Source organism: Mycobacterium sp. P4_H6 (assembly GCF_056400845.1).
This window is the reverse complement of the sequence record NZ_JBFUKN010000047.1, coordinates 1-44,551: the sequence shown is the minus strand read 5'-3', so window position 1 is coordinate 44,551 and position 44,551 is coordinate 1. Positions and strand designations below refer to the sequence as shown.

Genomic DNA, 44,551 nt, shown 5'->3' with positions numbered 1-44,551 from the left:
GCCGCCAAACGAAGCCGCATTCCCGCATTCATTGAACTCGGCAAACGTCTACAAGAACACTTCGAAGCGATCATCTCCGCCGTGGAACTCGGCATATCCAACGCCCTCAACGAAGGCATCAACGCCCGAACCCGCCTCATCAACGCACGCGGCTACGGCCATCACTCCGCCCGAGCACTGAGCTCGATGATCTACCTCTGCATCGGCGGATTACACCCTCGACTACCCATGAAAACGTGAGGAGTCGCAAGTATGTTCGATATCGATCCCGGTGCCGGTGAGGCGGAGCTCCGGGCCGATATCGAGCGTTTCGAGCGACTCAAGTCGGCGGCCGCGGCGGCGCAGGCCCGGGCCACCGCGTTGTGGTCAGCCAAGCGGCGCGCCGCCGAGGCTATCGCCGGAGTGCCCGCGGCGAAACGCGGGCGCGGTCTGGCCGCCGAAGTCGCGTTGGCCCGCCATGAGGCGCCGGTACGCGGCGGCACCCATCTCGGGATGGCCCGCGCGTTGGTCCACGAGATGCCACATACCCTCGCCGCGCTGGAACGCGGACACCTCTCGGAATGGCGGGCAACCCTGATCGTGCGCGAATCCGCCTGCCTGAGTGTCGATCACCGCCGCCAGCTCGATGCCGAACTCTGTGCCGATCCTTCCCGGCTGGAGGGCTGGGGCGACAAGCGGGTGGCGGCCGAGGCCAAGGCCATCGTCACAAGGCTGGACGTCGAGGCGGTGGTCGCACGGTCCGCCAAAGCCGCCAAGGACCGCTGCGTGACGATCCGCCCCGCACCGGACACGATGGCCTATGTGACGGCGCTGCTGCCCGTCGCCCAGGGTGTCGCGGTGTATGCCGCGTTGAAGCGCGCCGCCGACACCACCTTCGACGACCGCTCGCGCGGGCAGATCATGGCCGACACCCTCGTCGAACGGACCACCGGCCGCCCTGCAGAACAACCCGTACCGATGACACTGAACTTGGTGATGGCCGATACGACCCTGGCCGGCGACGATGAGTCGCCCGCCTGGTTGGCCGATTACGGTCCTATTCCGGCCGGTTTCGCACGCACTCTCACCGGCGGCGCGGCCGACCCGGAACTGAAATCGACACTCCGGCGGTTGTACCGGCACCCGCAGTCCGGCCAGCTGGTGGCGATGGAGTCGCGGGCGCAGCTGTTCCCGAAGGGCCTGTCTACATTGTTGGAGCTTCGCGACCGAACATGCCGAACTCCGTACTGCGATGCACCGATTCGGCACCACGACCATGCGGTTCCCCGACGTAGGCACGGCCCGACGAGCGCACTGAACGGGCTCGGGCTGTGCGAGGCCGGCAACTACGCCAAGGAGGCGCCGGGCTGGTCGGTGCGCACCGAGGAGGTCGACGGTGCGCATACAGCCGAGTTCACCACTCCCACCGGGGCCGTCTACCGATCGACCGCCCCGCCGCTGCCGGGGCCGCCGATCAGGACGGTCAGCGTCATCGAGTGCGGGTTGAGCGTGGACCTGGTCAGGTTCAACGCTGCGTGAGTGGCGCACCCGTCGCGGCGCGGACGTCGTCGACAGTGACGCCCGGCGCGGTCTCGACGAGCACCAATTCGCCGTCGCCGGGGATATCGATGACCGCAAGATCGGTGACGATGCGGTGCACGACCCGCTCGCCGGTCAGCGGCAGGGTGCATTCCGAGAGGATCTTCGGATTACCCTGCCGGTCGGTGTGTTCCATCAGGACGATCACCCGCGCCGCGCCATGGACCAGGTCCATGGCCCCGCCCATGCCCTTGACCATCTTGCCGGGCACCATCCAGTTGGCCAGATCGCCGAACCGCGACACTTCCATCCCGCCGAGCACGGCGACATCGATGTGCCCGCCGCGGATCATCCCGAATGACAACGCCGAATCGAAGAATGCCGCACCGGGCAGGACAGTCACCGTTTCCTTGCCGGCGTTGATGAGATTCGAATCCACCTCAGCCTCAAGGGGATACGGGCCAGTGCCCAGAATGCCGTTCTCCGAGTGCAGGGTGACCCGGACGGACGGGTCCAGGAAACCCGGCACCAGGGTCGGCAGGCCGATCCCGAGGTTGACGTATTCCCCGTCGCGCAATTCACTGGCGACCCGTGCCGCCATCTGCGGCCGGGTCCATCCCTTGACGGTCTGTGGCTCGGTCATGCGTTCACTCCTGCCTCATCGCGGACGGTGCGTTTCTCGATCCGGACGTCCTGCGGTCCGGTCTCGACGATGTGCTGGACGAAGACCCCCGGCAGGTGAATGCCCTCGGGGTCGAGTTCGCCCGGTGCGACGAGCCGTTCCACCTGGGCGATCGTCACCCGGCCGGCCATCCCGGCCAGCGGATTGAAGTTCATCGCGGTCTTGTCGAAGACCAGGTTGCCCTGGGTATCCCCCACTGCGGCATGCACCAATGCGAAATCGGTCCGGATGCCGGTTTCCAGGACATACCGGCGGCCGTCGAATTCGCGCGTCTCCTTCGGCGGTGAGGCCACCGCGACGGAACCATCGGCGGCGTAGCGCCACGGCAGACCACCATCGGCCACCGGCGTGCCCACTCCGGCGGGCGTATAGAACGCGGGGATGCCGGCGCCGCCGGCGCGGAGGCGTTCGGCGAGGGTGCCTTGCGGGGTCAGTTCCACCTCGAGTTCGCCGGACAGGTACTGCCGGGCGAACTCCTTGTTCTCCCCGACATAGGACGCGGTGACCCGCCGGATCCGGCCGAGCCCGAGCAGCACCCCGAGACCCACGCCGTCGACACCGCAGTTGTTGGAGTAGACCTCGAGGTTGTCCACGCCCGACTCGGCCAGCGCCTCGATGAGGGCATCGGGTATCCCGCACAACCCGAAACCACCCACGGCGAGCGACGATCCGCTCGCGATCCCGGCGATCGCCTCATGGACGTCCTTGACCTGCTTACTGGACATCAGTACGCAACTTCCTGTTGTAGGCGTTCGCTCACCGAACGCGTCTTCGGCCGCCACCAGAACATCATCTTGCCGCCTCCTGCCACAAGGTTTGCCGTCATTCGTCTCCGAACTGCTCGCTCGACGGGACGGTCGGGGCTATCGACGTCCACTCAGTGAACGCTATTGTCGGACCATGACCGAGCTCGGTACGCCGGTGATCACCCGGGTCGCCGCGATCCTGCGCGCCGTCGGTCGTGAACGCGGCGGCGTCACGACGACGGCCGTCGCCCGCGCCACCGACATCCCGCGGGCCACCACGCACCGCATGCTCACCGCACTCGCCGAGCAAGGCCTGATCGACCGGGAAGCCGGCACCGGGCTGTGGTTTCTGGGTCCGGAGATCTACCTGCTCGGCTCGGTGTCGACCAGCCGCTACGACGCCGCACCGGTGGCCGACGATCTGCTGCGCGCCCTCGCCGACGACACCGGAGAGAGCGCCTTCCTGTCCGCCAGACGCGGTTGGGAGACGGTGTGTGTGTCCGCGATCGAGGGCAGCTTTCCGTTGCGGTCGCATGTGCTCTACCCGGGTAGCCGGTTTCCGCTCGGCATCGCCTCGGCGGGTCTGGTCGTGCTCGCCCATCTCCCGGACGGCGAGACTCAGGAATATCTGCACCGCGCCGCCCTCGAAAAGGAATGGGGCGCCGCGCATTCGCGCACGGCCATCGAGGAGCGGCTCCGGCAGACCCGGATCGATGGCTATTCGCTGAACCCGGGCCTGCTGGTCGAGGGCAGCTGGGGTATCGGGGCCGCCGTCTTCGACGCACTCGGCCAACCGCAGTGGGCGCTGAGCCTGACCGGAGTGCAGGCCCGGATGGCCGGCGAACGCACCGCGCAGCTCGGCGAGACCCTGCTGCGCACCGCGCACGAGTTGACCTTGCGCCTCAAGAGGGGCGCTTAGCGTGCGCTCCAACCGCCGTCCATGGTGTACGACGCGCCGGTCACCATGCGCGCCTGCGCGGAGGCCAGCCAGCCCACCAGCGAGGCGACCTCCTGGGGTTCCACCAGCTGCTTGATGGCGCTCTCCTTCAACAGGATCTGCTCGACCACCTGTTGCTCGTCGATACCGTGCGTGCTCGCCTGATCGGCGATCTGCTCGTCCACCAGTGCCGTTCGCACATAGCCGGGGTTGACGCAGTTGCTGGTCACCCCGCGCGGCCCGCCTTCGAGCGCGGTGACCTTGGACAGCCCCTCCAGCGCGTGCTTGGCCGTCACGTAGGCGACCTTGTATTCCGAGGCCCGCAATCCGTGCACCGAGGACATATTGATGATGCGGCCGAAACCCTCCGCGTACATGTGCGGGAGCGCGGCGCGGATGAGCAGGAACGGCGCCTCCACCATCAGGGCCAGCATCGAGCGGAACCGCGCCGGGTCGAACTCGGTGATCTCCGCGACCGTCTGCACGCCGGCGTTGTTGATCAGGATGTCCACATCCAGGCGCACATCCTGCAGCGCTGTCACGTCGAGAAGGTCGACCGCCCAGGCGGTTCCACCGATCTCGTCGGCCAGCGCGCCGGCGGCCTCCTCGTCGACGTCGGCCACCGTCACGGTCGCACCCCGGCCCGCGAGTTCGCGGGCACACGCCGCGCCGATACCGCTGGCCCCGCCGGTGACCAGTGCGGTCTTGCCGGAGAGCTCACTCATGCACGCGCCTCGGCGATCTCCCGCGCATCCGCGTCGTCCAGAGTCCGCAGGTCGATGCCGTTGGTCTCCCGGGTGAAGAGCACCGCGACCAGGGTGATGGCGCACGCGACGGCCAGGTAGATCGAGATCGGCACGGGCGAGCCGTAGATGTCGAGCAACTTCACCGCGATCAGCGGTGCGAGCGAGCCGGCCACGATAGAGGTCACCTGATAACCGAGGGACACACCGGAGTAGCGCATCCGGGTCGGGAACATCTCGGCCATGATGGCCGGTTGCGGTGCGTACATGAAGGCGTGGATCACCAGGCCGAGCGTGATCGCGGCGGTGATGACCACATAGTTGCCGCTGTTCATCATCGGGAAGGCGAAGAAGCCCCAGGTGCCGCCCAGCACCGCACCCACCATGTAGACCGGACGCCGGCCGAACCGGTCGGCCAGGTGGCCCACCACCGGCACAACGGCGAAGTGCACCGCGTGTGCGACCAGCAGGTACCACAGGATGGAACTGGTGTCCGCGCCCACCGAGACCTTCAGATAGGTGATGGAGAAGGTGACCACCAGGTAGTACATGATGTTCTCGCCGAATCGCAGGCCCATCGCGGTGAACACACCGCGCGGGTAACGCAGGAGCACTTCCTTGACACTGAACGAGGTGGCCTTGATCTGCTCGGCTTCCCGTTGTGCCGCAACGAAAATGGGTGCGTCGGTGACCTTGGTGCGGATGTAGTAGCCGATCAGCACGACGACCGCGGACAGCCAGAACGCCACCCGCCATCCCCAGGACAGGAAGGCCGATTCCGACAGGGTCGCGGTGAGCACCAGCAGCACGACGGTGGCCAGCATGTTGCCCACCGGGACACCGGCCTGCGGCCAGCTGGCCCAGAACCCGCGGCGGTTGTTCGGGCTGTGCTCGGCGACCAGCAGGATCGCGCCACCCCATTCACCGCCGACGGCGAAGCCCTGGATGAAGCGCAGCGCCACGAGCAGACCCGGCGCCCAGTAACCGATCTGTCCGAAGGTCGGCAGGCAGCCCATCAGGAAGGTGGCGGCGCCGACGAGCAGCAGGGAGAACTGCAGGAGCTTCTTGCGACCGTACTTGTCTCCGTAGTGACCGAACACGATGCCGCCGAGCGGGCGCGCCACGAACCCGACCGCATAGGTGGCGAAGGCCAGGAAGATCGCGTTGAGCTCACTGGTCGTCTCGGCGAAGAACACCTTGCTGAACACCAGCGTCGCCGCGGTGCCGTACAGGAAGAACTCGTACCACTCCACGACCGTGCCGGCCATGGATGCGGTGACGACGCGTTTCAGACCGGTGGTGGTCTGAGTGGAATTGTGATCGGCAGCACACATATGAGTGAGTATTCATGCACGTCAAGATCGACACAATGGTCAGATCTGCAGGACATCTCTGCAAAAATGCAGATATGGGCCTGCCGAGTGCCGATGATCTGCTGATCCTGCTGGCCGTCGGGCGCACCGGCCGCTACGTGCTGGCCGCTGAAACCCTCGGGCTCAACCACACCACCGTCTCGCGGCGCATCGCCGCACTGGAACAGACCATCGGCGCCCGGGTGCTGACCCGGGTCGGTGCGGTGTGGGAGCTGACCGATCGGGGTCGCGAGGTGCTGGCCGCCGCAGAGGCCGTCGAAGCCGCGGTGCAGTCGCTGGGCACGCCGTCCGGTGAGCAACGCGACCTCGAAGGCGTGGTACGGCTCTCGGCGACCGACGGTTTCAGTGCCTACATCGCCGCCCCGGCAGCCGCCGCGGTCCAGCGCCGCCATCCCGGGGTCTCGGTGGAGATCATCGCCGCCACCCGGCGTGCCAGCCAGCAGCGCTCCAGCGTCGATATCGAGGTCGTGGTCGGCGAGCCCACCGTGCACCGGGCACAGGCGATCCGGCTGGGCGACTACTGCCTGGCCCTGTACGGCTCCCGGAGGTACCTGGCCGAGCACGGCACCCCCGGCGAGGTCGGCGCCCTCGCCGACCATCCGCTGGTCTACTTCATCGAGTCCATGCTGCAGGTCGATGAACTGGACCTTGCCACGAGTTTCGCCCCGAGCATGCGGCAGTCGGTCTCCTCGACCAATGTCTTCGTCCATGTCGAGGCGACGCGCGCCGCCGCCGGCCTGGGACTGCTGCCGTGCTTTCTGGCCGACCCGCACGACGACCTGATCCGGGTGCTGCCCGACGCCGTCTCGGTGCAGCTGGCCTACTGGCTGGTGACCCGCGCCGAGACGCTGCGCCGACCCGAGGTGGCGGCGATCATCGACGCGATCCGGGATCGGATGATCGCTGAGCGTAATGCTCTGCTCGGCGGCCCGAGCTGAATATCGTGAGGCCATGCCCTTCCTGGAGACCGACACCGCCCGCGCGTACTACCGGCACTGGGCGGCCGCCGAACCCCGCGCCGCAGTCGTGTTCCTGCACGGCTTCGGCGAACACACCGGCGTGTACCACCGCTACGGGTTCGCGCTCAACGCCGCGGGTATCGACCTGTGGGCCGTCGACCAGCTGGGGCACGGGCTGAGCCCTGGCCCCCGTGGGGATTTCGGCACCCTGGCGGACAGCTCGGCGCTGGCCGAGGCGCTCACCGTCATCGTCGAGCAGGAGCGTCCGGGACTGCCGTTGATCGCGGCGGGCCATTCGTTCGGATCTGTCGTCACCGCGCTGCGGTTGGTGGAGCAGCCGGCGCGCTACCGCGCGGGCATCATCTCCGGAGCTCCGCTGGCGCCGGTGGCCGATCTGCTGGACGTCGACACCGCACTGGATCTCGATCCGGCCTGGCTGTCCGGTGACCCGTTCTACCTCGACGCGCTGGAGAACGACCCGCTGGCATTCGTCGAGGCGGACAGCGCGCCGCTGGCGCGCGCACTGGCCGCCGCCTGGGATCGGTTCGGTGCCGAGCTTCCGACGCTGACGGTCCCGACCCTGGCGGTACACGGCACCGGCGATCCCATCGCGCCCGTCGGGCCGGTGCGGGCCTACGCCGAACAGATCGAGGCCCTGCAGATCGCCGAGTTCCCCGGCGCCAAACACGACATCCTCAACGAAACAGTGCATCGAGATGTCGCCACGACCGTCATTGCCTTCATCGCAGCGACTCTGGGATGGCATTCTGTTCGCGATGGCACTCGGGCTGAATAAAGACACCAAACACACACTCGTCAAACTGCTGGCGGCGGTCGCGCTGATCGCGGTCATCCTCGGCGGTTTCGCGGCGTGCCTGTTCACCGTCCGCTCCACCGACGAGGCGACGGAGACGAACGCCGGGCCGGCGCTGCAAGGCAGCTTCAAGGTGGACATCGGCCCGACCGCCACCCCGGACGGTAAGCCGGTGGCCGGCACGGCCCGCACCGAGACCTGGGTGGCCCGCTCGACCTGCCGCGGCACCGAATGTGTTGCGACGGTGGCGGTGGTCGATCCGAAGAACCCGTCCGGACCGCCGTCGCTCTCCATGGTGTTCGACTACATCGACGGAGACTGGTTGACCGTGCGCGAGGCGCCCGACAAGTGCAAGGTCGGCGATGCCGAGGTCGATGTCACCGGATGGACTGTCATCTCGCTGCGGCCCCGCCTCGACGGATCGATGTCCGGTGAGTACACCTGGGCCACCGCACCGGCCCTGTGCGCCAGCAAGCGTGCCGTCAACCTGTCGCCCACCAGCGGAACCGGCACCGGTACCCAGGCGGCGGACCCGGCGGAGGAGCCGCCGCTGCGGGCCTCCCCCGGTGCGGCCCTGTGGGGCACGTACTCCTACACCCAGACCTATCCGGCCACCGGCGAGGTGTTCCCGCCGCACGACTACCGCGCCACCACCCACTGCCTGCGCACCGGGGACCGTTGCGTGACGTTGATGTCGACGATCGACACCAACAACCTGTTCGTGATGCAGTACGGCGACCGCCGGTTCACCGCGAGCTTCCCCGAGGGTGATGCGCAGTGCACGGATGGAATCGGCAAGGTACGCCAGTCATCCCGCGATGAACTGCCGCTGCCGCAGGGTCCGCAGAATCCGATCGCCACGTTGACGGGGAAGTCGTTCCAGGACTACACCGGAGACTGCCCGGCCCAGGTGGAACTGGACGTCCGGATCCAGCGCACCGGGGACTAGCAGCCTCAGAGCCAGGTGTCCGATGTGGTCGCGGTGAGGAAGGCATCCAGATCGTCGCGCCACTGGGCCGGGGTGTTCTTGTCCGGTTCGATACCGGTGTACTCGCCGCGGTAGAACAGCAACGGGCGCGGCTTGAGAGCGGGCGGCTCCGACATCGACTGCACCGCGCCGAACACCACGAAGTGATCACCGCCGTCGTGCACCGAGGCCACCGTGCAGTCGATGTGGGCCAGGCTGCCGTCGATCACCGGCGATCCGAGTTCCGAAGGGCTCCAGTCGATCCCGGCGAACTTGTCCGGCGCCTTGGATCCGAACTGTGCCGAGACATGCTGCTGGTTCTCGTGCAGCATGTTGACGCAGAACTTGCCGCTGGACTCGATGGCCTGCCAGGCCCGCGACTGCTTGGTGGGGCAGAACAGCACCAGGGGCGGATCCAGCGACAGCGCGGCGAAGGACTGGCAGGCGAAACCGATCGGCACCCCGTCATGGACCGTGGTGATCACGGTGACACCGGTGCAGAACTGGCCGAGCACATGCCGGAATGTGCGCGGATCGATGGTCGCAGAACTCATGACTACTTGAAGCCGACGCTGAAGTCGTGGCCCCACAGACTGACCGCGGTGCTCTCCCGGGCCACCCAGCTGGTGTCCTCGACTTCGAGTCCCTCACAACCGAACTCGATATCGAACCCGCCGGGGGTCTTGATGTAGAACGACAGCATCTTGTCGTTGGTGTGCCTGCCCAGGGTCGCCGACATCTTCACCTTGCGGCGCAGCGCGCGGTCCAGGCAGAGACCGACGTCATCGGACTCCTCGACCTCGACCATCAGATGCACGATGCCGGTCGGGTTGGGCATCGGCATGAAGGCCAGCGCATGGTGGCGTGGGTTGCACCCGTAGAAGCGCAGCCAGATCGGATCACCGTCGGCCGGGCGGCCCGCCAACTGCGGCGGCAGGCTCATCGAGTCGCGCAGCCGGAAGCCGAGCACATCCTGGTAGAACGCCTGTGCCGCAGCATCATCGTCACAGGTGAGCACCACGTGCCCGAGACCCTGCTCGGCGGTGACGAACTTGTGGCCGTACGGGCTGACGAACCGGCGCCCCAGGTACTGGGCACCGTGGAACGCCTCCAGCACGTTGCCCGCCGGATCGGTGAAACGAATCAGGCCCTCGACCCGCCGTTCGGAGCGCTCCTCGCGGGTGCCCTCGGCGAATTCGACGCCTGCCTTGGACAGCGTCTCGCGCAGCGCCTGCAGCGCCGGCGCATCGGCAACCTCCCAGCCCGAGATCAGCAGCCGGTCCTGGTCGCCGGGCACGATCACCAGCCGGGCGGCCATCTCGTCCATGCGCAGGTACAGCGCACCGGGGGTGCTGCCGTCGCCTTCGACCATGCCGAGCACCTTGAGCGCGAACTCGCGCCACGCCGCGACATCGGTGGCTTCGATGCGCATGTATCCAAGAGCCTTGATGCTCATCGCGGTGCCCTTCCTAACTCAGGAAATCGATGGTGAGCTTGTTGAACTCGTCGAACTTCTCGACCTGAGCCCAGTGTCCACACTGTCCGAAAACGTGCAACTGCACGCGCGGGATCTGCTTGACCGCGACCAGCGCGCCGTCGAGCGGATTGACCCGGTCCTCACGACCCCAGATCAGCAGCACCGGCTGGCGTAGCTTGAAGACCTCGCGCCACATCATGCCGAGCTCGAAGTCCGGTCCCGCGAACGACTTACCCATCGCCCGGGTGGCGGCCAGCGATTCCGGTGTGCTGGCGATGGCGAATCGCTCGTCGACGAGTTCCGGGGTGACCAGCTTCTGGTCGAACACCATGATGCGGATGAAGGCTTCGAGGTTCTCCCGCGTCGGCTCGTAGTTGAACTTCGCGAGCGCCTTGACGCCTTCGGTCGGATCCGGCGCGAACAGGTTGACGCTCAGTCCGCCGGGCCCCATCAGGATGAGCTTGCCTGCGCGGTCCGGGTAGTCCAGCGCGAACCGCACCGCGGTGCCCCCGCCGAGCGAATTGCCCAGCAGCGGAACGCGTCCCTGCACACCGAGGCTGTCGAGCAGACCGAGCACCGCCTTGGCGCTGTACCGGTTGTACTGCTCGTGCTCGGTGTGCTTGTCGGACAGCCCGTAGCCGGGCTGGTCGATCGCGATGACGTGGAACTTCTCGGCGAGCACGGCGATGTTGCGGCCGAAGTTCGACCAGCTCGACGCGCCGGGACCACCGCCGTGCAGCAGCACGATGGTCTGAGCGGTCGGGTCACCCGCCTCGTGGTAGTGCAGCCGCATGGCCAGTTCCCCGGCTTGCACATCCGCGTAGCGCGAGGTCGATTCGAACGTGATCTCTTGAACAGCAGTCATATCAGACCATCGTGTCCGCGGGCGGCAGTCCGAACTCGTTGTTACCGAAGATCAGGTAGGCGCGCTCGGGCTCGTTGGCGGCGTGCACCCGCCCGGCGTGCGCGTCACGCCAGAACCGCTGCAACGGGGCGCCGGTGACCAGTGCGGTGGCGCCGGCCGACTCGAACAGCAGGTCGATCGAGGCGATGGAGCGGGCCGTGGCACGCACCTGGTCGCGACGGGCGCGGGCGCGCAGCTCGAACGGAATATCCTTGCCCGCCTGCAGAAGTGCGTACTCGTCGCCGACATTGCCGATCAGCTGGCGCCAGGCGGCGTCGATATCGCTGGCCGCCTCGGCGATGCGGACCTTGGCGAAGGGGTCGTCCTTGGACTTCTCGCCGGCGAAGGCCGCACGTACCCGCTTGCCCTGGTGCTCGACATGGGCGGCGTAGGCGCCGTAGGCCATACCGACGATCGGCGCGGAGATGGTGGTGGGGTGCATGGTGCCCCACGGCATCTTGTAGACCGGCGCGGTGTTGTTCTCGTACCCGCCCGCGGAGCCGTCGTTCATCGCCTTATAGGACAGGAAGCGGTGCGAGGGCACGAAGACGTCCTTGACGACGACGGTGTTGCTGCCGGTCCCCTTCAGGCCGACGACATGCCACACGTCGTCGATGGTGTATTCGGTGCGCGGGATCAGGAAGCTGCCGAAGTCGACCGGGCGGCCGTCCTTGATCACCGGGCCGCCGAGGAACGCCCAGGTGGCGTGCTCGCTGCCGGAGGACCACTGCCAGGCGCCGCTGACCAGGTAACCACCGTCGACGACGGTGCCCGCCCCCATCGGTGCGTACGAGGAGGACACCCGGACCGTCGGATCCTCGCCCCACACCTCGTCCTGGGCCTTCTGGTCGAACAGCGCGAGATGCCAGTTGTGCACACCGATGATCGAGCTGATCCAGCCGGTGGAACCGCAGGCGCTGGCGAGTCGGCGGACCGCCTCGTAGAAGTTCGTCGGGTCGGCCTGCAGGCCACCCCACTGCTCGGGCTGGAGCAGTTTGAAGAAGCCGACCTCGTCGAGTTCGTTGATGGTTTCGTAGGACACCTGGCGCCGATCTTCGGCGGCCTGGGCCCGTTCCCGCAGCTTCGGCAACAGATCATCGATGCCGGCGAGCACCGCCTGCACGTCACGCTGTTCAATAGACGTCACTGAATTGCCTCCCGGATCGAGATCAAGCACTGGACAAAGATTAGAACACGTTACGATTTGTGTCGAGTAGCGTGCCGAATCATCGGCTGGACCTGCGCATGTTCTGTTTTGTAACATGTTCTAGTTATGAGGGAAATGAGGGCAGGGCTGTGACGGATGAGCCGCTCGGCAGCCATGTGCTGGAACTACAGGTGACCGAGGTCGTCGAGGAGACCGCCGACGCCCGCTCGCTGGTGTTCTCGATTCCGGACGGGAGTGACATTCCCGCGGACCGGCTTCGCTACTCACCCGGTCAGTTCCTGACCCTGCGGGTGCCGAGCGAGAAGACCGGGTCGGTGGCCCGCTGCTACTCGTTGTCGAGCGCGCCGGCGGTCGACGAGCATCTCACGGTCACCGTCAAACGGACCGCCGACGGCTACGCGTCGAACTGGTTGTGCGACAACGCCCACGCCGGGATGCGGATGCACGTGCTGGCTCCGTCGGGCACGTTCGTGCCGAAGAACCTGGACACTGATCTGTTGCTGCTGGCCGCCGGCAGCGGCATCACGCCGATGATGGCGATCTGCAAATCCGCACTCGCCGAGGGCAGCGGGAAGATCGTGCTGGTCTACGCCAACCGCGACGAGAACTCGGTGATCTTCTCCGCCGCATTGCGTGACTTGGCGGCGGCACACCCGGACCGGTTGACGGTCATCCACTGGCTGGAAACCGTGCAGGGCCTGCCCAGCACCGACGCGCTGGCCACCCTGCTGCGGCCGTTCGCCGCGCACGAGGCATTCATCTGCGGGCCCGGCCCGTTCATGGCGGCCGCCGACGCCGCATTGAAGACCGTCGACGCGAAGCACATCCACATCGAGGTCTTCAAATCGCTGGACTCGGACCCGTTCGCCGAGGTGGTCATCGAGATCGACGAGGACGACGACCGCGGGCCGGCGCAGGCCGTCGTCGAACTCGACGGCACCACCCACGAGATCGAGTGGCCGCGCAAGGCAAAGCTGCTCGATGTCCTGCTCAACAAGGGACTGGACGCCCCGTTCTCCTGCCGCGAGGGACACTGCGGGGCCTGCGCGGTGCTGATGCGCAAGGGCGATGTGGACATGGAGATCAATGACGTGCTCGAACCGTCGGATCTCGACGAAGGGCTGATCCTGGCGTGCCAGGCGCTGCCCACGTCGGATTCGGTGGAAGTCACCTACGACGAATAGCGCTCGGGCTAACATTCGCCCGGACCGGGAGGAACTGCCGTGAAGAGGATTCTTGGGCGCGTGGCGACGGGTCTGACGGCCGCGGCCGTGTGTGCCACCGCCGCGTTGACCGGTCCGGCCGTCGCCGGGGCCGCGACGAACTCTGGGATGTCGTCGATACCGGCGCCGGGCGGCACGCTCGAAGTGCACGCCACCGCCGACTGCGTGCAGGCGCAGGGGCGGTGCTTCTTCAACACCCAGATCAACCTGCTGACCCCGGAAGGGCCGATCGGCTTCCCGGGCGAGTTCTGGGCGCGGCAGACCATCACCGTGCGCAGCACCGACCGCAGTGTCTTCCAGGAAGTCAGCTACAGCGCACCGTCGGGCGCACCGCCGGAAAGCAAGGGCGCCAACATCAACAACGTCCTCTCCCGGTCCTTCAAGGCCGTCAGCGGTAACGAGATCTCGGTCACCTACTTCGGCGGTGGACCGCTCGAGCGTTTCCGCACCGACGGTACCGCCGTGCAAACCGACTGGGCCACCGGCAAACCCACGACCGAAGCCGGTTTCATCGTGTGTTCGAACGTTCAGGTCGTCTACTCCGAGGTGAACTTCACCACCCCGGCGGCGTGCGCGCAGACCACTTTCAGCTGACCTACGCTGGTGACATGGCACCCACCGACCGGTTCCGTGCCCGCAAGCAGCCCCGCCAGCAGCGCTCGGCTCAGACCCGTCGCGACATCCTGGATGCGGCTGCCCGCGTCTTCAGCGAGCACGGCTACGCCGCGGGCACCACGAACCGCATCGCCGCCGCGGCCGACGTGTCCATCGGCTCTCTGTATCAGTACTTTCCGAACAAGGACGCCATCCTCGCCGCGCTCAGTGACGCGCACTTCGACGCCGGCACCACGCTACTGACCGAGCGGCTGCGCGACGGCCTGCCCGAGGCGCTCGAGGATCTGGTGCGACTGTTCGTGCGCGCCGCCATCGACAATCACCGCGACGACCCCGCGCTGCACCGGGTCCTCTTCGAGGAGGCGCCCCGCTCGGCGGCGCTGCTGAACCGGTTGCACGACACCGAGGCCCGCGGTGTCGCCGGTGTCACCGAACTGCTGCGCCACCACCCCGAGGTCCGGGTCACCGACCCGGAATTCGCGGCCCGGCTGACCATCGCCAGCGTAGAATCGCTGGTGCACCGGCTCATCGGGGCGCCGGTGGACACCGGGCAGCTCGAAGACGAGGTGGTCCGGCTGCTGACCAGTTATCTCAGCGCGGCAGTCCCAGCAGCCGCTCCCCCGCCAGCGTGAGCAGGATCTGCTCGGTGCCACCGGCGATGGACAGGCATCGGGTGTTCAGGAAGTAACGCACGTCCGGGGAATCCACGATGCCCGCGCCATCCAGGAAGTCCATCACCGTCTCGGCCAGACCCTGGCGATAGCGCACCCCGATCAGCTTGCGCACACTCGACGGCGCACCGGGATCGTTGCCGCCGACCGCCAACCGCGCGATCAGCTGGTCCAGCAGCGAACCCACCTGTGCCGCAATGATCAACGTCCCCAGCCGGTCGGCCTCCGCGCCGTCCAGTTCGCGGTCCCCGATCACCTCGAGCAGGTGCTCCATCCCCTTGTCGAGGGCGCCGCCGGTGGCGATCGCGACGCGCTCATTGGCCAGCGTCGTGCGCGCCAGCGGCCATCCGCCGTCGACCTCGCCGACCACCAGATCGTCGGGCACGAACAGGTCGTCGAAGAACACCTCGTTGAACAGGGCCTCGCCGGTGATCTCGCGCAGCGGCCGGATATCGATACCGGGCGAGTTCATCTCGACAAGGAAATAGGTGATGCCCTTGTGTTTCGGCACATCGGGATTGGTGCGCGCCAGGCAGATGCCCCAGTTCGCGCGGTGCGCATTCGAGGTCCACACCTTCTGCCCCGTCAACAGCCAACCACCCTCGGTACGAACGGCTTTCGTGCGCAGGGCGGCAAGGTCCGAACCGGCGCCCGGCTCGGAGAACAGCTGGCACCAGTACACGTCCCCGGTGAGGGTGCCCGGGATGAACCGGTCGATCAGTTCGGGGCTGCCCGCGGACAGGATGGTCGGCGCGGCCCACCAGCCGATCGAGATGTCCGGGCGCGCCACGCCCGCCGCGTTCAGTTCCTCGTCGATGACGAGTTGCTCGGCGGGCGTCGCGTCCCGGCCGTAGGGCTTGGGCCAGTGCGGCGCCAGCAGCCCCGACTCGGCCAGGGCGCGCTGGCGCTCGTCCTCGGGCAGCTCGGCGATCTTCGCTGCGGCAGCCGCGATTTCGGGGCGGATGGCGTCCGCATCGGCCACGTCCACATGCAGCTGCCTGCGGATACCGGCACGGGTCAGTTCGACGGTGCGGCGCAGCCACCGGGACTGCCCGCCGAGGAACTGCGCGACCGCGTAGGCCCGCCGCATGTAGAGATGCGCGTCATGCTCCCAGGTGATGCCGATACCGCCGAGCACCTGAATGCAGTCCCTGGCGTTCTTCTTGGCGGCATCGATGCCGATGGACGCGGCGACCGCGGCGGCGATCGACAGCTGTTCGGCATCATCTCCGGCGGCGGCCGATGCGGCGTCGGCGGCTGCGACCGCGGCCTGCTGACTGCGCAACAGCATCTCCGCGCACATGTGCTTGACGGCCTGGAAGCTGCCGATCGGCTTACCGAACTGCTCGCGCACCTTGGCGTACTCGTTGGCGGTGTCCAGCAGCCAGCGGGCCAGCCCCGCCGTCTCGGCCGCCAGCACGGTGGCGATCAGATCGGTGACCCGCTGGGCGGAGGCGCCGAGCACCTGGGCGGGGGCGCCGGTGAGCACCACGCGCGCCAGCGGCCGGGAGAAGTCGGTGGCCTCCAGGGGCTCGACCGTGACACCGTCGGCGGTGCCGTCGACCAGCAACCAACTGTCCGAGGCGGGCAGCACGAAAACACCGGCCGGGTCCGCACCCAGGACGAACGCCGCGGTGCCCGTCGCGGTGCCCGCGTCGAAGGAGATGTCGGAGGCGAACGCGATACCTGCGCTGCGCTCTCCACCGGCGAGCGCCTCCAGCACGGCGGGATCGTCGACCACCAGGGTGGCCAGCGCCGTGGTGGCCAGCGGACCGGGCACCAGGGCAGCGGCGGCCTCGTCGACCATGGCCAGCAGATCGGCGACGGTGCTACCCGCCCCGCCGAACTCTTCGGGGACCGCCACACCGAATGCCCCTAGTTGAGCAAAAGCGCTGTACGGGGCCCGCCAGGCATCGGGGTCCCCGAGCTCCACATTGCGGGTCGCCTCGATCGCTCCGGAGCCTCCGGCCCAGCTACGCACCAGTTCACGGGCCGCGAACTCATCGGATGTGTCGGTCTGCACTGACAACACGGACACCGGCAACTCCTAGCCATTGGGTGAGAAGGCTCCGCTTCCCACTAGAACGTGTTCTAATAGTGCCAGCGCACGGACGTCAAGTCGACCACTGTCACGGCCGCGACGCGCCGTTGTGATCTGGAGCGGGGAGGTGAGCGATCAACAGCCGGCATGCGTATCGTTTTCCCCTTAAGCGCATCACGAAGGAGTTGTCCGCCACATGTCGTCGCCTGCACAACCCGGATCGGGTTCTGACTCACCCCGTCAGGTGATGGCCGTGGCCGTTCTCTCCGAATCCGAGCTTGGTTCCGAGGCGCAGCGCGAACGCCGCAAGCGCATCCTGGACGCCACCCTGGCCATCGCCTCCAAGGGCGGCTACGAGGCCGTCCAGATGCGGGCCGTCGCCGAGCGCGCCGATGTCGCCGTCGGGACCCTCTACCGCTACTTCCCGTCCAAGGTGCACCTGCTGGTGTCCGCGCTGGGCCGGGAGTTCGAACGTATCGACGCCAAGACCGACCGCGCCACCCTCACCGGCGGCACCCCGTACGAACGCCTGAACATCATGGTGGGGCGGCTCAACCGGTCCATGCAGCGCAACCCGCTGCTCACCGAGGCCATGACCCGCGCCTTCGTCTTCGCCGATGCCTCGGCGGCCGGCGAGGTCGATCACGTGGGCAAGCTGATGGACTCCATGTTTGCCCGCGCGATGAGCGAAGGCGAGCCCACCGAGGATCAATTCCACATCGCGCGCGTCATCTCCGATGTGTGGCTGTCCAACCTGTTGGCCTGGCTGACACGGCGCGCATCGGCCACCGACGTGGCCAAACGGCTCGACCTGGCGGTCCGGCTGCTCATCGGCGACGGGGAACAACCTAAGGTGTGACCGTGCTTGATGCCGGTCTGCAGCGCGCCCTCACCGAGGCGGCGGCCACCCCGCGCCTGCTGGTCACCTCCGATTTCGACGGCACGTTATCGCCGATCGTCAACAACCCCGCAGACGCCCGGCCACTGCCCGAGGCGGCGGCGGCACTCGAAGAACTTGCCGGCCTGCCCGACACCGTCGCCGCCCTGATCTCCGGGCGGGCGCTGTCGGTGCTGCGCGAACTGTCCGGGATGTCGGATGCGGTGCAGGCGGTCGGCAGCCACGGCGCCGAGTTCGACACCGGATTCGCCCACCCGATCGACACCGCGCTGCTGACCCGAATCATCGACGAGCTCAACGTGATCGCCGCCGGGAGACCGGGCGTGACGGTGGAACCCAAGCTGGCCAGCGTGGCGCTGCATGTGCGCAACGCCTCGGAAGCCGACGGTGCGGCCGCGCTCGCGCTGGCCACCGCGGCCGCCGAGTCCTGGGATGCACACACCACCGCGGGTAAGGCGGTGCTCGAGTTCGCGGTGATCGTCACCGACAAGGGCGAGGCCGTTGACATCCTGCGGAACCGTTGTGCGGCAACGGCAGTGGTCTTCCTCGGCGATGACGTCACCGACGAGAAGGCATTTCGGCGGATGCGCGACGGCGATATCGGCATCAAGATCGGGCCTGGTGAGACGCTGGCCGGTTTCCGGGTGGACACCCCGGCAGATGTGGCGACGGTGCTGCGGTTCCTGGTCGATGCCCGATTGCCTGATCGGCAAGATTGATTGCTCTTCTGTCCATCGGCCACGCATCCTGGAGCCATGACCGATACCCCGGCACAGATGCTGTTCGACCAATGGGACGAGCGCTACCACGCTTACCTGGATCGACTACCCGCCCAACGCCCCAACCCCGCCGTCGTGGCCGAGATCAGCGGCCGCTCAACGGGTTCGGCACTCGACATCGGGTGCGGCATGGGCGCCGATGCGGTCTGGCTGGCCACTCAGGGCTGGGACGTCACGGCCATCGATGCCTCCCGGGTGGCACTGGATGAAGCCGCGGCGGCGGCCGACCGGGCGGGTGTGGCGGTGACCTGGGTCCGGTCCCGCCTGGAGGATCTGGACCTGCCCGACGGCGGCTTCGATCTCGTCACCGCGCACTACCCGGCCCTGCTGCACTCGCCGGGACGGGATGCCGAACGGGCGCTGCTGGCCGCGGTCGCGCCCAGCGGTCTGCTGCTGGTGGTGCATCACGCCGATATCGACGTGGAACTGGCCAAGTCGCACGGATTCGATCCGGCGCTCTACCTTCTGCACGACGATGTGGTCGCCCTGTTCGGGACCGACTGGGAGGTGACCGTGGACCGCCGGCGGCAGCGCGCGGTGCCGGCGGGCCCGGACGGTCAGCACACCCATGACGATGTGCTGCTGGCGCGGCGCCGGAGCTAGGCGGGTGGGCCGGAGGTGCGTCCCCGCACCACCTCGGTGCCGAGCACCTCGACGACCGGCAGACCCGAGCGCGGCGGGTTGTGCAGCAGGTCCCCGGCGCGGCGGCCCTTCTCCATGCTGGGCTGGGTGACGGTCGTCAGGCCGCGGGCCAGTGCCTCGGGCACCCCGTCGAAACCCGTCACCGTCAGCTGCCCAGGCACGAAGATGCCGTGCGCCCGTAGATAGTCCATCGCCGAGAGCGCCAGCACGTCGGCGGTGCACATCAGGGCGGTGATGCGCGGGTTGGCGGCCAGCGCCACCTCGGCCGCCGCACCACCGGACTGCGGCAGATGTTCGTAGCTCTCCACCACGGTCACCGACGCCGGATCCAGTCCGGCCGCGCTCATCGCGTCGTACACCCCGTGCACCCGCTCACGCTGGACCAAAAAATGCGGGGTGTTGAGCCGCTCCGGATCGGCGACCATGGGCCTGGTGCTCTCGTGCGGCCATTCCCGACCGAGCCGCATGGTCAGCACACCGATCTCGCGATGGCCCAATCCCACAACATGTTCCGCGAGTTCACGCATGGCCGCACGATCGTCGATGCAGACCCGCGACGCGCCGGGGACATCCCCGGGCTGGTCGACGACGACGATCGGCAGATGGCGTTGCAGCAGGACCGGTAGGTAAGGGTCGTCGTCGGAGGCCGAATAGACGACGAATCCGTCGACGCCCGCGGAGAGCACCGCCGCCGAACCGTCGTCGACGCTGCGGTTGGGGCCGGCCGCCACCAGCAGCAGACCCTGCCCGGCCTCCTCACACGATTCGGCAAGCCCGGCAACAAAATCCAGGGCCGCCGGATCGCTGAACGCATAGTTGAGCGGCTCGGTGATCATCAGGCCGACCGCACCGGCCCTACGGGTACGCAGCGACCGCGCGACCGGGTCGGGGCCGGCGTAGCCCAATTCCTTTGCCGCGGCGAGCACCCGCTCGCGCAGATCGGCCGACAACTGGTCGGGCCGGTTGTAGGCATTGGAGATGGTGGTGCGCGAAACGTTGAGTTCGGCGGCCAGTGATGCCAGCGTCGCGCGCCTCCGCGGCGCCGGACTTCTGGACATGCCTGTTGAGGCTAGCGGACGACGGCGCCGATCCGGTTACCCGACCACACCGCGAGCCAGATGGCGCACGCGATGGTGACGATGACGAAGCTCGGTGGCATGTTGAACAGCGCCGACAACGCCAGGCCCGCCCACACCGAAACCAGGCTGATCACCGTGGAGATCGCCATCGCCGCCAGCGGTCGCGCGGTCAGCATGATTGCGGTCGCGGCCGGGGTGACGACCAGTGCGAACAGCAGCAAGGTGCCGACGGCCTGCACGGCCATCGTCACGGACAGGCCGAGCAGCGCCATGAAAATGACCGACAATGCCCGCACCGGAACGCCCTTGGCCTCGGCGACCTGAGCGTTCACCGAGGCGAACATCAAGGGGCGGTACACGATGACGACGGTCGCGGCGATCACCAGCAGCAGCGCGGTGAACGTCAGCAACTGCTGGTGGGTGATGGCCAGCAGATTGCCGAACAGCACATTGGTCAGCGTCGACGAGTTCTTGGTGGCCAGCGAGTTGAAGAACAAGCCGAAGCCGGTCGCCAGCGCCAGCACCGTGCCGGTGGTGACCTCACGGTCACCGGCGCGCTTACCCATCGCCCCGATCACCAAGGCGCCGCCGATGCAGAACACGCCCAGCCCGAGCACCACGGGCAGGCCGAGCAAGGCGGCACCCGTGGCTCCGGGCAGCCCGATATGGGCCAGCGCATGCGCGGCGAACGCGGTATTGCGCACGATGATGAAGTAGCCGATCAGACCGGCGGCCAGGGCCACCAATGTCCCGCCGATCAAGGCATTGCGCATGAACGCCGACGTCAGGATCTGCCACCAGTTCTCCTGATAGCCCAGCGCCAGATACACCTGGGTACTGCCCATCTAGGTGGTCCTCATGTACATCTGCCCCTGCAGGGTGTTGGCCACCGCCACCGTGGTGCCGTAGAGGTGGGTCAGCAGATCGGCGTCGACGACCTGATCGATGGCGGCGTGATGGGCGTGCCCGTCGAGCAGGTACACCGCGCTGTCCAGTACCGAGAGCAGCGGATTGAGGTCATGGGCGACAACGAGAATGGTCACGTCGTACTCGGAGTTCAGCCGGGACAGCAGCTGCACGATCTCGTGCTGGTTGCGCAGGTCGAGCGCGGCGAGCGGTTCGTCGAGGATGAGCAGGCGCGGGCGGGACACCAGGGCGTTGGCCAGTGCGATGCGTTGACGCTGCCCGCCGGACAGCTGGGACACCCGTCGGTCGGCGAACTCGCCGGCTTCGACGGCCTGCAGCGCCTCGGTGACCCGGGCCTTGTCGGCCGCGGTGTCGCGACGCACGCCCCACCGCCGACCGGTGAGTCCCAGCATCACGGCGTCGCGCGCGCGGATCGCCTCCCCGGCGCCGGCCACATAGTCCTGCGGCACGTACCCGATGGCGTCGTTGTTGGCCCCGGGCCGCCCGCCGAGCACCTGCACCGCTCCGGATGCCACCGGCAGCAGGCCGAGCACGACCTGCAGCAGCGTCGACTTGCCCGAGCCGTTGGATCCGATCACGGCCACGATGCCGCCGGCCGGGATGGCGAAGGTGCCTTCCGACCAGATCAGCCGGCCGCCACGGACGACGCTGACATCGTCGAAGACAAGCGCGTCATCGGACACCGGATTAGTTGACACCAAGAGCCTCGGCAAGAGCGGTGAGTTGATCCACCTGCCAAGCCTCGAACGTCGGCGCGCCCGGTGCGACCGTTTCGGTGACATCGACCACCGGAACACCGGCGCTCTCGGCCGCGGCGCGCAGCTGTTCGGGCACCGAGCCCTCGGTCTGGGTGTTGTAGATCAGCACGTCCACGCCGCGATCCGACAGCAGACGCAGGAATGCGTCGAGGTCGGCCGGGGAGGGATCGGTTTCGTTCGACGAGGCGACCTGATAGCCCTGCGGGGTGCGGTTGGCCAGCCCCAGTTCGGCGGCCATGTCGTCGAACAGGCTCTCGGTGGCGGCGTAGCTCTTACCGGTGGCGCCGGCCTTGATCTGGGCGATGAGATCGCGGTAAGGCTGCAGCGCCGCGGTGAACGCGGTGTTCCGGGCGGCGAAGTATTCGCCTGCGGCCGGGGCGAGCTTGGTGAGCTCGGCGGTCACCGCGGTGGCGACGTCGGTCACCGCGACCGGGCTGTACCAGGCGTGCGGGTTGGCGTCGTCAGGATCGTGGCCCTCATGATCGTGGTCTTCGTGGTCGTGGCCCGCGTGATCGCCACCGAGGATCGCCATGGCGTCCACGACCGGTGCTTCCGGGGCGCTGTTCTCGGCCAATTTGGCCGCCCATTCGTCATAGTGGCCGCCGTTGACCACGACCAACTGGGCGCCTTCGAAGGCGGCAGCGTCCGAGGGTGCCGGTTCGAAATCGTGCGGGTCGACCGACGAGCCGGACAGCACTGTCGTCACGTTGGCGCAGGCTCCGGCGAGCGAGGACACGATCTTGCCCCACTGGTCGACGCTGACCACCACGTCGACGGGCTCGGTCGGGCAGTCCCCCTGGGCGGCGGTCGACGCCGGAGCCGGTCCGTCGTTCGTTCCGCAGGCACTCAGCGCAAAGGGGACGGCCAGCAGCAGGCCCGCGGCCAGGGCGCGGGAGGACGCAAACGAGATCACGCCGATAACGATAACCGTTTGCATTAGTAAACGCCGCATCGGACAATGTCTTATTGATAATCATTATCAATAAGGAGTGTCATGACAGCCCCCGCTCTACTTCCGGTCACCGTCCTGTCCGGCTTTCTCGGTGCCGGCAAGACCACCCTGCTCAATCACATCCTCGGCAACCGCGAGGGCCGCCGCGTCGCGGTCATCGTCAATGACATGAGCGAGATCAACATCGACGCCGCCCTGATCGCCGGGCAGGGACACCTGGAACGTGATCATTCCCCGGGTCGCTTCGCTCCTGCCCTCCGAACCGACGAGAAGCTGGTCGAACTGACCAACGGCTGCATCTGCTGCACGCTGCGCGAGGATCTGGTCGAGGCGGTCGGCACGCTGGCCCGGCAGAACCGTTTCGACCAGCTGGTCATCGAGTCGACGGGGATCTCCGAGCCGATGCCGGTGGCGGCGACCTTCGACTGGGAGTTCGAGGACGGCTTCCAGCTGGGGCAGCTCGCGAAACTGGACACCATGGTGACGGTGGTGGACGCGTCCACCTTCCTCACCGAGATCGCCAGAGGCGAGGCACTGGCCGACCGCGATCTCTCGGCGGGCGAGGGCGACGCGCGCAGCATCGCCGACCTGCTGACCGACCAGGTCGAGTTCGCAGATGTACTGCTGCTCAACAAGACCGACCTGGTGAGCCCGGCGCACCTGGGCACCGTCGAGACGCTGCTACGCCGACTCAACCCCACCGCAAAGCTGATCAGAACCCGGCATGGTGTCGTCGAGATCGCAGAAGTACTGGGCACCGGGCTCTTCGATCCGATCGCCGCGGCGCAGTCACCCGGCTGGGATGAGGAGATTGCCGAGGGACATGCGCCGGAGACCGAGGAGTACGGCATCAGCTCGATGACCTTCCGGTCCGACCGGCCGTTCCATCCGCATCGGCTCGCCGGTGCACTCGCCAAGACCACCAGGGTGTTGCGCAGCAAGGGATTCTGCTGGGTCGCGAGCCGCCCATCGATTGCCGCGATCTGGTCGCAGGCCGGACCGAACCTGGTGATCGAACCAGCGCAATACTGGTCGAACACGGACATCACGCCCGGCCAGGAGATCGTGTTCATCGGCATCGAACTCGACCGGGACAAGGTCATCCGGCTGCTGAACGACGCGCTGCTCACCGATGACGAGATTGCCGAGGGCGAGTCGGCGTGGCTCGGTTTCGCCGATCCGCTGCCGGCCTGGGGTGTGACCCAACAGCATTCGCACTGACACAGAATCCGGCCGGGGGCGTGCCCCCGGCCGGACTGCTGTTCTGCTCAGTGGTCGTGGCCGACGGCCCCGCTCAGCTCGTTGGGCGTCTGCTCCAGCGTCACCGATTCGGTGACGGTGCCCGCCGCCAGATCCACCAGGTGGATCTGCTTGGCCGCCGGGTCGCTGACGTAGACCGCGCCCTCACGGGTGAAGACAGCAGGACCTGGCTGCTGCCAGTCGTCGGGCTCGGTCCATGGCGCAGCCACCTCGATCGACGTGACCAGGTCACCGGTCACCGGATCGAACACATGCAGCTTGCCGTCGGTGCCGAGGATCAACGCCTCGGCCTGCGGGCCGCGTCCCAGTGAACGGAACCAATAGCTCACGCCCGGTGGAAGTTTCACCAGCCGCATCTTGTCGGTGGTGGTGTCGACGAGCGCGAACTGCTCGGGACGTTCCATTTCGGCATCCGCATCGACCTTCATGTCCCCCAGCACCACCGGCGAGTCCTCATGACCCCGGGTGTTGCCGACCCGCCCGTACGGCGTGGGGCTGGCGATCTTGGTGAACTTTCCGTCGGCGAACTCCAGCACGCCGTTCTCGCAGCCCAGAATCACCACCTCGTCCGCGGCCACGGTCTCGCCGTGCACGCCCGGACACTCCTCGCTGCGCGCGATCTCGCGGTCCCCGTCCAGCGCAACGGCGCCGACGCGGGTGTCCGGGTTGCCCAGGGTGTGCAGCAGGGTGCCGTCCGCCAGGATCACGGCCACCCCGTGATGCGCCTCGGGGGTGGTGAACTTCCGGGTTTCGGGCATACCGCCCTTTTCCAGGTCATGCGGATCGAAGGCGGTGATCTCCCCGGTGCCGTCGGCGAACAGCACCGTGTTCTCGCCGTGCGGCGTGACATGACCGGCCTCGACGGCGGGGAAGGTGTCCTCGGTCAGCTGCCCGCCCGCGGCATCGAGGATGCGGAAACCCTCGGTGGTGGTGACCAACACGTGGCCGTGGTCCCCTGCCGGGTTGACCCGCAGGAATCCCTCGAGTGGGATGTCCTGTCTCACCTCGAGCGTCTTGCCGTCGAGGATGTAGAGGCCCCCGTCGTAGGTGGCCACCAGCGGTTCGGCGATCGGCGCGCTCGAGGTCGACTCGGAACTGGCTGTGCTGTCGGCGTTCTCGGTGCTCGATGAGCACGCCGCCAGCGCGGCCGCCGCGAACGACACGGCTCCGACGCGGTAAAGCCACCGCGGATGGGACATTTTGGCTCCATTTCTCTGCTATCGCAGACCAGTGACGATGGCGTCGGTGTTGGCGCGCATCATGTCGAGGTAGGTGGCGCCCGGCGTGCCGGGCGGGCTGAGGGATTCGCTGTAGAGCGGCACGATGCGCACCTCGACACCGGCGTCTTCGGCGAGCACCCGGGCCAGCTTCTCCGGCTGTGAGGAGTCGACGAAGATGGCCGGCACCCGGGCGGATTCGATGGCCCCGACCAGAGATTGCAGGTCCGACGGACTGGGTGCCGCCAGGGTGGTGCCGCTGGGCACGACGGCGCCGATCACGGCGAAGCCGAAGCGCTCGGCGAGGTAGCCGAGCACGTGGTGATTGGTGACGAGCTTGCGGCGTTCCGGCGCCAGGGCGCCGAAACCGTCACCCATGGACCGATCGAGGGCGCGCAGTTGTTCGCGGTAGGTGTCGGCGTTGCGGGTCACTGCCGCGGTGTCGATCCCGTCGACCTCACGGGTGATCGTCTGCTCGATGACGTCGACGGCCGTGATCATGCGTTGCGGATCGGTCCAGAAGTGCGGGTCGGGCGTGCCCGCACTGTCGCCGCCGCGGTACTCGAGGGGTTCGATGTGATCACCGACCGCGAGCGCGGGAACGCCTTGTGCCCGCGCGCTTTCCACGTTTCGGATGATGTTCTCTTCCAGTCCGAGTCCGTTGTGGACGATCAGTCCGGCGCTGCCCATCGCCGCGGCGTCCTGCGCGGACACCCCGAACGAATGCGGGTCGGCGTTGGGTTGCATGAGCACCCGCACGGTCGCGGCATCACCCACCACGTTGCGCACCACGTCGCCGAGAATGTTGGTGGTCACCACGATCTCGCTACCGCCGGCGCTGTCCGCACACGCGGTGAGCAGCGCCCCGAGCAGCGCGAGGACAGCCAGCAGGCGGCTCACCGGCCGGCCTCCACCATGAGACCGGGCGCCACCTCGGTGCGCAGGGTGCGGGCGACGCGCAGTCCGTCGGCATAGTCGATCTCGTACACCTCGTGGGTGGCGGCGTTGTTGACATACGCGCGATCGGAGTCCAGATCGACCACCGGCTGCGGACCGTAGTGCGGAATGAGACTGGGGAACAACGGGATTCGCGCCGTCTCGGTTCTGGTTCCGATGTCGAAGGCGCTGAGTGTCCCGTCGCGGTGCAGCACCAGTACGGTCCCGTCGCCGGCGGTGTTGGTCGCCACCGCGTCGGGGACCGGGATCAACGTCCAGGATCGCTGACGGCTGTCGAGTACCCAGACGTTCCCGGCGGCCAGTCCCGCGAACACGTCGGCGCGGTCGCGGTGCTCCATGCTCGCCGGACGTTGGGACGGTGCGTCGGCCGGATACGGGGCCGCCGTCACCGTCAGATCCTTGTCACCTCCGGTGACCCGGACGGCGCCGGTCTCGCATCCGAACACCACGGCCCGCCTGCTGGTCATCACCCAGGAGGGCAGCGGGCAGTCTCCCGCCAACTCGGAGGTGCCGGCGTCGTCGGTGACCTGCAGGCGGCCGCCGGAGGCGACCGTCACCAGCCTGCTGCCGTACGGCGCGGCCGCGGCCACATCCGGCGGGACGGTGAGTTCGGACGGTGCGACGGACTTCTGCCCGAGGCGTTCCCGGTCGATCAGTTCGGTTGTCCCCGAGGGTGAACGGAGCGCCACGACGGAATTGCTCGCACTGACCGAGGCCGCCGACACATCGAGCGTCGCGGCCTCGGCCGCAGTGCCGGAAAAGTAGTGGTAGTGGTCTCCGTGGTCGAAGGTCCACGCCCCGGCATCGACGACGGTGGTGCCGCTGCGGGTCTGCAGGTAGGCGAACCGTCCATCACCCTCCAGTCCGGTCACCGGTCCGTGGGTGCCGACCGGGGTCTCGACCTCGTCGACCGCGTCGTACACCGAGGTGGCACCGGTCACGGGGTCGACGAGCACCAGCTTCGTCAGGGGCCCGTCGGCCTCGCGGGCGCCGTCCTCGACGGCAACCCCGTCGCCCGTACCGGCCGCCGGCGCCGGCGTCGGCGCGGTGGCGCATCCGGCCACCGCGCAGGAAACCACCGCCACCGCCGCGGCCTTCGTCCACCGGATGCGCAGCTGGGCCAACAGCGCCGACACGAAGAACAGCAGCACCGCGACACCGGCGATCGTCGCGCCACCCGCGGTCCCGGCATGCCAGGAGATCAGCAGGCCGAGGTACACCGCGAGTGACCCGATGACGGCCGACAGCGCCATGACACGGGGTATCGAGGTGGCCCACGCCAGCGCCGCGGCCGGCGGAGCGACCAGCAGACCGAGCACCAGCAGGGTCCCGACCACGTGGAACGACGCGACCATGGCCACCGCCATCAACACCGTGAGCGCCGGGATCGCCAACTGTGGACGCAGACCGAGGGTGGCGGCCTTACGCGGATCGAAGGTCACCGCGACGAAGGCACGGTGACCCACGATTACGGCACCCAGGGTCAGCAGCAGCGCGGCGCCGAGCACCGCGAGATCGGTGGTCCGCACCGCGAAGACATCCCCGAACAGGAACCCGGTGAGGTCGACGGCGAAGCTCTGGGACCGGGACACCACGATGACCCCGAGCGCGAGCATGCCCACCAGCAACAGTCCGATGCTGGTGTCGGCGGACAGCTTCGAGGATCTGCCGATCGCGGCGACACCGAAGGCCATGATCAGGGCGGCGGCCAGGCCACCGGCCATCAGGCTGACACCCAGCAGCGCGGCGACGGCGACACCGGGGAGCATGCCGTGGGTCATGGCTTCACCCAGGAAGACACTGCGCCGCAACAACACCCAGCAGCCGACCAGAGAGCACAGACAGGCGGCGGTCACCCCGGCCACCAAGGCGCGAAGGACCATGTCCGCCTGGAAGGGGTCGATGAGCCAGGACGTCATGCCGTAGAGTCTTATCAGTAATGAAACTCATTTTCAATAAGGTGACTCGGGTCACCGACGCCATCGAGGTGTCCGGAATCGACTTCGGCTTTTCCGGCACAACGGTTTTCCGTGGGCTGACGCTGTCGATCGCCTCGGGCGCCGTCACCGCCGTCGCGGGTTCCAACGGCTGCGGGAAGTCGACGTTGCTCGGATTGCTGGCCGGTGTGCATCACCCCGACGCCGGCACCGTCGCCCCCGGTACGCGCAATATCGCGTTCGCCGTGCAGCGCAGCGCGGTCACCGATTCGTTCCCCTTGACCGCGGCGCAGGCCGTCATGATGGGGCGGTGGCGCCACCTCGGCCTGCTGCGCCGGCCCGCAGCCGACGACCGTGCCGTCGTCGAATTCTGGCTGACCGAACTCGGACTCGCCGATCTGCGTCACCGCACGCTCGGCGAACTCTCCGGCGGCCAACGGCAACGCGTCCTGCTGGCCCAGGCCTTCGCGCAGGAGGCCCCGCTGTTACTGCTCGATGAGCCGACCACCGGGCTGGATGCCGCATCGGCGGCCATGGTGATCGGGCATCTGACGAGGCTGGCGGCCCACGGCACCACGGTGGTGGCCGCCACCCACGACACCGCGCTGATCGATTCCGCCGAGCACCGGATCGACCTCGACGAGCATCGACGCGCACTAGGCTAGAAAGCCGTGACTGTGGATCTCAATGCCGACCTCGGCGAGGGTTTCGGGGTGTGGACCCTCGGCGACGACGACGCCATGCTCGACATCGTCACCTCGGCCAACGTGGCCTGTGGGTTCCATGCCGGCGATCCGGCGGGCCTGCTGCGGGTCTGCCGGGCCGCGGCCCAGCGCGGTGTCCGCGTCGGCGCCCAGGTCAGCTATCGCGATCTGGCCGGGTTCGGCAGACGCTTCATCGATGTGGATCCCGACGAGCTGACCGCCGAGGTGATCTATCAGATCGGTGCGCTGTCCGCGATCGCCACCGCTGCGGGGTCATCGGTGACCTACGTCAAACCACATGGGGCGCTTTACAACTCGATCGTCACCAATGAGCCGCAGGCTCGCGCCGTCGCGGCGGCCGTGCACGCGGTGGACCCCGGGCTGCCGGTGCTCGGGCTGGCGGGCTCGGTGTTCTTCGACGCCGCAGGCGAACTCGGGCTGCGCACCGTGGCCGAGGCCTTCGCCGACCGCGCCTACCGGCCCGACGGGCAATTGGTGTCACGCCGCGAACCGGGCGCGGTACTGCACGACGCCGAGCAGATCGCCGCCCGGGTGCTGACCATGATCACCGAGGGCAGGGTCACCGCGCAGGACGGCACCGAGATACCGATCAGCGTGGAATCGGTCTGCGTGCACGGGGACTCGCCCGGGGCCGTGCAGATCGCCGAGGCGGTTCGGACACGGCTCGCCGAGCAAGGGATGACGCCCGCGCCGTTCAGCTAGCGGCGGCGTCCCGGTTGGCACCGCCGACGACACTGGCCAGCAGTCCTGGCAGGGCCGATTCGACCTCGTCGAGACGTAGCTTCTGATACGTCAACCCGTCGGTCACCATGCGCTCGGTGATGCCAGCCTCACGCAGGATCTTGAAATGGTGGGTGGCGGTGGATTTGTTGATGCCGTCGTAGAGCACCCCGCACTGCAGTGGCGTCTCGGCGTTGTAGAGGCGCCGGACGACCTCCAGACGCACCGGGTCGTGGATCGCCGCCAGCACCTTCTGCACCGGACCCACCGCGTGCACCGGGTACTCGGTGACCAGCGCATTGTTTGGCATCGGAATAACCTCGGTCATATTCGGTTTGATGTCTGTCAAACCCAGCGTAGCCTGAATCCAGTTCGATGTCCGTCAAACCAGCCCGAGGAGGTTGCCTGCGATGGTGGCGTTCGACCCTGCGACCAGCCCGGTGCAACGCTGGGCCTACCCGCTCGTACTCGTACTGAGCGGCGTCGCACTGGGCGTCTCCGGACTGCCCGCCCCGCTGTACGGGATCTATGAGGCGAACTGGCATTTGTCTCCGCTGGCCACCACCATCGTCTTCGCGGTATACGCGCTGGCGGCTTTGGCGGCGGTGCTGGTGTCGGGCAAGATCTCCGATGTCGTCGGCCGCAAGCCGGTCCTGATCGGAGCCCTGGTGGCGCTGCTGATCGGGCTCGGGGTGTTCCTGATCGCCGACAGCATGGCGATGCTGCTGCTGGCCCGCACCATCCACGGCGCCGCGGTCGGCTCCATCGTCGTCGCCGGCGCGGCGGCACTGCTAGACCTGCGCCCGAACCACGGGGTGCGCACCGGCCAGCTCAGTGGGGTCAGCTTCAACATCGGCATGACAGTCGCGATCATCGGTTCGGCGCTGCTGGCCCAGTACGCACCGCATCCGCTGCGCACACCGTATGCCGTCGTCGCGGTCATCTGCCTGGTCATCGGCGTCGGGCTGCTGGCACTCGACGAGCCACACACGGCGCGCACCCAGGGTCCCATCCGGCTGGCCAAACCGGCTGTGCCCGCGGAGATCCGCGCCGACTTCTGGTTCTCGGCCCTGGGCGCCATGGCGTCCTGGTCGGTGCTCGGTGTGCTGCTCTCGCTGTACCCGTCACTGGCCGCCCAGCAGACGCACATCGACAATCTCGTCTTCGGCGGTGCGGTGGTCGCCACCACCGCGTTCGCCGCCGCCATGGCCCAGCTCGCCGCCACCCGGCTGCCGGCCAGGTACTCGGCGATCATCGGTGACGTCGGGATGGCCGTGTCGCTGCTGCTGACGATCCCGGTCCTGCTGACCCACCGCTGGGAGCTGGTGTTCGTGGCCGCGGTGCTGCTCGGCGCGACATTCGGACTGGGATTCGGCGGCTCGCTCCGCCACCTCTCCGATGTGGTGCCCGCGACGCGGCGCGGCGAGACGATGTCGGCGTTCTACCTGCTGGCCTACACCGCGATGGCCGTCCCGACCCTGATTGCCGGCTGGGCCGCCACCCGATGGGATCTGGCCTCGGTGTTCCCGTGGTTTGCCGGTGCCGTCGCCGCGGCCTGCCTCGGCGCGGCCGCCGCGGGGCTGCGTAGCACCAGGGCGGCCCGGGGTCTCTAGGCTGACGGCGTGACCGATCACGCGTTCAGCGCCGCCGAACGCCGGGCCGTCTACCGGACCATCGCCGAACGCCGGGACATGCGCCGATTCGTGCCGGGCGCCACGGTGGACGAGGACGTCCTGGCCCGGCTGTTGCAGGCGGCGCATGCCGCCCCGAGTGTGGGACTGATGCAGCCGTGGCGATTCATCCGCATCACCGACGCGGACCTGCGCACCGCCATGCACGATCTGGTCGACGAGGAACGCAAGCGCACCGCCGAAGCGCTCGGCACCCGGGGTGACGAATTCCTGGAACTGAAGGTCGAGGGCATCCTGGAGTGCGCCGAACTGCTGGTGGTCGCGCTGCGCGATGACCGGCAACGGCACGTGTTCGGGCGCCGGACCATGCCGCAGATGGACCTGGCATCGGTGTCCTGTGCGATCCAGAACATGTGGCTGGCCGCCCGTGCCGAAGGCCTCGGCATGGGCTGGGTGTCGATCTTCGAACCCGCCCTCCTGGCCGACCTGCTCGGCATGCCCGAAGGCGCCGAGCCCGTCGCGATCCTGTGTCTGGGCCCGGTGCCGGAGTTCCCGGACCGCCCGGCCCTGGAGATCGACGACTGGACCCACGGCCGGCCGCTGTCCGAGTTCGTCGCCGAGAACAGCTGGACGGCAACGTCTTCAGAGGATCTGGCGGATCACTAGGGCCCACCGTAAGGCAGCAACGCCATCTCTCGGGCGTTCTTGATCGCGATCGCGACCCGGCGCTGTTGTTGCGGAGTGAGCCCGGTGACCCGCCGGGAACGGATCTTGCCGCGTTCGGAGATGAACGTCCGCAGCAGCGAGACGTCCTTGTAGTCGACCTCGGTGACGCCGAGCGCCTTGAGCTTGTTCTGCCGCGGCCGCTTGATCTCCTCCGGTGCGGGTCTGCGCTTCTTCGGCGCGCGGGGTGCCATCACCAACTCGCTTTCTTGATGCCGGGAAGCTCACCTCGGTGCGCCATCTCACGCATGCGCACCCGGGACAGCCCGAACTTGCGCAGGTGCCCACGCGGCCGGCCGTCGACGGCGTCGCGGTTACGCAACCGGACCGCACTGGCGTCGCGCGGCATCCGCTGAAGCTCGGCTTGCGCCGACATACGTTGTGTTGCATCGGCATCCGGCCTGCGGATCAGGTCTTTGAGCTCGGCGCGCCGCTCGGCGTAGCGCGCCACAATGGCACGGCGACGCTCATCGGCGACGATCTTCGACTTCTTGGCCATCAGCGTTCTTCCTTGAAATCGACATGCCTGCGCAGCACCGGGTCGTACTTCTTCAACACCAGGCGATCCGGATCGTTGCGCCGGTTCTTGCGGGTGACGTAGGTATATCCGGTGCCGGCAGTGCTTTTCAGCTTCACTATCGGCCGGATGTCATTACTCTTGCCCATCAGATCTTCTGCCCTTCCCTGCGCAGCCGACCGACGACCGCCTCGATGCCGTCCCGGTCGATGACCTTCATGCCCTTGGTGCTGACCCGCAGCCGGATACGCCGGCCCTCCGAGGGCAGGTAATAGGTCTTGACCTGAATATTCGGGTTCCACCGGCGACGGGTGCGCCGATTCGAATGTGACACCCGGTTACCGAAACCCGGTGCGCGCCCGGTGACCTGGCAGTGCGCAGACATCGGCGGCTCCTCATACATGCTCACTCGTTAATGAAAACGATTTTCGACAAGCTGACCGACACACGGTAACGTACGAATCGACTTAATGACAATCGTTACCGATAAGGGTGTGATGAGATGCGGACGCCAGTTGTACTGGTAGCCGGGCAGGGTGCCGGGACCGATGTCGCCGACGTGCTGATCCGCACGCCGGGGACCGCAGTGGTCGGATACGCGGCCGAAGGACACGTCGTGATCCGGCGGGTCAGCGGTATGCGGGACACCAAGCTGGTGATCACCCAGTGGCCGCTGGAGATCGCCAACTGCTGTGTCACCTGCACCATCCGCAACGACCTGCTGATCCTGCTGCGCCAACTGCACCGGCGCAGCGACGTGCATCGCATCGTCGTGCACTTGATGGAATGGCTTGACCCGGAAGCGATCTGCACGGCCATCAACGACACACCCGTGCAGCTGGGGCCGGGCTATATCGATGGCCCGGCCGGTCGTGACGTCGAGATCCAGGCGGTCGTGACCTGTGTCGACACCGGGGTGTGGCTCAGCCAGGCGCTCGGCGACGACGAGCTCGACGCTTCCCGCACCGTGGCCCAGGCGGTGGTCGGCCAGGCCGAGTTCGCCGACGTGCTGGTTTTGACCGAGGCCGACCGGGCCACCCTGGCCGTGCTGCGCAGACTGGCGCCGCGGGCCCGGATCACCGTCGGACTGCAGCATGTCACCACGGCGTTGAAGCATCTCGATGCGCAGTCACGCCGCGGCCGTTCCGACGACCCGCACGATTCGCTGCTGGCCGGGCAACCCCCGCTGCAACCGGACGGCGAGGTCGAGCTGCTGGAATTCAACGCGCGCAGGCCATTTCATCCCGAGCGCCTGCACCACGCCATCGACGCGCTGCTCGACGGCGTGGTGCGGGTGCGCGGACGGGCCTGGCTGGCCAGTCAACCCGACACCGTGGTGTGGATCGAATCGGCGGGTGGCGGTCTCGGCGTCGGCGATGCCGGACGCTGGCTGGCGGGCATGGCCGAACGCGACCGCGCCTACGTCGACCCGGAGCGCACTGCCATGGCCGCCTCGCACTGGGACGAACGGTTCGGCGACCGGCACATCGCCCTGACCGTCCTGGTCTGCGGGGCGAACCCGGAGTTCATCACGGCTGCTCTGAACACAGCACTGCTCACCGATGCCGAACTGGACCGCCCGGGAGACTGGGCCTCCTACCCCGACCCGTTCGGGGAGTGGCACGAAGATCCCTGCGCCGAGCTGTCCCACGACCTGGCCGACGAACACATCATGTTGAACGGAGAAGAATGAAACCCGATATCCACCCCGACTACCACCCGGTGGTCTTCCAGGACGCCGGCACCGGCAAGACGTTCCTGATCCGGTCGACGGTCACCAGCGACCGCACCATCGACTATCAGGGCGTCACCTACCCGCTGGTCGTCGTCGATGTCACCGCGGACTCTCATCCGTTCTGGACCGGCACCAACCGCCACCTCGATACGGCCGGACAGGTGGAGAAGTTCCGCCGCCGGTACGGGACCCAGTAGCGCAGGGGTCCGCCAGCTTCGGGCAATAGGCTCTGGGGCATGCGCCTGAAAGCCGGCCGGCCCGATATCGACGACTACGCGCGGTACTTCGACCTGCCGCCGGCCGGCCCGGCCGCGGCGCCGACGGTGACCTGGGCCGGTGTCACCACCCTGCTGATCTCCGATGGGACATCGGCGGTGTTGACCGACGGCTTCTTCAGCAGGCCTTCGCTGCTGCAGGTCGGGCTGGGCCGGATCGCGCCCTCGGAGCCCCGCATCGACGGTTGTCTCGGCCGGCTCGGAGTGCGCACCCTCGATGCGGTGCTCCCGGTGCACACCCACTTCGACCACGCCATGGACTCGGCGGTGGTGGCGCAGCGGACCGGTGCGACACTCGTCGGCGGCGCCTCGGCGGCGCACGTCGGGCACCGGTTGCCCGCCGACCGCGTCGTGGTGGCCACCCCGGGTGAGCCGATGCGCCTCGGCGCCTTCGACGTCACCCTGATCGTCGGCGACCACTGCCCACCGGACCGGTTTCCCGGCGTGATCGACGCGCCGGTCGACCCCCCGGTGCGGGCCTCGGTCTACCGGTGCGGTGAAGCGTGGTCGACGATGGTGGCGCACCGGCCCAGCGGACGCCGGATGCTGGTGGTCGGCAGCGCCGGCTTCGTTGCGGGTGCGCTGGTCGGTCAGCGCGCCGAGGTGGTGTATCTGGGCATCGGGCAACTGGGCCTGCAGCCCGAGCGCTACCTGCTGGACTACTGGGCCGAGACGGTCCGCACCGTCGGCGCGCGTCGCGTGGTGCTGATCCACTGGGACGACTTCTTCCGGCCGCTGGACCGCCCGCTGCGTGCGCTGCCGTTCGCGGCCGACGATCTGGACGCGTCGATGCGGACGCTGTCCGCGCTGGCCGCCGAGGACGGTGTCGAGCTGCATCTGCCGACGCTGTGGCAGCCGACGGATCCATGGCGCTGATTCTCTCCGTCGCCGCGCTCGCCGCGGTCCTCGGGTTCGCGCTGCTGTGCCCTCGCTTTCAGGCCGTGGTGGCGGTGGCCGCGGCGGCAGCTGTCATCGTGACCGGCGCGGTGTCCTGGGATGCGGCGGTCGCCGAGGTGTCCGAGCTCGCGCCGGTGGTCGGATTCCTGGCCGCCATCCTGGTGCTGGCGCGGCTCTGCGCTGACGTAGGGTTGTTCCACGCGGCGGGGGTGTTCATGGCGCGGGTCACCTCCAGCGGCCAGAACCGTTTACTCGCCTCGGTATTCGGTATCTCGGCGGCGGTCACCGCGGTGCTGAGCCTGGACGCGACCGTGGTGCTGCTGACACCGGTGGTGCTCGCCACCGCACGCACCCTGTCCGTGCCGGCCCGCCCGCACGCCTATGCCACGGCGCATCTGTCCAACACCGCGTCGCTGCTGCTGCCGGTGTCCAACCTGACCAACCTGCTGGCCTTCAGCGCGGCCGGTCTGACGTTCCTACATTTCGCCGCCACCATGGCGCTGCCCTGGCTGGCCGCGATCCTGGTCGAGTTCGTGCTGCTGCGTTGGATCTTCGCCAAGGACCTGGCCGTCGAACCACACCACACCGCACCCGACGAGCCGCTGTCCGTGCCGGTCTTCGCGCTCGCGGTGGTGTTCCTGACCCTCGCCGGATTCGCGGTCACGTCGGCGCTCGGACTGTCACCGGCCTGGGCCGCGCTGGCCGGTGCACTGGCGCTCGGCGTGCGCAGCCTGGTCCAGAAGCACAGCACGGTGTCCGGAATCTTTGCCGCGCTGGACCTTCCGTTCCTGGCATTCGTGCTGTGCCTGGGCGTCGTGGTCACCGCCGTGATGAGCAACGGTCTCGAAACCGCGATGCATCGCCTCATCCCCGACGGCCAGGGCCTGCTCGCGCTGCTGGGTATCGCCGCGGTGGCGGCGCTGCTGTCCAATGTCGTCAACAATCTGCCCGCGGTACTGGTGATGCTGCCGCTGGTGACGCCGGTGGGACCCGCCGCGGTGCTGGCGGTACTGATCGGGGTCAACATCGGGCCGAACCTCACCTACCCCGGATCGCTGGCAAACCTGTTGTGGCGCAGCGTCGTCCACCGCGACGGGATGCCTGCGCGGTTCACCGAGTTCAGCAGGGTCGGGCTGTGCACCACTCCGCTCACGCTGATCGTGGCGGTGGTGTGCCTGTGGGTGGTCACCCGGTCGGGCTGACTCAGGACTGTAGGCGGGCGCGGACGGCGGCCAGCCGGTCTTCGAGTTCGGACTCGGTGATGACACCACGCACGAGCAGCGAATGCGCAAGTGCCATCAACTGGTTCTCCGGGTACGGCAGTCCGGCATACAGGGTGGCGACCAGCTCATCCTCCTCGTCGCGGCGCTCCTTGAACGTCGGCACATCGGCGCTGCACGAGGCCGCGTCGAGGGCATCGCACAGCCCGTCCAGGCTGGTCTTCCACGGCGGTACCGGGTTGTCCACCCCGTGCTTGGCCGCCATCCGCAGCCACACCTGATCGCGTTCGACGATCTGCTGCAGCGGGGCGATCGGCGTGTTCACGGCCGGTCCGGGATGGGGTGGACGGCCGGACGGGTGTCGGTGATGACATTGGTGGTCACGCCCGCCTTGGGTAACGCAACCCCGATCAGGGAATCGCGCGTGACGATCTCGGCCAGTTGGTCCTCGGACCAGCCCTCGGTTCCCTCCGGCCGCATCGGCATGACCATGAAGCGATGCTTCTGGTTCGAGTCCTGCACCCGTACCTCGATGTCATCGGACAGGTAGAGGCCGAACTCGGCAAGTACCTGCCGGGGCCAACGAACCAGTCTGCGACGGTAGTTCGGTGTGCGGTACCACTCCGGCGAGTTGCCGAGGATCGGCCTGGGGTAGCACGAACACAACGCACAGACGATCACGTGGTGCAGGTTCGGGGTGTCCGCAAGGATTTGGAAGGCGGTGAAATCACTGGGTGTGCCGAAACCGGTGGGCTCCATCCAGTCGACACCGACCTCCTTGCTGGCCGACATCGGCTCGGACAGCGCAAGCGCCTTGAACTCCGGGTCGAGCCAGGCCCGTGCGACCAGGTGCGCGGCGGGTGTCGGCCCGATCTGTTCGGCGAACTCGGTGAAGTGGCGGTGCTCGGCCGCGGTGAAGATGCCCTTCTCGATGCACAGTTCGCGCAGCGCGACTTCCAGCACCTCGAAGTCGGTGATCTCGTCGACCATCGGCGCGACCGTCCGCTCGTGGTCGTGGTCGTGGTCGTGGCCGTGTCCGGTCATGGGAGAACCCTTCTCACTGAGATCAACTGGCGGCCCGGAGCCAATGCTCGGGGATCTCGGTCTGCAAGGTGTCGGTGGTGGTGCCGGTATAGCCGTGCCACAGCTGGGACATGTTGAACCGCACCACGTAGAACCATTCCGGCGGTGCGTCCGGGCGGTCCCAGGTCTCGTCCTCGGCGGCCGGGCTCTCATAGGCCACCGCCGCGATCTCGCCGGTGGCGCCGCGCACGTACTCCGGTGTGCGGGTGTAGAACAGCACCGGCAGCTCGTCGCGGACCACCACCCGGTCACCGACCCCGAACGCGGGAGTCCCCGCGTGCCCGGCGTACACCTGCGGATCACCCTTGCCGACCGCATGCAGGTGATGAGTGTTGCGCCTGACCCCCGATCCGTCGCCTTCGTACCTGGGCCGGGCCTCGATCGCGCGGCCGTCGAGGCCGCCGGCGTAGCGGGCCTTGACCTCGGCCATCCGCTCGGTGAGTTCAGTGAGCCCGATGTGGTGCTTTTCCACCAGGATCCGCGCCACCGACAACAACCAGCGTCCGTAGTACGGGAGTCCCAGGTATTCGGCGCGGCCGACGTCGACGTTGCCGATCCGGCGCCGCTCCTCGGACAGCCAGATGCCGCGCCAGGCCAGCACCTCGCAGATCACGTAGGTCAATTCCTCCCACGCCTCGTACTGCTTGTTCTCGTACTTCATCGGGGCGTCCGGTTCGCCACCGACGTCGTGCACCGGCTTCAGGTAGGCGGCGATGCGCTCGTGGCCGAGCAGATCGGGTGTCGGGGCGTCGGGCAGCTCGGGGTAGGACGACTTGAGCCGGGCGACGAGTTCCAGCTGGGCGGCGCGCTGCGCGGGAGTACTCATGGGCGCTTCCTCGGACTCCACTGGGATGGGTCCGTCGACCATAACGTGCAGGTGGTGTCCGCGCGGGAAGAACGCGGTAACCGGGTTTGCTAGCTGCGGCGCTGCCGGGCGATCTCGGCGAGCACCACACCGGCGGCCACCGAGGCGTTCAGCGATTCGGTGGGACCGGCCATCGGGATCGAGACGATGACGTCGCAGTTCTCCCGCACCAACCGGGACAGGCCCTTGCCCTCCGAGCCCACCACGACCACCATCGGCCCGGAGGCATCCAGTTCGTCGAGTTCGGTGTCGCCCTTGGCGTCCAGGCCGACGACCTGCAGGCCGGCGTCCGACCAGCTGTTCAGGGTGCGGTTCAGGTTTGTCGCGCGCGATACCGGAAGGCGTGCTGCCGCACCGGCACTCGTCCGCCAGGCGACCGCGGTGACCGATGCCGAACGCCGCTGCGGGATGACCACACCGTGGCCGCCGAATGCCGCGACCGAGCGCACGATGGCGCCGAGGTTGCGCGGATCGGAGATGTTGTCCAGCGCCACCAGCAGGGCGGGGACGCTGTCGCGCTGGGCGGCCTTGAGCAGGTCATCGGGATGGGTGTACGAGTAGGGCGGCACCTGCAGCGCCAGGCCCTGGTGCAGCCCGTTGCTGGCGATCCGGTCCAGGTCGTGCTTCTGGACCTCCAGGATCGAGATACCGGAATCCGCTGCGCGTTGCACGGATTCGGTGATCCGCTCATCGGCGTCGACCCCGAGCATCACCCACAGTGCGGTGGCGGGCACACCGGCGCGCAGGCATTCCACCACCGGGTTGCGCCCGAGGACGACCTCGGTCTCGTCGGTCTTGCGGTGCCGGCCCTGGGCGGCGCGTGCGGCCTTGGCCGCCTTCTTGGCGGCCGGATGGTGCGGCCTGTCCTTGGCCGCCGGCGTCGCCTTCTTGCCTTCCAGGCCGCGTCTGCGGACGCCGCCGGACCCTACGACCGGGCCCTTCTTGGTGCCTTCTTTGCGAATGGCGCCGCGGCGCTGTGAGTTTCCGGCCATTGCTAATTCTCCCCTTCGGTCAGCGACCACTGGGGTCCGTCTGCGGTGTCGGTGACCTCGATGCCTGCCTCTTTGAGCCGGTCCCGGATGGCGTCTGCGGCAGCCCAGTCACGTTTCTCACGCGCCTCGGCGCGGCCGGCAAGTGCCCAGTGCACCAACACATCCACCGCCGCCAGCGCGGCCGATGTCTCGTCCCGGGTCTCCCAGCGCTCATCGAGGGGGTCACATCCCAGGATGCCCATCATGGCCCGGATCGACCGTGCCGCTGCCATCGCGCCCTCGTGGTCACCGGCGTCGAGCGCACGGTTGCCTTCGGCGCGCGCGGTGTGCACCTCGGCCAGCGCGATCGGCACGGACAGATCGTCATCGAGAGCCGCGGCGAACTTGTCGGTCCAGGTCCCGGGTTCCACCGTGCCGACCCGGTTACGCACCCGGTGCAGGAACTCCTCGATACCGCTGTAGGCCTTGGCCGCGTCGGTCAGCGCGTTCTCGGAGAACTCCAGCATCGACCGGTAGTGCGCGCTGCCCAGGTAGTAGCGCAGCTCGGCGGCCCGAACCCGTTGCAGCACAGCGGGAATCGCCAAGACATTGCCCAGCGACTTACTCATCTTCTCGCCACCCATGGTGACCCAGCCGTTGTGCAACCAGTACCGGGCGAAACCGTCGCCGGCGGCCTCGGCCTGGGCGATCTCGTTCTCGTGGTGCGGGAACACCAGATCCATGCCGCCGGCGTGGATGTCGAACTCCGCTCCCAGGTAGGCCTCGCACATGGCCACACATTCGGTGTGCCAGCCCGGGCGCCCGGGTCCCCACGGTGTCGGCCACGACGGTTCGCCGGGCTTCGCGCCCTTCCACAGGGTGAAGTCGCGCGGATCGCGTTTACCGGTCGCGGCGCCTTCGCCCTGGTGCACATCGTCGATTCGGTGCCCGGAGAGCTTGCCGTATTCGGGCAGGCTGAGCACATCGAAGTAGACGTCGCCGCCGCCCTCATAGGCGTGGCCACGCTGGATCATCCGCTCGATGAGTTCGACCATCTGGGTGATGTGCCCGGTGGCGCGCGGCTCCACCGAGGGGGGCAGCACGCCCAGCGCCTCGTAGGCGGCCGTGAAGGCGCGCTCGTAGGTCGCGGCCCACTCCCACCACGGGCGGCGCGCATCGGCGGCCTTGTTGAGAATCTTGTCGTCGATATCGGTGACGTTGCGGACGAAGGCGACGTCGAAGCCCTTGGCGGTCAACCACCGCCGCAGTACATCGAAAGCCACACCGCTGCGCACATGCCCGATATGAGGCTGCCCCTGAACGGTGGCACCGCACAGATAGATCGAGGCGTGGCCGGGGCGCAACGGCACGAAGTCACGAACGGCTCCCGCCATCGTGTCGTAAAGCCGCAGTCCAGTCACGACGTGCCAGCTTACCGGCCTTCCGGCGTCAGCCGCACCAGCCTGGTGGCCTTACTGTTCCGGACCGACCACAAGGGCAGTCGCGATGGCCGCCAAACCCTCACCGCGACCGGTCAGGCCGAGTCCGTCGGTGGTGGTGGCCGACACCGAAACCGGCGCGCCGAGCAGTTCTGAGAGCAGGGTCTGGGCTTCGGTGCGGCGCGGCCCGATCTTGGGCCGGTTGCCGATCACCTGAACGGCGGCGTTCCTCACCCGGAAACCCTCGGTCGTCAGCAGACCGTGCACATGGCGGAGCATGTCTGCGCCGCCGACACCGCGCCACTGGGGTTGATCGGTGCCGAACACGACACCGAGATCGCCGAGGCCGGCTGCGCTCAGCAGCGCATCGCACAACGCATGAGCGGCAACATCACCGTCAGAATGACCGGCGCAGCCGTCAGCCTCGTCGAACTTCAGGCACAGCAACCAACACGGTCGCCCAGCCTCGATGGGATGAACGTCGGTTCCGAGACCGACGCGCAGATCCGTCACATCGTCGCTTCGTGACGGCTAGGACGCGGCCGCGAGCGCCTCTTCGAGAATGATCTCGGCCTTGGCGTCAACGGTGTTCTCGGCGAGCGCGAGCTCACCGACGAGGATCTGACGAGCCTTGGCGAGCATCCGCTTCTCGCCTGCGGACAGGCCGCGCTCCTGATCGCGACGCCACAGGTCGCGAACGACCTCGGCGACCTTGTTCACGTCACCGGAGGCAAGCTTCTCCAGATTCGCCTTGTACCGGCGCGACCAGTTGGTCGGCTCTTCGGTGTGCGGTGCGCGCAGCACCTGGAAGACCTTGTCCAGGCCCTCCTGCCCGACCACATCACGCACACCCACGTACTCGGCGTTGTCAGCGGGAACACGAACAGTGAGATCTCCCTGGGACACCTTCAGGACGAGATACTCTCGCTGCTCGCCCTTGATGGTCCGGGTTTCGATCGCCTCGATTAACGCAGCACCGTGGTGTGGATAGACAACGGTGTCTCCGACCTTGAAAATCATCAGTTTCGAGCCCCTTTCACACCTCAATGTTAGCACGAGGGCCGGACAGACGCGGAACAACAATGCAGGTCAGGGGCACTGAGACCAAAGACTAGGGGTTGACACCGGGGAGGATACATGCACGTGGACGGCTGTCCGGGCGCCCAGTTCGGACCTCGTCGCGGCGCTGGGAAGCCCTCGGCTACCGCGCCGGATCACCACCTACTACAGTGCATAGTCGAATCAGTTCGGTTGAGCAGGAGGCTCCAGTGGTCGCAGTGAACCGCTCCAACGTGCGCGCGTCCCGACTGGCCGCCGGCGCCCTGATCGCCGGCCTCGCCCTCAGCGGCTGCAGCGCCGGCCAGGTGTCCCAGACCGCGGTTCAGGAACCCGCCGTCAACGGCACCGTCGACGCCGTGGGCAACATCGCGTTGCGCAACGTTTTCCTGCGTGCGCCGCAGACCAGCGACTACGTGCAGCCCGGCACCGAGGCCGAACTCATCTTCGCGGCGGCCAACAACTCGGCCGATGTGGACGACAAGCTGGTGTCGATCACCTCCGACATCGGCTCGGTGACGCTGACCGGCGACGCCGAGATCCCGGCCAACGGCCTGCTGCTGGTCGGCAACCCCGACGGCCATGACGCACTCGGCATGGTGGAGCGCGAGGACGAGGTCCAGGCGCAGGTCACGCTGACCGAACCGATCTCCAACGGCCTCACCTACGACTTCACCTTCACCTTCGAGAAGGCCGGCGCCAGCACGTTCACCGTGCCGATCTCGGCAGGCGAGGTCGCGCGCCGCGACGGCGAACCCGTCGTCGGGGGCGGCGGCGGACACGGCGAAAGCGGCGGGCACTGAATCTGACGTTCTGTCAGGGGTGACGGCTACCGTCACGGTGTGGCTTCGAAAGTACGTTCGCAATACCGGTGTTCCGACTGCAGTCATGTCATGCCCAAATGGGTCGGGCGCTGCCCGGACTGTGGCACCTGGGGAACCGTCAACGAAGTCGCCGCACTCACCGCGCTGAACGGCAGTTCGACCCGGCGCGCCGTCGCGCCGTCCTCACCCGCGGTGCCGATCACCACCATCGATCCCGGTGTCACCAGGCACTTTCCCACCGGCGTGAGCGAACTCGACCGGGTGCTCGGTGGCGGACTGGTGCCCGGGTCGGTGACCCTGCTGGCCGGTGATCCGGGGGTGGGCAAGTCGACGCTGTTGCTGGAGGTGGCGCACCGCTGGGCCAGTGGGGGCCGGCGCGCGCTCTACCTGTCCGGCGAGGAGTCGGCGGGGCAGATCCGGTTGCGCGCCGAACGCACCGGATGCACGCACGACGAGATGTACCTGGCCGCGGAATCCGATCTGTCGACCGCTCTCGGCCACATCGAACAGGTCAAACCCACGCTGGTGGTGGTCGACTCGGTGCAGACCATGTCCAGCACCGAGGCCGACGGTGTCACCGGCGGCGTCACCCAGGTGCGCGCGGTCACCACCGCGCTGACCTCCTACGCCAAGATGGCGCGCGCTGCCGACGGGGTGGCGGTGCTGCTGGTCGGTCACGTCACCAAGGACGGCGCCATCGCCGGGCCGCGCTCGCTGGAGCACCTCGTCGACGTGGTGCTGCACTTCGAGGGTGACCGGGCCTCGGCCCTGCGGATGGTGCGCGGGGTGAAGAACCGTTTCGGCGCGGCCGACGAGGTCGGCTGTTTCCTGTTGCACGACAGCGGTATCGAATGCGTGGCCGATCCGTCCGGGCTGTTCCTGGATCAGCGTCCGACCCCGGTGTCCGGGACCGCGATCACGGTCACCCTGGACGGCAAGCGCCCGATGATCGGTGAGGTGCAGGCCCTGATCGGACAGGAACCGGCCACCAATCCGCGCCGCGCGGTCAGCGGTATCGATTCCGCGCGCGCGGCGATGATCACCGCTGTCCTGGAGAAGCGGGCCAATTTGCCGGTCGGGCGGCACGACATCTACCTATCCACGGTCGGGGGAATGCGGCTGACCGATCCCTCCTCGGACCTGGCCGTCGCCATGGCGATCGGGTCCGCTTATATCGACGTCCCGTTGCCCGCGACCGCGATCGCCATCGGCGAGGTCGGGCTGGCCGGGGATCTGCGCCGGGTCAGCGGGATGGACCGCAGGCTCGCCGAGGCGGCCCGGCTGGGTTTCACCGACGCCATCGTGCCGCCCGGGGTCAAGGATGTGCCCGCCGGTCTGCGGCTGACCACCGCGGACAACATCGGCACGGCATTGCGGGCGCTCCGGTCGATCGGCAACAATGGCGGCCGATCCTAGGAGGCGCGATGGCGGTGAAGTCCAGAGGCAGCCGGAGCGTGGTACATCTGGCCCGCCCCACCCTGCGCGAGACACTCGGCCGACTGGCGCCGGGCACCGACCTGCGGGACGGCCTGGAACGGATCCTGCGCGGCCGCACCGGCGCGCTGATCGTGCTGGGTTACGACGACAGCGTCGAGGCCATCTGCGACGGCGGCTTCAACCTGGACG

Annotated in this window: 51 protein-coding genes and 1 pseudogene; 24 read left to right on the top strand and 28 right to left on the bottom strand. The window is 67.9% G+C overall.

Translation table 11 applies throughout. The features are described 5' to 3' along the window. Together AC1DTF_RS19520 and AC1DTF_RS19515 are read left to right on the top strand one after the other, a co-directional pair. The coding region (locus AC1DTF_RS19520; RefSeq protein WP_477475247.1) for a transposase at positions 1–240 on the top strand (240 nt) is incomplete at its 5' end. A 12-nt stretch (positions 241–252) separates the two neighbouring features. Then, positions 253–1,518 carry a DUF222 domain-containing protein gene (locus tag AC1DTF_RS19515; RefSeq protein ID WP_477475246.1) on the top strand — a complete coding sequence of 422 codons (1,266 nt, stop codon included), beginning with the start codon at positions 253–255 and terminating at the stop codon, positions 1,516–1,518. Here the strand turns inward: AC1DTF_RS19515 and AC1DTF_RS19510 are convergent. Continuing rightward, positions 1,505–2,161, bottom strand: a complete 657-nt coding sequence (locus AC1DTF_RS19510) for a CoA transferase subunit B (RefSeq protein WP_057170877.1) — start codon at positions 2,159–2,161, stop codon at positions 1,505–1,507. The genes AC1DTF_RS19515 and AC1DTF_RS19510 overlap by 14 nt on opposite strands. Then, complete coding sequence (locus tag AC1DTF_RS19505) at positions 2,158–2,925, bottom strand: CoA transferase subunit A (protein WP_057170876.1); 768 nt, start codon at positions 2,923–2,925, stop codon at positions 2,158–2,160. Before AC1DTF_RS19505 ends, AC1DTF_RS19510 begins: the two co-directional genes overlap by 4 nt. A gap of 175 nt (positions 2,926–3,100) precedes the next feature. Between AC1DTF_RS19505 and AC1DTF_RS19500 the strand changes: the two genes are divergently transcribed. Then, positions 3,101–3,865 carry an IclR family transcriptional regulator gene (locus AC1DTF_RS19500; RefSeq protein WP_477475245.1) on the top strand — a complete coding sequence of 255 codons (765 nt, stop codon included), beginning with the start codon at positions 3,101–3,103 and terminating at the stop codon, positions 3,863–3,865. Here AC1DTF_RS19500 and AC1DTF_RS19495 read toward each other — a convergent pair. Beyond that, positions 3,862–4,608, bottom strand: coding sequence for a 3-hydroxybutyrate dehydrogenase (locus AC1DTF_RS19495; protein ID WP_477475244.1), 747 nt, complete (start codon positions 4,606–4,608; stop codon positions 3,862–3,864). The genes AC1DTF_RS19500 and AC1DTF_RS19495 overlap by 4 nt on opposite strands. Continuing rightward, positions 4,605–5,960 (bottom strand): MFS transporter, encoded by a 1,356-nt coding sequence (locus AC1DTF_RS19490; RefSeq protein WP_477475243.1) that lies wholly within the window; start codon positions 5,958–5,960, stop codon positions 4,605–4,607. The genes AC1DTF_RS19495 and AC1DTF_RS19490 overlap by 4 nt, the downstream gene beginning before the upstream one ends. A 74-nt stretch (positions 5,961–6,034) precedes the next feature. On the opposite strand from AC1DTF_RS19490, the gene AC1DTF_RS19485 reads away from it, so the two are divergent. The 3 genes from AC1DTF_RS19485 to AC1DTF_RS19475 are packed head-to-tail and all read left to right on the top strand — an operon-like array spanning position 6,035 to position 8,721. Next, positions 6,035–6,937 carry a LysR family transcriptional regulator gene (locus tag AC1DTF_RS19485; protein ID WP_477475242.1) on the top strand — a complete coding sequence of 301 codons (903 nt, stop codon included), beginning with the start codon at positions 6,035–6,037 and terminating at the stop codon, positions 6,935–6,937. A gap of 13 nt (positions 6,938–6,950) precedes the next feature. Then, the gene (locus AC1DTF_RS19480) at positions 6,951–7,754 is read left to right on the top strand and encodes an alpha/beta hydrolase (RefSeq protein ID WP_477475241.1); all 804 of its coding nucleotides are present in this window, start codon (positions 6,951–6,953) and stop codon (positions 7,752–7,754) included. Continuing rightward, positions 7,735–8,721 carry a hypothetical protein gene (locus AC1DTF_RS19475; protein WP_477475240.1) on the top strand — a complete coding sequence of 329 codons (987 nt, stop codon included), beginning with the start codon at positions 7,735–7,737 and terminating at the stop codon, positions 8,719–8,721. The genes AC1DTF_RS19480 and AC1DTF_RS19475 overlap by 20 nt, the downstream gene beginning before the upstream one ends. Before the next feature lie 5 nt (positions 8,722–8,726). On the opposite strand, the gene hsaB is transcribed toward AC1DTF_RS19475, so the two are convergent. Genes hsaB through hsaA form a run of 4 tightly spaced genes read right to left on the bottom strand, consistent with a single transcriptional unit; the run spans position 8,727 to position 12,267 of the window. Continuing rightward, positions 8,727–9,293 carry a 3-hydroxy-9,10-secoandrosta-1,3,5(10)-triene-9,17-dione monooxygenase reductase subunit gene (hsaB, locus tag AC1DTF_RS19470; RefSeq protein WP_057170871.1) on the bottom strand — a complete coding sequence of 189 codons (567 nt, stop codon included), beginning with the start codon at positions 9,291–9,293 and terminating at the stop codon, positions 8,727–8,729. Between the two features lie 2 nt (positions 9,294–9,295). Next, positions 9,296–10,195 (bottom strand): iron-dependent extradiol dioxygenase HsaC, encoded by a 900-nt coding sequence (gene hsaC, locus AC1DTF_RS19465; protein WP_057170870.1) that lies wholly within the window; start codon positions 10,193–10,195, stop codon positions 9,296–9,298. Between the two features lie 13 nt (positions 10,196–10,208). Further along, the gene (gene hsaD, locus AC1DTF_RS19460; protein ID WP_057170869.1) at positions 10,209–11,081 is read right to left on the bottom strand and encodes a 4,5:9,10-diseco-3-hydroxy-5,9,17-trioxoandrosta-1(10),2-diene-4-oate hydrolase; all 873 of its coding nucleotides are present in this window, start codon (positions 11,079–11,081) and stop codon (positions 10,209–10,211) included. 1 nt (position 11,082) lies between these two features. After that, entirely contained in the window at positions 11,083–12,267 is a 1,185-nt protein-coding gene (gene hsaA, locus AC1DTF_RS19455) for a 3-hydroxy-9,10-secoandrosta-1,3,5(10)-triene-9,17-dione monooxygenase oxygenase subunit (protein ID WP_477475239.1), read from the bottom strand. Positions 12,268–12,416: 149 nt separating this feature from the next. Between hsaA and AC1DTF_RS19450 the strand changes: the two genes are divergently transcribed. Genes AC1DTF_RS19450 through AC1DTF_RS19440 form a run of 3 tightly spaced genes read left to right on the top strand, consistent with a single transcriptional unit; the run spans position 12,417 to position 14,758 of the window. Then, complete coding sequence (locus AC1DTF_RS19450) at positions 12,417–13,472, top strand: 2Fe-2S iron-sulfur cluster-binding protein (protein ID WP_477475238.1); 1,056 nt, start codon at positions 12,417–12,419, stop codon at positions 13,470–13,472. A 60-nt stretch (positions 13,473–13,532) separates the two neighbouring features. Continuing rightward, a complete protein-coding gene (locus tag AC1DTF_RS19445; protein WP_477475237.1) occupies positions 13,533–14,105 on the top strand; it encodes a hypothetical protein in 573 nt (190 codons plus the stop codon). A 14-nt stretch (positions 14,106–14,119) separates the two neighbouring features. After that, entirely contained in the window at positions 14,120–14,758 is a 639-nt protein-coding gene (locus tag AC1DTF_RS19440; protein WP_477475236.1) for a TetR/AcrR family transcriptional regulator, read from the top strand. Here AC1DTF_RS19440 and AC1DTF_RS19435 read toward each other — a convergent pair. Continuing rightward, positions 14,718–16,835: an acyl-CoA dehydrogenase gene (locus AC1DTF_RS19435; protein ID WP_477475235.1), complete on the bottom strand. Its 2,118-nt coding sequence runs from the start codon at positions 16,833–16,835 to the stop codon at positions 14,718–14,720. The two genes, AC1DTF_RS19440 and AC1DTF_RS19435, sit on opposite strands and share 41 nt — an antisense overlap. A gap of 256 nt (positions 16,836–17,091) precedes the next feature. Between AC1DTF_RS19435 and kstR the strand changes: the two genes are divergently transcribed. From kstR to AC1DTF_RS19420, 3 genes are read left to right on the top strand one after another with little or no spacing between them, the layout of a single operon-like run. After that, complete coding sequence (gene kstR / locus AC1DTF_RS19430; protein WP_162264296.1) at positions 17,092–17,697, top strand: cholesterol catabolism transcriptional regulator KstR; 606 nt, start codon at positions 17,092–17,094, stop codon at positions 17,695–17,697. Further along, positions 17,694–18,455 (top strand): trehalose-phosphatase, encoded by a 762-nt coding sequence (gene otsB, locus AC1DTF_RS19425; RefSeq protein ID WP_477475234.1) that lies wholly within the window; start codon positions 17,694–17,696, stop codon positions 18,453–18,455. Before kstR ends, otsB begins: the two co-directional genes overlap by 4 nt. Before the next feature lie 36 nt (positions 18,456–18,491). After that, the gene (locus AC1DTF_RS19420; RefSeq protein WP_477475233.1) at positions 18,492–19,118 is read left to right on the top strand and encodes a class I SAM-dependent methyltransferase; all 627 of its coding nucleotides are present in this window, start codon (positions 18,492–18,494) and stop codon (positions 19,116–19,118) included. Here the strand turns inward: AC1DTF_RS19420 and AC1DTF_RS19415 are convergent. Genes AC1DTF_RS19415 through AC1DTF_RS19400 form a run of 4 tightly spaced genes read right to left on the bottom strand, consistent with a single transcriptional unit; the run spans position 19,115 to position 22,858 of the window. After that, on the bottom strand, positions 19,115–20,215 hold the full coding sequence (locus AC1DTF_RS19415; protein ID WP_057170862.1) for an Rv3575c family transcriptional regulator: 1,101 nt from the start codon (positions 20,213–20,215) through the stop codon (positions 19,115–19,117). The two genes, AC1DTF_RS19420 and AC1DTF_RS19415, sit on opposite strands and share 4 nt — an antisense overlap. Before the next feature lie 11 nt (positions 20,216–20,226). Further along, the gene (locus AC1DTF_RS19410) at positions 20,227–21,081 is read right to left on the bottom strand and encodes a metal ABC transporter permease (protein ID WP_477475232.1); all 855 of its coding nucleotides are present in this window, start codon (positions 21,079–21,081) and stop codon (positions 20,227–20,229) included. Beyond that, positions 21,082–21,846 (bottom strand): metal ABC transporter ATP-binding protein, encoded by a 765-nt coding sequence (locus AC1DTF_RS19405; RefSeq protein ID WP_477475231.1) that lies wholly within the window; start codon positions 21,844–21,846, stop codon positions 21,082–21,084. A 4-nt stretch (positions 21,847–21,850) separates the two neighbouring features. Continuing rightward, positions 21,851–22,858, bottom strand: coding sequence for a metal ABC transporter solute-binding protein, Zn/Mn family (locus tag AC1DTF_RS19400; protein ID WP_477475230.1), 1,008 nt, complete (start codon positions 22,856–22,858; stop codon positions 21,851–21,853). Positions 22,859–22,915: 57 nt separating this feature from the next. Between AC1DTF_RS19400 and AC1DTF_RS19395 the strand changes: the two genes are divergently transcribed. Further along, the gene (locus AC1DTF_RS19395) at positions 22,916–24,094 is read left to right on the top strand and encodes a GTP-binding protein (RefSeq protein ID WP_477475229.1); all 1,179 of its coding nucleotides are present in this window, start codon (positions 22,916–22,918) and stop codon (positions 24,092–24,094) included. 47 nt (positions 24,095–24,141) lie between these two features. Here the strand turns inward: AC1DTF_RS19395 and aztD are convergent, their stop codons facing one another. From aztD to aztB, 3 genes are read right to left on the bottom strand one after another with little or no spacing between them, the layout of a single operon-like run. Continuing rightward, positions 24,142–25,332: a zinc metallochaperone AztD gene (aztD, locus tag AC1DTF_RS19390; RefSeq protein ID WP_477475228.1), complete on the bottom strand. Its 1,191-nt coding sequence runs from the start codon at positions 25,330–25,332 to the stop codon at positions 24,142–24,144. A gap of 18 nt (positions 25,333–25,350) precedes the next feature. Then, the gene (aztC, locus tag AC1DTF_RS19385) at positions 25,351–26,250 is read right to left on the bottom strand and encodes a zinc ABC transporter substrate-binding protein AztC (protein WP_477475227.1); all 900 of its coding nucleotides are present in this window, start codon (positions 26,248–26,250) and stop codon (positions 25,351–25,353) included. After that, entirely contained in the window at positions 26,247–28,226 is a 1,980-nt protein-coding gene (aztB, locus tag AC1DTF_RS19380) for a zinc ABC transporter permease AztB (RefSeq protein ID WP_477475226.1), read from the bottom strand. Before aztB ends, aztC begins: the two co-directional genes overlap by 4 nt. A 41-nt stretch (positions 28,227–28,267) precedes the next feature. Between aztB and aztA the strand changes: the two genes are divergently transcribed. Both aztA and AC1DTF_RS19370 read left to right on the top strand, forming a co-directional pair. Further along, a complete protein-coding gene (aztA, locus tag AC1DTF_RS19375; RefSeq protein ID WP_477475225.1) occupies positions 28,268–28,909 on the top strand; it encodes a zinc ABC transporter ATP-binding protein AztA in 642 nt (213 codons plus the stop codon). Between the two features lie 6 nt (positions 28,910–28,915). Then, positions 28,916–29,671: a LamB/YcsF family protein gene (locus AC1DTF_RS19370; protein WP_477475224.1), complete on the top strand. Its 756-nt coding sequence runs from the start codon at positions 28,916–28,918 to the stop codon at positions 29,669–29,671. On the opposite strand, the gene AC1DTF_RS19365 is transcribed toward AC1DTF_RS19370, so the two are convergent. Beyond that, on the bottom strand, positions 29,664–29,999 hold the full coding sequence (locus AC1DTF_RS19365) for an ArsR/SmtB family transcription factor (protein WP_477475223.1): 336 nt from the start codon (positions 29,997–29,999) through the stop codon (positions 29,664–29,666). The two genes, AC1DTF_RS19370 and AC1DTF_RS19365, sit on opposite strands and share 8 nt — an antisense overlap. A gap of 100 nt (positions 30,000–30,099) precedes the next feature. Here AC1DTF_RS19365 and AC1DTF_RS19360 point away from each other — a divergent pair, with 100 nt between their 5' ends. Then, positions 30,100–31,302, top strand: coding sequence for an MFS transporter (locus tag AC1DTF_RS19360; RefSeq protein ID WP_057170851.1), 1,203 nt, complete (start codon positions 30,100–30,102; stop codon positions 31,300–31,302). A 9-nt stretch (positions 31,303–31,311) separates the two neighbouring features. Continuing rightward, positions 31,312–31,986, top strand: a complete 675-nt coding sequence (gene bluB, locus AC1DTF_RS19355; RefSeq protein WP_477475222.1) for a 5,6-dimethylbenzimidazole synthase — start codon at positions 31,312–31,314, stop codon at positions 31,984–31,986. On the opposite strand, the gene rpsR is transcribed toward bluB, so the two are convergent. From rpsR to rpmB, 4 genes are read right to left on the bottom strand one after another with little or no spacing between them, the layout of a single operon-like run. Further along, positions 31,983–32,237 (bottom strand): 30S ribosomal protein S18, encoded by a 255-nt coding sequence (gene rpsR / locus AC1DTF_RS19350; RefSeq protein ID WP_057170849.1) that lies wholly within the window; start codon positions 32,235–32,237, stop codon positions 31,983–31,985. The two genes, bluB and rpsR, sit on opposite strands and share 4 nt — an antisense overlap. Further along, a complete protein-coding gene (gene rpsN / locus AC1DTF_RS19345; protein ID WP_477475221.1) occupies positions 32,237–32,542 on the bottom strand; it encodes a 30S ribosomal protein S14 in 306 nt (101 codons plus the stop codon). Before rpsN ends, rpsR begins: the two co-directional genes overlap by 1 nt. Beyond that, positions 32,542–32,709, bottom strand: coding sequence for a 50S ribosomal protein L33 (gene rpmG / locus AC1DTF_RS19340; RefSeq protein ID WP_057170847.1), 168 nt, complete (start codon positions 32,707–32,709; stop codon positions 32,542–32,544). The genes rpsN and rpmG overlap by 1 nt, the downstream gene beginning before the upstream one ends. Next, positions 32,709–32,945 carry a 50S ribosomal protein L28 gene (gene rpmB / locus AC1DTF_RS19335; RefSeq protein WP_057170957.1) on the bottom strand — a complete coding sequence of 79 codons (237 nt, stop codon included), beginning with the start codon at positions 32,943–32,945 and terminating at the stop codon, positions 32,709–32,711. Before rpmB ends, rpmG begins: the two co-directional genes overlap by 1 nt. Positions 32,946–33,062: 117 nt before the next feature. Between rpmB and mrf the strand changes: the two genes are divergently transcribed. The 4 genes from mrf to AC1DTF_RS19315 are packed head-to-tail and all read left to right on the top strand — an operon-like array spanning position 33,063 to position 36,669. Further along, positions 33,063–34,253, top strand: coding sequence for a ribosome hibernation factor-recruiting GTPase MRF (gene mrf / locus AC1DTF_RS19330; RefSeq protein ID WP_057170846.1), 1,191 nt, complete (start codon positions 33,063–33,065; stop codon positions 34,251–34,253). Then, a complete protein-coding gene (locus AC1DTF_RS19325) occupies positions 34,250–34,492 on the top strand; it encodes a type B 50S ribosomal protein L31 (protein ID WP_057170845.1) in 243 nt (80 codons plus the stop codon). The genes mrf and AC1DTF_RS19325 overlap by 4 nt, the downstream gene beginning before the upstream one ends. 39 nt (positions 34,493–34,531) lie before the next feature. Beyond that, positions 34,532–35,446: an MBL fold metallo-hydrolase gene (locus tag AC1DTF_RS19320; protein ID WP_057170844.1), complete on the top strand. Its 915-nt coding sequence runs from the start codon at positions 34,532–34,534 to the stop codon at positions 35,444–35,446. Then, positions 35,437–36,669 carry an SLC13 family permease gene (locus AC1DTF_RS19315; protein ID WP_477475220.1) on the top strand — a complete coding sequence of 411 codons (1,233 nt, stop codon included), beginning with the start codon at positions 35,437–35,439 and terminating at the stop codon, positions 36,667–36,669. Before AC1DTF_RS19320 ends, AC1DTF_RS19315 begins: the two co-directional genes overlap by 10 nt. Position 36,670: 1 nt before the next feature. Here AC1DTF_RS19315 and AC1DTF_RS19310 read toward each other — a convergent pair whose 3' ends face one another. From AC1DTF_RS19310 to carD, 7 genes are all read right to left on the bottom strand, one after another. Continuing rightward, positions 36,671–36,952 carry a thiocyanate hydrolase gene (locus tag AC1DTF_RS19310; protein WP_235571756.1) on the bottom strand — a complete coding sequence of 94 codons (282 nt, stop codon included), beginning with the start codon at positions 36,950–36,952 and terminating at the stop codon, positions 36,671–36,673. 56 nt (positions 36,953–37,008) lie between these two features. Next, the gene (gene scnC / locus AC1DTF_RS19305; protein ID WP_477475219.1) at positions 37,009–37,731 is read right to left on the bottom strand and encodes a thiocyanate hydrolase subunit gamma; all 723 of its coding nucleotides are present in this window, start codon (positions 37,729–37,731) and stop codon (positions 37,009–37,011) included. 22 nt (positions 37,732–37,753) lie between these two features. Beyond that, positions 37,754–38,596 carry an SH3-like domain-containing protein gene (locus tag AC1DTF_RS19300; RefSeq protein WP_477475218.1) on the bottom strand — a complete coding sequence of 281 codons (843 nt, stop codon included), beginning with the start codon at positions 38,594–38,596 and terminating at the stop codon, positions 37,754–37,756. Positions 38,597–38,685: 89 nt separating this feature from the next. After that, complete coding sequence (gene rlmB / locus AC1DTF_RS19295) at positions 38,686–39,627, bottom strand: 23S rRNA (guanosine(2251)-2'-O)-methyltransferase RlmB (protein ID WP_057170840.1); 942 nt, start codon at positions 39,625–39,627, stop codon at positions 38,686–38,688. A 2-nt stretch (positions 39,628–39,629) separates the two neighbouring features. After that, the gene (gene cysS, locus AC1DTF_RS19290; protein WP_477475217.1) at positions 39,630–41,027 is read right to left on the bottom strand and encodes a cysteine--tRNA ligase; all 1,398 of its coding nucleotides are present in this window, start codon (positions 41,025–41,027) and stop codon (positions 39,630–39,632) included. A 51-nt stretch (positions 41,028–41,078) separates the two neighbouring features. Beyond that, positions 41,079–41,558 carry a 2-C-methyl-D-erythritol 2,4-cyclodiphosphate synthase gene (gene ispF / locus AC1DTF_RS19285; protein ID WP_477475216.1) on the bottom strand — a complete coding sequence of 160 codons (480 nt, stop codon included), beginning with the start codon at positions 41,556–41,558 and terminating at the stop codon, positions 41,079–41,081. A gap of 18 nt (positions 41,559–41,576) precedes the next feature. Continuing rightward, the gene (gene carD / locus AC1DTF_RS19280) at positions 41,577–42,065 is read right to left on the bottom strand and encodes an RNA polymerase-binding transcription factor CarD (protein ID WP_057170837.1); all 489 of its coding nucleotides are present in this window, start codon (positions 42,063–42,065) and stop codon (positions 41,577–41,579) included. A gap of 248 nt (positions 42,066–42,313) precedes the next feature. On the opposite strand from carD, the gene AC1DTF_RS19275 reads away from it, so the two are divergent. From AC1DTF_RS19275 to AC1DTF_RS19265, 3 genes and pseudogenes are all read left to right on the top strand, one after another. Continuing rightward, positions 42,314–42,904 (top strand): copper chaperone PCu(A)C domain-containing protein, encoded by a 591-nt coding sequence (locus AC1DTF_RS19275; protein ID WP_082614528.1) that lies wholly within the window; start codon positions 42,314–42,316, stop codon positions 42,902–42,904. 39 nt (positions 42,905–42,943) lie between these two features. After that, positions 42,944–44,341: a DNA repair protein RadA gene (radA, locus tag AC1DTF_RS19270; RefSeq protein WP_268766340.1), complete on the top strand. Its 1,398-nt coding sequence runs from the start codon at positions 42,944–42,946 to the stop codon at positions 44,339–44,341. Positions 44,342–44,349: 8 nt separating this feature from the next. Then, positions 44,350–44,551, top strand: a pseudogene (locus AC1DTF_RS19265) (DNA integrity scanning diadenylate cyclase DisA); the annotation flags it as partial.

Bases quoted from the DNA above. Each gene is read 5' to 3' on its own strand.
- AC1DTF_RS19515 (WP_477475246.1), top strand. From the start codon at position 253: ATGTTCGATATCGATCCCGGTGCCGGTGAGGCGGAGCTCCGGGCCGAT.
- AC1DTF_RS19510 (WP_057170877.1), bottom strand. From the start codon at position 2,161: ATGACCGAGCCACAGACCGTCAAGGGATGGACCCGGCCGCAGATGGCG.
- AC1DTF_RS19505 (WP_057170876.1), bottom strand. From the start codon at position 2,925: ATGTCCAGTAAGCAGGTCAAGGACGTCCATGAGGCGATCGCCGGGATC.
- AC1DTF_RS19500 (WP_477475245.1), top strand. From the start codon at position 3,101: ATGACCGAGCTCGGTACGCCGGTGATCACCCGGGTCGCCGCGATCCTG.
- AC1DTF_RS19495 (WP_477475244.1), bottom strand. From the start codon at position 4,608: ATGAGTGAGCTCTCCGGCAAGACCGCACTGGTCACCGGCGGGGCCAGC.
- AC1DTF_RS19490 (WP_477475243.1), bottom strand. From the start codon at position 5,960: ATGTGTGCTGCCGATCACAATTCCACTCAGACCACCACCGGTCTGAAA.
- AC1DTF_RS19485 (WP_477475242.1), top strand. From the start codon at position 6,035: ATGGGCCTGCCGAGTGCCGATGATCTGCTGATCCTGCTGGCCGTCGGG.
- AC1DTF_RS19480 (WP_477475241.1), top strand. From the start codon at position 6,951: ATGCCCTTCCTGGAGACCGACACCGCCCGCGCGTACTACCGGCACTGG.
- AC1DTF_RS19475 (WP_477475240.1), top strand. From the start codon at position 7,735: ATGGCACTCGGGCTGAATAAAGACACCAAACACACACTCGTCAAACTG.
- hsaB (WP_057170871.1), bottom strand. From the start codon at position 9,293: ATGAGTTCTGCGACCATCGATCCGCGCACATTCCGGCATGTGCTCGGC.
- hsaC (WP_057170870.1), bottom strand. From the start codon at position 10,195: ATGAGCATCAAGGCTCTTGGATACATGCGCATCGAAGCCACCGATGTC.
- hsaD (WP_057170869.1), bottom strand. From the start codon at position 11,081: ATGACTGCTGTTCAAGAGATCACGTTCGAATCGACCTCGCGCTACGCG.
- AC1DTF_RS19440 (WP_477475236.1), top strand. From the start codon at position 14,120: ATGGCACCCACCGACCGGTTCCGTGCCCGCAAGCAGCCCCGCCAGCAG.
- AC1DTF_RS19420 (WP_477475233.1), top strand. From the start codon at position 18,492: ATGACCGATACCCCGGCACAGATGCTGTTCGACCAATGGGACGAGCGC.
- AC1DTF_RS19415 (WP_057170862.1), bottom strand. From the start codon at position 20,215: ATGTCCAGAAGTCCGGCGCCGCGGAGGCGCGCGACGCTGGCATCACTG.
- AC1DTF_RS19410 (WP_477475232.1), bottom strand. From the start codon at position 21,081: ATGGGCAGTACCCAGGTGTATCTGGCGCTGGGCTATCAGGAGAACTGG.
- AC1DTF_RS19400 (WP_477475230.1), bottom strand. From the start codon at position 22,858: ATGCAAACGGTTATCGTTATCGGCGTGATCTCGTTTGCGTCCTCCCGC.
- AC1DTF_RS19395 (WP_477475229.1), top strand. From the start codon at position 22,916: ATGACAGCCCCCGCTCTACTTCCGGTCACCGTCCTGTCCGGCTTTCTC.
- aztD (WP_477475228.1), bottom strand. From the start codon at position 25,332: ATGTCCCATCCGCGGTGGCTTTACCGCGTCGGAGCCGTGTCGTTCGCG.
- aztB (WP_477475226.1), bottom strand. From the start codon at position 28,226: ATGACGTCCTGGCTCATCGACCCCTTCCAGGCGGACATGGTCCTTCGC.
- AC1DTF_RS19365 (WP_477475223.1), bottom strand. From the start codon at position 29,999: ATGCCAAACAATGCGCTGGTCACCGAGTACCCGGTGCACGCGGTGGGT.
- AC1DTF_RS19360 (WP_057170851.1), top strand. From the start codon at position 30,100: ATGGTGGCGTTCGACCCTGCGACCAGCCCGGTGCAACGCTGGGCCTAC.
- rpsR (WP_057170849.1), bottom strand. From the start codon at position 32,237: ATGGCACCCCGCGCGCCGAAGAAGCGCAGACCCGCACCGGAGGAGATC.
- rpsN (WP_477475221.1), bottom strand. From the start codon at position 32,542: ATGGCCAAGAAGTCGAAGATCGTCGCCGATGAGCGTCGCCGTGCCATT.
- rpmG (WP_057170847.1), bottom strand. From the start codon at position 32,709: ATGGGCAAGAGTAATGACATCCGGCCGATAGTGAAGCTGAAAAGCACT.
- rpmB (WP_057170957.1), bottom strand. From the start codon at position 32,945: ATGTCTGCGCACTGCCAGGTCACCGGGCGCGCACCGGGTTTCGGTAAC.
- mrf (WP_057170846.1), top strand. From the start codon at position 33,063: ATGCGGACGCCAGTTGTACTGGTAGCCGGGCAGGGTGCCGGGACCGAT.
- AC1DTF_RS19325 (WP_057170845.1), top strand. From the start codon at position 34,250: ATGAAACCCGATATCCACCCCGACTACCACCCGGTGGTCTTCCAGGAC.
- AC1DTF_RS19320 (WP_057170844.1), top strand. From the start codon at position 34,532: ATGCGCCTGAAAGCCGGCCGGCCCGATATCGACGACTACGCGCGGTAC.
- AC1DTF_RS19315 (WP_477475220.1), top strand. From the start codon at position 35,437: ATGGCGCTGATTCTCTCCGTCGCCGCGCTCGCCGCGGTCCTCGGGTTC.
- AC1DTF_RS19310 (WP_235571756.1), bottom strand. From the start codon at position 36,952: ATGGCGGCCAAGCACGGGGTGGACAACCCGGTACCGCCGTGGAAGACC.
- scnC (WP_477475219.1), bottom strand. From the start codon at position 37,731: ATGACCGGACACGGCCACGACCACGACCACGACCACGAGCGGACGGTC.
- AC1DTF_RS19300 (WP_477475218.1), bottom strand. From the start codon at position 38,596: ATGAGTACTCCCGCGCAGCGCGCCGCCCAGCTGGAACTCGTCGCCCGG.
- rlmB (WP_057170840.1), bottom strand. From the start codon at position 39,627: ATGGCCGGAAACTCACAGCGCCGCGGCGCCATTCGCAAAGAAGGCACC.
- carD (WP_057170837.1), bottom strand. From the start codon at position 42,065: ATGATTTTCAAGGTCGGAGACACCGTTGTCTATCCACACCACGGTGCT.